Annotated in this window: 53 protein-coding genes and 1 pseudogene (2 of these 54 cut by a window edge); 30 read left to right on the forward strand and 24 right to left on the reverse strand. The window is 68.7% G+C overall.

Going from position 1 to position 55,216, the window contains the following annotated elements:
* From ahcY to ACLJRM_RS20615, 4 genes are all read right to left on the reverse strand, one after another.
* Positions 1-733: the 5' end (the start) of an adenosylhomocysteinase gene (ahcY, locus tag ACLJRM_RS20600; protein ID WP_410663988.1), read on the reverse strand. It extends 743 nt beyond the left edge of the window; 733 of the gene's 1,476 nt are visible here — the first part of the coding sequence; its start codon is at positions 731-733; its stop codon lies off the left edge, out of view.
* A 252-nt stretch (positions 734-985) separates the two neighbouring features.
* Positions 986-2,038 carry a DNA polymerase IV gene (locus tag ACLJRM_RS20605; protein WP_410663989.1) on the reverse strand — a complete coding sequence of 351 codons (1,053 nt, stop codon included), beginning with the start codon at positions 2,036-2,038 and terminating at the stop codon, positions 986-988.
* Positions 2,039-2,047: 9 nt separating this feature from the next.
* Positions 2,048-2,473 carry a YciI family protein gene (locus ACLJRM_RS20610; RefSeq protein ID WP_410600877.1) on the reverse strand — a complete coding sequence of 142 codons (426 nt, stop codon included), beginning with the start codon at positions 2,471-2,473 and terminating at the stop codon, positions 2,048-2,050.
* Between the two features lie 60 nt (positions 2,474-2,533).
* Positions 2,534-2,800, reverse strand: coding sequence for a DUF3040 domain-containing protein (locus tag ACLJRM_RS20615; protein ID WP_410663990.1), 267 nt, complete (start codon positions 2,798-2,800; stop codon positions 2,534-2,536).
* A 258-nt stretch (positions 2,801-3,058) separates the two neighbouring features.
* Here ACLJRM_RS20615 and ACLJRM_RS20620 point away from each other — a divergent pair, with 258 nt between their 5' ends.
* Entirely contained in the window at positions 3,059-4,120 is a 1,062-nt protein-coding gene (locus tag ACLJRM_RS20620; protein WP_410663991.1) for a cobalamin-independent methionine synthase II family protein, read from the forward strand.
* 23 nt (positions 4,121-4,143) lie between these two features.
* Here ACLJRM_RS20620 and ACLJRM_RS20625 read toward each other — a convergent pair whose 3' ends face one another.
* Together ACLJRM_RS20625 and ACLJRM_RS20630 are read right to left on the reverse strand one after the other, a co-directional pair.
* Complete coding sequence (locus ACLJRM_RS20625) at positions 4,144-4,770, reverse strand: LysE family translocator (protein ID WP_410663992.1); 627 nt, start codon at positions 4,768-4,770, stop codon at positions 4,144-4,146.
* On the reverse strand, positions 4,767-5,333 hold the full coding sequence (locus tag ACLJRM_RS20630) for a GNAT family N-acetyltransferase (protein WP_410663993.1): 567 nt from the start codon (positions 5,331-5,333) through the stop codon (positions 4,767-4,769). The genes ACLJRM_RS20625 and ACLJRM_RS20630 overlap by 4 nt, the downstream gene beginning before the upstream one ends.
* Before the next feature lie 51 nt (positions 5,334-5,384).
* On the opposite strand from ACLJRM_RS20630, the gene ACLJRM_RS20635 reads away from it, so the two are divergent.
* Positions 5,385-6,182, forward strand: a complete 798-nt coding sequence (locus tag ACLJRM_RS20635; RefSeq protein ID WP_410663994.1) for an alpha/beta fold hydrolase — start codon at positions 5,385-5,387, stop codon at positions 6,180-6,182.
* 58 nt (positions 6,183-6,240) lie between these two features.
* On the opposite strand, the gene ACLJRM_RS20640 is transcribed toward ACLJRM_RS20635, so the two are convergent.
* Positions 6,241-7,056 (reverse strand): MerR family transcriptional regulator, encoded by an 816-nt coding sequence (locus ACLJRM_RS20640; RefSeq protein ID WP_410663995.1) that lies wholly within the window; start codon positions 7,054-7,056, stop codon positions 6,241-6,243.
* Between the two features lie 45 nt (positions 7,057-7,101).
* Positions 7,102-7,515 (reverse strand): annotated as a pseudogene (locus ACLJRM_RS20645) (epoxide hydrolase); the annotation flags it as partial.
* 115 nt (positions 7,516-7,630) lie between these two features.
* Between ACLJRM_RS20645 and ACLJRM_RS20650 the strand changes: the two are divergent.
* The 4 genes from ACLJRM_RS20650 (at position 7,631) to gcl (ending at position 12,269) form a co-directional block, all read left to right on the forward strand.
* Positions 7,631-8,275, forward strand: coding sequence for a GNAT family N-acetyltransferase (locus tag ACLJRM_RS20650; protein ID WP_410663996.1), 645 nt, complete (start codon positions 7,631-7,633; stop codon positions 8,273-8,275).
* Positions 8,276-8,859: 584 nt separating this feature from the next.
* Entirely contained in the window at positions 8,860-9,687 is an 828-nt protein-coding gene (locus tag ACLJRM_RS20655) for a hydroxypyruvate isomerase family protein (protein ID WP_410663997.1), read from the forward strand.
* The gene (locus ACLJRM_RS20660; RefSeq protein ID WP_410600886.1) at positions 9,684-10,571 is read left to right on the forward strand and encodes a 2-hydroxy-3-oxopropionate reductase; all 888 of its coding nucleotides are present in this window, start codon (positions 9,684-9,686) and stop codon (positions 10,569-10,571) included. Before ACLJRM_RS20655 ends, ACLJRM_RS20660 begins: the two co-directional genes overlap by 4 nt.
* 3 nt (positions 10,572-10,574) lie before the next feature.
* A complete protein-coding gene (gene gcl / locus ACLJRM_RS20665; protein ID WP_410663998.1) occupies positions 10,575-12,269 on the forward strand; it encodes a glyoxylate carboligase in 1,695 nt (564 codons plus the stop codon).
* Between the two features lie 49 nt (positions 12,270-12,318).
* Here the strand turns inward: gcl and ACLJRM_RS20670 are convergent, their stop codons facing one another.
* Both ACLJRM_RS20670 and ACLJRM_RS20675 read right to left on the reverse strand, forming a co-directional pair.
* Positions 12,319-12,747 (reverse strand): pyridoxamine 5'-phosphate oxidase, encoded by a 429-nt coding sequence (locus ACLJRM_RS20670; protein ID WP_101607401.1) that lies wholly within the window; start codon positions 12,745-12,747, stop codon positions 12,319-12,321.
* Between the two features lie 127 nt (positions 12,748-12,874).
* Positions 12,875-14,065 carry a lytic transglycosylase domain-containing protein gene (locus ACLJRM_RS20675; RefSeq protein ID WP_410663999.1) on the reverse strand — a complete coding sequence of 397 codons (1,191 nt, stop codon included), beginning with the start codon at positions 14,063-14,065 and terminating at the stop codon, positions 12,875-12,877.
* 251 nt (positions 14,066-14,316) lie between these two features.
* Here ACLJRM_RS20675 and ACLJRM_RS20680 point away from each other — a divergent pair, with 251 nt between their 5' ends.
* The 3 genes from ACLJRM_RS20680 (at position 14,317) to ACLJRM_RS20690 (ending at position 18,645) form a co-directional block, all read left to right on the forward strand.
* Positions 14,317-14,880 (forward strand): ArsR/SmtB family transcription factor, encoded by a 564-nt coding sequence (locus tag ACLJRM_RS20680; protein ID WP_101607403.1) that lies wholly within the window; start codon positions 14,317-14,319, stop codon positions 14,878-14,880.
* Between the two features lie 112 nt (positions 14,881-14,992).
* On the forward strand, positions 14,993-17,314 hold the full coding sequence (locus tag ACLJRM_RS20685; protein ID WP_410664000.1) for a penicillin acylase family protein: 2,322 nt from the start codon (positions 14,993-14,995) through the stop codon (positions 17,312-17,314).
* Positions 17,311-18,645, forward strand: coding sequence for an alpha/beta hydrolase family protein (locus ACLJRM_RS20690; RefSeq protein ID WP_410664001.1), 1,335 nt, complete (start codon positions 17,311-17,313; stop codon positions 18,643-18,645). Before ACLJRM_RS20685 ends, ACLJRM_RS20690 begins: the two co-directional genes overlap by 4 nt.
* A gap of 108 nt (positions 18,646-18,753) precedes the next feature.
* Here ACLJRM_RS20690 and ACLJRM_RS20695 read toward each other — a convergent pair whose 3' ends face one another.
* Entirely contained in the window at positions 18,754-19,554 is an 801-nt protein-coding gene (locus ACLJRM_RS20695) for a carbon-nitrogen hydrolase family protein (protein ID WP_410664002.1), read from the reverse strand.
* A gap of 103 nt (positions 19,555-19,657) precedes the next feature.
* Here ACLJRM_RS20695 and ACLJRM_RS20700 point away from each other — a divergent pair, with 103 nt between their 5' ends.
* Positions 19,658-20,317, forward strand: a complete 660-nt coding sequence (locus tag ACLJRM_RS20700) for a GntR family transcriptional regulator (RefSeq protein WP_410664003.1) — start codon at positions 19,658-19,660, stop codon at positions 20,315-20,317.
* Here the strand turns inward: ACLJRM_RS20700 and ACLJRM_RS20705 are convergent.
* On the reverse strand, positions 20,305-21,465 hold the full coding sequence (locus tag ACLJRM_RS20705) for an agmatine/peptidylarginine deiminase (RefSeq protein WP_410664004.1): 1,161 nt from the start codon (positions 21,463-21,465) through the stop codon (positions 20,305-20,307). The genes ACLJRM_RS20700 and ACLJRM_RS20705 overlap by 13 nt on opposite strands.
* An 86-nt stretch (positions 21,466-21,551) precedes the next feature.
* Here ACLJRM_RS20705 and ACLJRM_RS20710 point away from each other — a divergent pair, with 86 nt between their 5' ends.
* Positions 21,552-22,118, forward strand: a complete 567-nt coding sequence (locus tag ACLJRM_RS20710) for a TetR/AcrR family transcriptional regulator (protein ID WP_410664005.1) — start codon at positions 21,552-21,554, stop codon at positions 22,116-22,118.
* Positions 22,119-22,436 (forward strand): sporulation protein, encoded by a 318-nt coding sequence (locus tag ACLJRM_RS20715; protein ID WP_101607409.1) that lies wholly within the window; start codon positions 22,119-22,121, stop codon positions 22,434-22,436.
* A gap of 3 nt (positions 22,437-22,439) precedes the next feature.
* Here ACLJRM_RS20715 and ACLJRM_RS20720 read toward each other — a convergent pair whose 3' ends face one another.
* Positions 22,440-23,102, reverse strand: a complete 663-nt coding sequence (locus ACLJRM_RS20720) for a TetR/AcrR family transcriptional regulator (protein WP_101607410.1) — start codon at positions 23,100-23,102, stop codon at positions 22,440-22,442.
* Positions 23,103-23,138: 36 nt separating this feature from the next.
* On the opposite strand from ACLJRM_RS20720, the gene ligD reads away from it, so the two are divergent.
* The gene (gene ligD, locus ACLJRM_RS20725; RefSeq protein WP_410664006.1) at positions 23,139-24,080 is read left to right on the forward strand and encodes a non-homologous end-joining DNA ligase; all 942 of its coding nucleotides are present in this window, start codon (positions 23,139-23,141) and stop codon (positions 24,078-24,080) included.
* A gap of 90 nt (positions 24,081-24,170) precedes the next feature.
* On the opposite strand, the gene ACLJRM_RS20730 is transcribed toward ligD, so the two are convergent.
* A complete protein-coding gene (locus ACLJRM_RS20730; RefSeq protein ID WP_410664007.1) occupies positions 24,171-26,555 on the reverse strand; it encodes an ATP-binding cassette domain-containing protein in 2,385 nt (794 codons plus the stop codon).
* A 151-nt stretch (positions 26,556-26,706) separates the two neighbouring features.
* Entirely contained in the window at positions 26,707-27,210 is a 504-nt protein-coding gene (locus ACLJRM_RS20735; RefSeq protein ID WP_101607413.1) for an Lrp/AsnC family transcriptional regulator, read from the reverse strand.
* Positions 27,211-27,303: 93 nt separating this feature from the next.
* Here ACLJRM_RS20735 and ACLJRM_RS20740 point away from each other — a divergent pair, with 93 nt between their 5' ends.
* The 7 genes from ACLJRM_RS20740 to pspAB all read left to right on the forward strand — a co-directional run bounded on the left by ACLJRM_RS20740 (position 27,304) and on the right by pspAB (position 32,772).
* Positions 27,304-28,488: an MFS transporter gene (locus tag ACLJRM_RS20740; RefSeq protein ID WP_410664008.1), complete on the forward strand. Its 1,185-nt coding sequence runs from the start codon at positions 27,304-27,306 to the stop codon at positions 28,486-28,488.
* Between the two features lie 138 nt (positions 28,489-28,626).
* Positions 28,627-28,815 (forward strand): hypothetical protein, encoded by a 189-nt coding sequence (locus ACLJRM_RS20745; protein ID WP_101607415.1) that lies wholly within the window; start codon positions 28,627-28,629, stop codon positions 28,813-28,815.
* 45 nt (positions 28,816-28,860) lie between these two features.
* On the forward strand, positions 28,861-30,003 hold the full coding sequence (locus ACLJRM_RS20750; RefSeq protein WP_410664009.1) for a type III PLP-dependent enzyme: 1,143 nt from the start codon (positions 28,861-28,863) through the stop codon (positions 30,001-30,003).
* Positions 29,993-30,364 (forward strand): adenosylmethionine decarboxylase, encoded by a 372-nt coding sequence (gene speD / locus ACLJRM_RS20755; RefSeq protein WP_101607417.1) that lies wholly within the window; start codon positions 29,993-29,995, stop codon positions 30,362-30,364. Before ACLJRM_RS20750 ends, speD begins: the two co-directional genes overlap by 11 nt.
* Positions 30,364-31,224 (forward strand): spermidine synthase, encoded by an 861-nt coding sequence (locus ACLJRM_RS20760; RefSeq protein ID WP_101607418.1) that lies wholly within the window; start codon positions 30,364-30,366, stop codon positions 31,222-31,224. Before speD ends, ACLJRM_RS20760 begins: the two co-directional genes overlap by 1 nt.
* Before the next feature lie 234 nt (positions 31,225-31,458).
* The gene (locus ACLJRM_RS20765) at positions 31,459-32,064 is read left to right on the forward strand and encodes a GAF and ANTAR domain-containing protein (protein ID WP_410664010.1); all 606 of its coding nucleotides are present in this window, start codon (positions 31,459-31,461) and stop codon (positions 32,062-32,064) included.
* 150 nt (positions 32,065-32,214) lie between these two features.
* Positions 32,215-32,772 (forward strand): PspA-associated protein PspAB, encoded by a 558-nt coding sequence (pspAB, locus tag ACLJRM_RS20770; protein ID WP_101607419.1) that lies wholly within the window; start codon positions 32,215-32,217, stop codon positions 32,770-32,772.
* An 18-nt stretch (positions 32,773-32,790) separates the two neighbouring features.
* Here pspAB and ACLJRM_RS20775 read toward each other — a convergent pair whose 3' ends face one another.
* Positions 32,791-33,066, reverse strand: coding sequence for a hypothetical protein (locus ACLJRM_RS20775; protein ID WP_410664011.1), 276 nt, complete (start codon positions 33,064-33,066; stop codon positions 32,791-32,793).
* A 189-nt stretch (positions 33,067-33,255) separates the two neighbouring features.
* Between ACLJRM_RS20775 and ACLJRM_RS20780 the strand changes: the two genes are divergently transcribed.
* The 4 genes from ACLJRM_RS20780 (at position 33,256) to ACLJRM_RS20795 (ending at position 40,614) form a co-directional block, all read left to right on the forward strand.
* Positions 33,256-34,182 carry a universal stress protein gene (locus ACLJRM_RS20780; protein ID WP_410664012.1) on the forward strand — a complete coding sequence of 309 codons (927 nt, stop codon included), beginning with the start codon at positions 33,256-33,258 and terminating at the stop codon, positions 34,180-34,182.
* A gap of 81 nt (positions 34,183-34,263) precedes the next feature.
* Complete coding sequence (locus ACLJRM_RS20785) at positions 34,264-34,944, forward strand: response regulator (RefSeq protein WP_101607421.1); 681 nt, start codon at positions 34,264-34,266, stop codon at positions 34,942-34,944.
* Between the two features lie 32 nt (positions 34,945-34,976).
* Positions 34,977-36,056 (forward strand): PAS domain-containing sensor histidine kinase, encoded by a 1,080-nt coding sequence (locus tag ACLJRM_RS20790; protein ID WP_233224154.1) that lies wholly within the window; start codon positions 34,977-34,979, stop codon positions 36,054-36,056.
* Between the two features lie 46 nt (positions 36,057-36,102).
* Positions 36,103-40,614, forward strand: coding sequence for a HAMP domain-containing protein (locus ACLJRM_RS20795; protein ID WP_101607423.1), 4,512 nt, complete (start codon positions 36,103-36,105; stop codon positions 40,612-40,614).
* 8 nt (positions 40,615-40,622) lie between these two features.
* Here the strand turns inward: ACLJRM_RS20795 and ACLJRM_RS20800 are convergent, their stop codons facing one another.
* Positions 40,623-41,027: a response regulator transcription factor gene (locus tag ACLJRM_RS20800; protein ID WP_233224155.1), complete on the reverse strand. Its 405-nt coding sequence runs from the start codon at positions 41,025-41,027 to the stop codon at positions 40,623-40,625.
* Positions 41,028-41,098: 71 nt separating this feature from the next.
* The gene (locus tag ACLJRM_RS20805; RefSeq protein ID WP_101607424.1) at positions 41,099-41,404 is read right to left on the reverse strand and encodes an ANTAR domain-containing protein; all 306 of its coding nucleotides are present in this window, start codon (positions 41,402-41,404) and stop codon (positions 41,099-41,101) included.
* Positions 41,405-41,593: 189 nt separating this feature from the next.
* On the opposite strand from ACLJRM_RS20805, the gene ACLJRM_RS20810 reads away from it, so the two are divergent.
* A complete protein-coding gene (locus tag ACLJRM_RS20810) occupies positions 41,594-42,226 on the forward strand; it encodes a response regulator (RefSeq protein WP_168214306.1) in 633 nt (210 codons plus the stop codon).
* Positions 42,227-42,238: 12 nt separating this feature from the next.
* Here ACLJRM_RS20810 and ACLJRM_RS20815 read toward each other — a convergent pair whose 3' ends face one another.
* Positions 42,239-43,216 carry an Acg family FMN-binding oxidoreductase gene (locus tag ACLJRM_RS20815; RefSeq protein WP_410664013.1) on the reverse strand — a complete coding sequence of 326 codons (978 nt, stop codon included), beginning with the start codon at positions 43,214-43,216 and terminating at the stop codon, positions 42,239-42,241.
* A gap of 131 nt (positions 43,217-43,347) precedes the next feature.
* Here ACLJRM_RS20815 and ACLJRM_RS20820 point away from each other — a divergent pair, with 131 nt between their 5' ends.
* Positions 43,348-45,090 carry a GAF domain-containing sensor histidine kinase gene (locus tag ACLJRM_RS20820; protein WP_410664014.1) on the forward strand — a complete coding sequence of 581 codons (1,743 nt, stop codon included), beginning with the start codon at positions 43,348-43,350 and terminating at the stop codon, positions 45,088-45,090.
* Positions 45,091-45,096: 6 nt separating this feature from the next.
* Here the strand turns inward: ACLJRM_RS20820 and ACLJRM_RS20825 are convergent, their stop codons facing one another.
* The gene (locus tag ACLJRM_RS20825) at positions 45,097-45,414 is read right to left on the reverse strand and encodes a dsRBD fold-containing protein (protein ID WP_101607428.1); all 318 of its coding nucleotides are present in this window, start codon (positions 45,412-45,414) and stop codon (positions 45,097-45,099) included.
* Positions 45,415-45,569: 155 nt separating this feature from the next.
* Here ACLJRM_RS20825 and ACLJRM_RS20830 point away from each other — a divergent pair, with 155 nt between their 5' ends.
* Positions 45,570-46,526: an Acg family FMN-binding oxidoreductase gene (locus tag ACLJRM_RS20830; protein ID WP_101607429.1), complete on the forward strand. Its 957-nt coding sequence runs from the start codon at positions 45,570-45,572 to the stop codon at positions 46,524-46,526.
* Between the two features lie 77 nt (positions 46,527-46,603).
* A complete protein-coding gene (locus tag ACLJRM_RS20835; RefSeq protein ID WP_410664015.1) occupies positions 46,604-47,563 on the forward strand; it encodes a DUF6528 family protein in 960 nt (319 codons plus the stop codon).
* A gap of 170 nt (positions 47,564-47,733) precedes the next feature.
* Here the strand turns inward: ACLJRM_RS20835 and ACLJRM_RS20840 are convergent, their stop codons facing one another.
* Positions 47,734-48,723: an alpha/beta fold hydrolase gene (locus ACLJRM_RS20840; protein ID WP_410664016.1), complete on the reverse strand. Its 990-nt coding sequence runs from the start codon at positions 48,721-48,723 to the stop codon at positions 47,734-47,736.
* A 78-nt stretch (positions 48,724-48,801) separates the two neighbouring features.
* Positions 48,802-49,779: a GlxA family transcriptional regulator gene (locus ACLJRM_RS20845; protein ID WP_101607432.1), complete on the reverse strand. Its 978-nt coding sequence runs from the start codon at positions 49,777-49,779 to the stop codon at positions 48,802-48,804.
* 91 nt (positions 49,780-49,870) lie between these two features.
* Here ACLJRM_RS20845 and ACLJRM_RS20850 point away from each other — a divergent pair, with 91 nt between their 5' ends.
* Positions 49,871-50,488 carry a hypothetical protein gene (locus ACLJRM_RS20850; RefSeq protein WP_410664017.1) on the forward strand — a complete coding sequence of 206 codons (618 nt, stop codon included), beginning with the start codon at positions 49,871-49,873 and terminating at the stop codon, positions 50,486-50,488.
* Between the two features lie 279 nt (positions 50,489-50,767).
* Here ACLJRM_RS20850 and ACLJRM_RS20855 read toward each other — a convergent pair whose 3' ends face one another.
* On the reverse strand, positions 50,768-52,837 hold the full coding sequence (locus tag ACLJRM_RS20855; protein ID WP_101607434.1) for an AMP-binding protein: 2,070 nt from the start codon (positions 52,835-52,837) through the stop codon (positions 50,768-50,770).
* A 254-nt stretch (positions 52,838-53,091) separates the two neighbouring features.
* On the opposite strand from ACLJRM_RS20855, the gene ACLJRM_RS20860 reads away from it, so the two are divergent.
* On the forward strand, positions 53,092-53,832 hold the full coding sequence (locus ACLJRM_RS20860) for a flavin reductase family protein (RefSeq protein WP_410664018.1): 741 nt from the start codon (positions 53,092-53,094) through the stop codon (positions 53,830-53,832).
* On the opposite strand, the gene ACLJRM_RS20865 is transcribed toward ACLJRM_RS20860, so the two are convergent.
* Positions 53,781-55,216 carry the 3' portion of a P-loop NTPase fold protein gene (locus ACLJRM_RS20865; protein WP_410664019.1) on the reverse strand. 1,096 nt of this gene lie beyond the right edge of the window, so 1,436 of the gene's 2,532 nt are visible here — the last part of the coding sequence; its start codon lies beyond the right edge, outside the window — the gene reads right to left on this strand; it ends in the stop codon at positions 53,781-53,783. The two genes, ACLJRM_RS20860 and ACLJRM_RS20865, sit on opposite strands and share 52 nt — an antisense overlap.

Below are 55,216 nucleotides of genomic sequence, written 5' to 3' on the forward strand. Positions count from 1 at the left end.
TGTTGTCGAATTTCGACTTCGTCACCGAGTCGTTGACGTTCATCGCCGGGAACAGCAGCTCGCCGTCCTTGGCGAGCTTGTAGAGCCGCTTGACGCCGTTGGTGGTCTCCTCGGTGACGCCGCGGACCTCATTGGCGATGCGGGTGAACCGGCCCGCGTCGCGCGCGATGCTTTCGGTCAGCGTGCGCAGGACGAGGGTGTACTCCTCGGGGTCTTCCTCGGTCGCCTGCGGGACGGCGCCGGCGGCCTCGAACTCGACACCCTTGTGGATCAGCAGGGTCGCGTCGCCGCCGTCGTCGAGGATCATGTTCGGGAGACGGCCGTCGCCGAAGTCGAAGAGCTGGTCGGTGCACCACCAGTACTCGGCCAGGGTCTCGCCCTTCCACGCGAACACCGCGGAGCCCGAAGGCGCGTCGACGGTTCCGTTCGGGCCGACGACGACGGCCGCGGCGGCCTCGTCCTGCGTGGAGAAGATGTTGCAGGACACCCAGCGCACTTCGGCGCCCAGTGCGACGAGCGTCTCGATCAGCACGGCGGTCTGAACGGTCATGTGCAGCGAGCCCGCGACCCGCGCGCCCTTGAGGGGCTGCGAGTCGGCGTATTCACGGCGCAGCGCCATCAAGCCGGGCATCTCGACCTCGGCGAGGCGCAGCTGCTTGCGGCCGGCCTCGGCGAGGGAGAGGTCGGCGACGGCGAATTCGATCCCGTTGACCTTGGACAGGGTGGGGCTCACTGGTTCTCCATTCATCAGGAAGGCAAGGTGAAGCGGTTCTTCTCGCCGGTGGCGGGAAGAACGGGGTCAATGCGGGGGTCGTTCAGCGCACGGCCTCGACGACGACGGCCGGAAAAGGGTTTCGACGCAAGAAAGGCACCTCCGCAGTGGGAGGCGCCCTTACGTCTGTCGCAGCGGGCCGAGCGTGGCGGAAGAATTCCGTCGCAGCGCCTCTCGGCCCGAAACCAGAATGGCAAAGCGCCGCGAGCGCTGTCAAGGCGACGCGGATCGCGCCACCGTCGAGGGGAATTCGGCCCGGACGCCCAGCAGACGGACCGGTCTGCCGAGGTCGAACAGGTCGAGCACGGCCAGCGCCGCCTTCTCGATCTCGGCGGGGTCCGCGGTCGGGGCGGGCAGGGTCACGCTGTGGGTGTGGGTCAGGAACGGCGCGAACCGGACCTTGACCGCGATCCGCGCGGCGGGCCTGCCTTCCTCGGCGACGTCCTGGGAAACGCGTTTCGCCAGCGCGACGACCTCGGCGGCCATGGCCCCGGGATCGGTCAGGTTCTGCTGGAACGTCGTCTCGCGGCTGCGGGATCGCGCCACGTAGGGCGTCGCGGTGACCTCGGCGTCGCCGATTCCCCCGGCGAGGATCCGGTACCACGGGCCGAGTTTCGGGCCGAACCGCGCGGCGAGCCCGGCCGGGTCGGCGCCCGCCAGTTCCAGCACGGTGTGATAGCCGGCCTCGGCGAGCTTCTTCGTGGTCTTGGCGCCGATGCCCCACAGCGCGTCCGTCGGCTTCTCGGCCATGACGTCCCACCAGTTCTCCTGGACGAGCCGGAAGATCCCGGCCGGTTTGGCGAATCCGGTGGCGAGTTTGGCGCGCAGCTTGTTGTCCCCGATGCCGACCGAGCACGACAGCCCGGTCTCCTCGGTCACCACTCGCCGGATGTCGGCGGCGAGCGTTTCGGGGTCGTCGGTGGCGACGCCGAGGAACGCCTCGTCCCAGCCGAGTACCTCGACGACCACCGGGAGTTCCCGCAGCGTCGCCATCACCCGATCGGAGACTTCCTGGTACGCGGGCGCGTCCGTGGCCAGGAAGACCGCGTCGGGGCAGCGTTTCGCGGCCGTCCGCAACGGCATCCCGGACTGGACGCCGAATTCCCGCGCTTCGTACGACGCCGTCGCCACCACGGCCCGTTCGGCCGGATCGCCCGTGCCGCCGACGACCACGGGTTTGCCGCGCAGTTCAGGCCGCCGGGCGACCTCGACCGCCGCGATGAACTGGTCGAGGTCGACGTGGAGTACCCACTCCCGGACGGCCATGAGGCGACTCTAAGCCCGTTCGGCGATCTCGTCGCGCATCCGCTGCTCGTTCTCCTGCAGTTCCGGCGTGAAGTTCTCGCCGAAGTCCTCGGCTTCGAGGATCTTGCGGACCTCGAGGATGGTGTCGCCGTGCGGGGGAGTGGGACAGCGCTTCGCCCACTCGATCGCTTCAGCGCGCGACGGGACGTCGAGGATCCAGAAACCGCCGACGAGTTCCTTGGCTTCGGTGAACGGGCCGTCGGTGACCGTGGATCCGGCGGCGTTGACCGTGACCCTCGCGCCCTTCGAACTCTCCTGCAGCCCCTCGCCGCCCACCAGCACCCCGGCGTCGAGCATGTCCTGGTTGAACTTCGCCATGGCGGTCAAGGCCTCCATCGGCGGCATCTTCCCGGCTTCGGAATCCTCGTCCGCCTTGATGATGATCATGAACCGCATGGTCTTCCTCCCAGTGAACCGGACGTATCGCCCGGACTCTACCGGCGTGCGGGAAGAAGATCAGCCGCGCCCGAACCGGGACAGGTGCACGATCACCGCCGTGGTCACGGTGATCATCCCGAGCAGCAGCACGGCCGGGCTGTTCACCACCATGCCCAGCAACATCAACAGGCCCGCGGTGATGTCGAGACCCAGGAGGACCGTCAGCCGGAGCAGGGGCGGTCGTGCCGGCCTGCCGGAGCGGAGCCGGGCGGCCAGCGCCGGCTCGGTCAGCTCGAACCAGCGCTCGATCTTCTCCAGCTCTTGCCGATCGTGATGGCTCAGCATCTCGGTTCTCCTTCGGCGCGCCCCGGCCGGTCGACTACCACGGAATACCCAGGACCGGGACCGGATAAGCATCGAATTTCACCGACTTTTGTATAACGACCTATACGTGTCGGCGAACGGAACATCCTTTGTAGACCGAATGGTTGCGCCATTCGTGGTCACCGCACGCGGAAAGATCGTCAAGGAGAGGAGAGATCGGTAGTTTCTGCGATTGCGGCCAAGGCGACCGTGGCCGCTTCACCTGGGAGGACGCGAGCAATGACCATACCCACCGAACCGATCGGCAGCATTCCCCGTCCGGGCTATCTCGTCGAAGCGCTCGGCGAGCACGCGGCCGGGCGGCTCGACGCCGACGGTCTCGGCGAGTTGCAGGAAAAAGCCCTCGTGGACACCATCAAGCGGCTGGAGGAGACGGGCTCGCCGGTCATCACCGACGGCGAACAGGGCAAGCCGAGCTTCGCCACGTATCCTTTGGCAGGCCTCACTTCGCTGGCGCCGGACGGGGTCGTCATCCCCTTCGCGGACGGGCACACCCGGCAGCTCCCGAGGCTCACCGCCGGACCGTTCCGCTATCAGACCTATGCCGACTCCTATCTGCGCGAGGCCAAGAAACACGCCACCAAACCGGTGAAGCAGGCGGTGATCGCCGCTTCGGCGATAGGGCTCGTCTATCCCGGTGAGGAATTGGCGGGATATGCGAAAGAACAGTTCATCGCCGACTTGGTGAACGAAGCGGAAGCCGATATCCGCCGCAGCCTCGATGCGGGTGCGGACAGCGTTCAGATCGACTTCACCGAGGGCAGGCTGTCGCTGAAGCTCGACCCTTCCGGCGGGCTGCTGAAGTCCTTCGTGGATCTGAACAACGCCGTGCTGGAACGATTCTCCGACGAGGAGCGGAAGAAGATCGGCGTGCACACCTGCCCCGGTGGCGACCAGGACTCGGTGCACAGCCTCGACGTCGACTACGCCGGGTTGCTGCCGACGTTGTTCCAGTTGAAGGTGGGCAACGTCTACGTGCAGCTGGCCAGTGAGGCGGATCCGGAGCGGGCGCTGCAGGTCATCGCCGCCCACGCACAGCCGGACCAGCGGATCTTCGTCGGCGTGACCGACCCGATCGACCCGCGCGTCGAAACCGCAGAGGAGATCCGGGACCGCGTGCTTCAGGCGGCGCGGTTCATCTCGCCGGACCGGCTGGGCACCTGTGACGACTGCGGGTTCTCGCCGTTCGCCGACGACACCTCGACGTCGCGGGAGACCGCGTTCGCCAAGATCGCCGCCCGCGTCGAAGGCACCCGCCTCGCCGCCGAATCCCTGCTCTGACGTGGCGTGATGGGCACCTTCGCTCAGCTCTGGACGGCGACCCGGATGCCGAGCCCGACGAGCAAGGTGCCCATCACCGCGTCCATCCCGCGCCGCACCCGGCCGGAGGCGAAGAACTTCCGCAGGGAACCGACCAGCGTCGCCAGGACGAAGGTCCACACGACGGCGACCGTGGTGGCCAGCGCCGCCAGTTGCAGGGTCTCCGCGGTCGTGGCCGAATGCGGGAGGAACTGGGGCAGCAGCGCGAGGAAGAAGACCGCGACCTTCGGGTTGAGCAGGTTGGTGAGCAGTCCGTGCCGGAACGCCTCCTTGGGCGCGACCACGGGTGCCACCTTGTCCTTGAGCTCGCCGTAGTCGCCGCGGCGCACCGCCAGCCACGCCTTGACGCCGAGGAAGATCAGGTACGCGGCGCCGATCAGTTTCACCACGGTGAAGGCGATCGCCGACGCGGTGAGGATCGCCGCGACGCCGAGGGCGATCGCGACCACCCAGACGAAGACGCCGAGCGCGATGCCGAGTCCGGCGGCGATCCCGGCCTTGCGCCCGCCGAGGATCGCGCTCCGGGTCACCACCAGGAAATCCGGGCCCGGTGCCATCGCGCCGAGCAGGCAGACCAAGACGAACGAGAGTGCGGTGGCCCCGGAGATCATCCTGCGATGCTATCCGGCTGGTCGATGTCCCTGGCCATGACGGCGCCAGGGACGTCGACGCCGTCGGGCGTCGTCACCGTCACCCGTTCGACTTCCTCGAAGCCGAACGACAGATACAGCGGGACGCCGGGCATGGTCGCGGTCAGCGTCAGCGACGTGAATCCTTCGGCTTTCGCCGCGAGGCGGCACGACTCGAGGATCGCGCGTCCGAGCCCGCGCCGGGTCCAATCGCCGCGGACGAACATCGCGCGCACCCGCGCGGGCTCGGTGGCCGGGTCGAGCGGGCGTTCGTCGTCCGACGCGTCACCGGAGCCGGCGTGCATCTTGTTGCGCCTGCTCCAGCCCCCGCAGGCGACGATCTCGCCGTCCGCCTCGTGCACGAAGTAGGTGCCGTCCTCGATCAACCGCAGGTCGAGGTGCGCGATGTGCACCGCCGCGCTCGCGGTCTGCCGCTCGTCGTAGAACCGGGGGAACAACTCCAGCACCGAGGCCCGCATCAGCGCCGCGATGGCGGGCGCGTCCGCGAGCGTGGCCTTCCGCTGCGGTGGCGTGTTCGTCGTCATGTCGCGGAAGATAGCCAACGACGGCGATCACGCCTACCGGATAATCGCGTGGTGATCACCGACGACGGCCGTGAACTGTGGACCTCGGCGACCGGCCGGGGCGAACCGATCCTGTGCTGCCACGGCGGCCCGGGCCTGTGGGACATGTTCGGCACGCTCGATCCCGGCCCGCGGTTCCGGCTGATCCGGTGGGACCAGCGCGGCGCCGGGCGCTCCGACCCCAGTGGCCCGTACACCCTCGACCGGATGGTGGCCGACGTCGACGCCGTCCGCGAGTGGCACGGGCTCGACCGGGTCGCGGTGCTCGGGCATTCGTGGGGCGCGCATCTCGGCCTGCTCTACGCCCTCGCACGTCCGGAGCGGGTGAGCGCGCTCGTCTACGTGTCGGGCGTCGGACTCGGCCACGACTGGCACGCCGAGTTCAAGCGGAACTTCGAGCGCGCGCTGGGGGAGAGGCACGCCCGGTGGGCCGGGCTTCGCGCGGCGGGCCACGATCTAGGCCGCGAACTCGCGGTGCTGCAGTGGACGGCCGACTTCGTGGCGGACGGCGAGCGGCACGCCGAGGCGATGGCGACACCCTGGTTCCCGGTCAACTACGAGGCGAACGCCGCGTTGAGCGAGGAGATGCGGACGGTGCCGGAGGAGTCACTGATCTCGGCTTGCCGGTCTCTGCGGGTGCCGACGCTGATCATCGACGGGACGGCGGACACCCGGCCCCGATGGGCCGTCGACTCGCTGGAGCACGCTCTGCCTTCGGTGACCCGGGTGCGGTTGCCGGGTGTCGGCCACGTGCCGTGGCTGGAAGCGCCCGAGGAGTTCCGCGCCGCCTTGACCGACTTCCTGGGCTAGCCGCTCGTGAGTGTAAAGACGGTTCTAACCGTCTTTACCACTCACGAGCCGGATGCGGTCAGGCCGTGACGATCGGCTGCTGCAGTTCGGTGACCCACTTGTCCCCGTCGGCCGGGCACTCGAGGTAGTACTCCCGGGCCGGGCCGCTCGCGCGGTACCCGTGCGCGTCGACCCACTTCGCCAGCGCCTGGTAGCTGGAGAGCACGGTCTCCATCGAGCCCCGGTGCAGGATCGTCGCGGCGGACGGCACTTCGGCGAGGCTCACCGTCGAAAACCCTTCGGTGCCGTCGGTTTCGGCCGAGATCGGGACGGCGGCGTGGATCAGGACGCGTTCGCCGTCGGCGTCGTCCTCGTAGTAGGCGATGAGCGGTCCCGACGGCGTGATCGGGCCGAGCGCCCCGAAGAGGTCCTTGTACAGCCCCTGCACGACCGGCCCGATCTCTTCGTTCACGTAACCGCTCGCCGTTCCGGTCAGCTCGGCGACACGGACCGCGGGCAGGCTTTTGACTACGACGTCTTCGGAAGGCATGGTTCCCTCGCTTTCGATCGAACGGAGTCTCGCTTCGACGGCCTTGAGCCGCGCCTCGTCGGCGGCGATGGCCGCCTCGAGTTCGGCCCGTCGCAGCCGCAGCATCCCGCGCAGCTCGTCCGCGCCGATCTCGGCGTCGAGGATCTCCTGCACCTGCGTGAGGGTGAAGCCGAGATCCTTGAGCGCGATCACCCGGTTGAGTCGGGCCAGCTGGTCGCCGGAATAGGACCGGTAACCGCTGAACGGGTCGACATGGGCGGGCCGCAGCAGTCCGATGGCGTCGTAGTGACGCAGCATCCGGACCGACACCCGGCCGTGTTTGGCGAAATCTCCGATACTGAACATGGCGGCTCCCAGCGGACAGCCTGACACGGTGTCACAGTCAAGCGGTCACCGCACGAGACGGAAGAACGACCGCCCCTCCTCGGTGAAGACGCCCGGCTGCTCGAAGGCCGCGAAGTGGCCGCCTCGCTCCAGTTCGTTCCAGTACCGGATGTCGGTGAACCGGCGCTCGGCCCAGCGGCGGAACGGGCGCGGGGTCTCGCGCGGGAAGATCGAACAGCCGGTGGGCACGGCGATCGTGTCCACAGTGGAATCGGAGAACCAGCTCGACACCTCGGCGAAGCTTTCCCAGTACAGCCGTGCGGACGAGGCGCCGGTGCCGGTCAGCCAGTAGAGCGTGATGTCGTCGAGCATCGCGTCCCGGCTCAGGGCGTTCTCCGGATGGCCGTCGCAATCCGTCCACGCCTGGAACTTCTCGGCGATCCACGCGCACAGCGCCACCGGCGAGTCGGCCAACGGGTGCGGACTCCGGGACCTGGGTCCGGAAAGGCGTGGTGTCCATGCGGCCGACGGTAGCGAGGGGGTCCGACGGAAAAGCGCGTGCGCTCGGCCGCCCGGTCCGCTTACCGTCGCGAGAGTGACTCACACGTACCCCCCGCTGAACCTCGAGGTGCGGACGCCGCGGCTGACCTTGGCCGGTGCGACGGACGAGTTGCTGGAGCGGCTGGTCCCGGTCGTCCGCGCCGGCGTCGCCGATGTCGCGCCATGGCCGTTCGACGATCCGATATCGCTGTACGCGGACAGTCCCGACCGTGAATGGCGGTGGCTGCGCGGTATCTGGGCCGGACGTGCGCGGGTCGACCCGAGCTTCTGGCGGCTGTACTTCGTGGTGCTGCAAGACGGCGAACCGATCGGAATGCAGGATCTGATCGGGTCCGACTTCGCCAAATTCGGGACGGTCTCGACCTTCTCGTGGCTGGCGCCAGGACGGCGCGGGCGTGGAATCGGGGCGGAGATGCGAGCGGCAGTCCTGCATCTGGCCTTCGCAGGGTTGGGCGCACAGGAAGCGACGAGCGACGCGTTCACCGACAACAACGCCTCCAACCGGGTTTCCCGCGCGCTGGGCTACGAGCCGAACGGCACGAGCTGGGACACCCGCCGCGGCGAGGTCGCGCAGATCCAGTGCTGGCGGCTGACCCGGGACGTCTGGGAACGAGCCCGGCGCGACGACATCGAACTGGCCGGTGTTCGGGAGTGTCTTCCCGCGCTCGGTCTCGCCTGACCACGCCTGGACTTCCGGGCGACTTGAGCAGTGGCAGCACGTGTGTCCACTGTGGAACTGCGGCTCGGCTGAAACCTGATCGCCAGGTGCGAGGAGGCGGCAGTCCTCGCGTCGTCTGCCCGATTGGCGTAGCGCCAGTCCGCTCGACGGGACGTTGCGAAGGGCGCTTTCGCGACGCTGTCGTCTGGCGGATCCGTGCTGGGTCGAGGGGGTCGTGAGTGGCGATTCGGGTTAAAACCGAGTGTGTTTTGGTTACCTACCGGCTTCTGGCTGCGGTCGTTCACGGGGCCGGGCCGTGAAGGGCCCCTTGCCTACCTTGACCGTAGTGATGGAGGCCTTCACGTACTTCGAGCGACCAGGGCGCCGGTTCCGTGTGGGTCGGGGTGGTCGTGAGTGGCGATTCGGGTTCTAACCCGAATCGCCACTCACGACCAACCGGACCGACCTCTCACCGCCGCCCCTCGACGCTCGCGCCCCGCCCACCCTCCTCTGCCGGTATACCGCCCGTTGACCGATGGCAGGTCAGCGGGCTATTCTCGATATGCGAAAGAAAGTTTCCGCAGAGCGAAATTGCTGAGGTTTCGATGGTTGATCTTGCCGGTTCGCGTCATGCCTTGCCCTATGTGCTGAACCTGTCGCTGGTCTTCACCGAGTTGCCGCTGCTCGACCGTGCGGAGGCGGCGCGGGCGGCGGGCTTCACCGCTGTCGAGTACTGGTGGCCGTTCGAGACGCCGGTGCCGGACGCCGCCGAGGCCGATGCGTTCGTGGCGTCGGTCGAGCGGGCCGGTGTCGCGGTGACCGGGCTGAACTTCTTCCCCGGCGACATGGCGGGCGGTGATCGCGGTCTGGTCACCTGGCCCGGGCGCGAGGACGAGTTCGCCGCCGGTATCGCCTCCGCGATCGAGCTCGGCGAGCGGCTCGGCTGCCGCCGGTTCAACGCGCTCTACGGCAACCGGATCGACGGCGCGGACCCGGCGGAGCAGGACAAGCTGGGGTTGTCGAATCTGGCGCTCGCGTCGGACGCGGCCGCGCGGATCGACGCGGAGATCGTCCTGGAACCGTTGTCGGGGGCGGAGAAGTATCCGCTCAAGACCGCGGACGACGTGCTCAAGGTGCTCGACGAACTCGGGCGGGACAACGTGAAGCTGCTGGCTGACCTGTACCACCTGGCGGTCAACGGTGACGACCTCGACACGGTCACGACCGTCCACACCGGACGGATCGGCCATGTGCAGATCGCCGATGCCCCAGGGCGCCACCAGCCGGGGACCGGAACGCTGGACATCGAGGGATACCTGGAAAAGCTGCAGACGGCGGGCTACCGCGGGCAGGTCGGCGTGGAGTACAAACCCGACGGGCCGAGCGCGGAGTCGCTGTCGTGGCTGCCTTTCGAACGAAGGGGACTGGCATGACCAAGCTGGGATTCATCGGCCTGGGGATCATGGGCGGGCCGATGGCGGGACATCTCGTCGCCGCGGGCCACGAGGTGAGCGGCTTCGACACGAACGCGGACGCGCTCGCGAGGCTGGAAGCCGCGGGCGGCCGGGCGGCGAACGGGGTCACGGACGCCGTCGCGGGCGCGGAGGTCGTGATCACCATGCTGCCCAACCATCCGCAGGTCGAGGCCGTCGTCCTGGCGGCGGGCGGGGTGCTGGAATCGGCGAAACCGGGGACCCTGCTGATCGACATGAGCACGATCCGGCCGGAGACCTCCATCGAGGTGGCCGAGCGGGCCGCCGAACGGGAGATCCGCGTGCTGGACGCGCCTGTTTCGGGTGGTCAGGCCGGCGCCGAGCAGGCCTCACTGTCCATTATGGCCGGTGGTGACGACGCCGATTTCGCGGCCGCGCTCCCGATCCTGGAGGCCGTCGGCAAGACGATCGTCCACGTGGGGCCGCACGGTGCGGGCCAGGTCGTCAAGGCCGCGAACCAGCTGGTGGTCGGCGGGACCTACGGACTGATCGCCGAGGCGATCGTGCTGCTCGAAGCGTCCGGCGTGGACGCCGGTGTCGGGCTGGACGTCCTCGCGGGCGGCCTGGCGGGCAGCCGGATCCTCGAACTCAAGCGGAAGTCCATGGTGGCGCGCGAATTCGCGCCGGGTTTCCGGATCGACCTGCACCACAAGGACATGGGCATCGCGCTCGCCGCCGCCAGGCAGGCCGACGTCGCGCTGCCGATCACCGGGCTGGTCGCCCAGCTCGTCGCCGCCGGACGGGCGATGGGACACGGCTCGCTCGATCACTCCGCCCTGCTGAAGGTCGTCGAAGCGCTGTCCGGCGCGGAAAGCAAGGAGTGAGGAATGCCCAGAATCCCCGCCATGCAGGCCGTCGTCGACGTCCTGCTCAGTGAAGGCGTCGACACCGCTTTCGGCTGTCCCGGTGCCGCGATCCTCCCGCTGTACCACGCGATGCAGGGCAGCGGCATCGAGCACTTGATCGTGCGCCACGAAGAAGGCGCGACCCATATGGCCGACGGGTGGGCCAGGACCACCGGCAACGTCGGCGTCGCGATCGGCACCTCCGGGCCCGCCGGGACGAACATGATCACCGGGCTCTACACCGCGCAGGCCGATTCGATCCCGATCATCTGCATCACCGGGCAGGCCGACTCGCGGAAGCTGCACACCGAGGCGTTCCAGGCCGTCGACATCGTCGAGATCGCCAAGCCGGTGACGAAATGGGCGGTGCAGGTCAAGGAAGCCGCGCAACTGCCCTGGGTGTTCCGGGAAGCGTTCCGGATCGCGCGGTCCGGCCGCGCGGGCCCGGTGCTCATCGACCTGCCGATCGACGTCCAGCGGCAGGAGATCGAGTGGGACTCCAGCATCGACTCGCCGCTGCCGGTCATCGTCGCGACGCCGTCGCCCGCCCGGGTCGAGCGTGCGCTCGACCTGCTGCTGGCCGCCGAACGGCCGCTGATCCTCGCGGGCGGCGGCGTGGTGCTCGGCGGCGCGAGCGACCGGCTGCGGACCGCGGCCGAACTGCTCGGCGTCCCGGTCGGCGTCACGCTGATGGGCAAGGGGACCTTCCCCGAGGATCACGAACTGTTCGCCGGCATGGCCGGGATCCAGACGTCGCAGCGGTGGGCGAACGCGGCCTTCCTCGAAGCGGATCTGGTGCTGGCGCTCGGCGCGCGGTTCGGCGACCGGCACACCGGTGACCTCGACGTCTACCGCGGCAGCCGGAAGTTCATCCACGTCGACATCGAGCCGACGCAGCTGGGCAAGGTGTTCGGGCCCGACCTCGGGATCGTGTCGGACACGGGCGCCTTCCTGGACGCGCTGATCGAGGCGGCGTCGAAGCGTTCTCCGGCACGGGATCGCGCCTGGCCGCGGCGGATCGGTGAGCTGAAGGAGAGCCTGCCCCGGCGGGAGGACTTCGAGGACACGCCGATCAAGGCGCCGCGGGTGTTCAAGGAGATCAACGAGTTCTACGGCGAGGACGCGTACTTCGTCACCGCGATCGGGCTCTACCAGATCTGGTCCGGGCAGTTCCAGCGCGCGCACAAGCCGCGCCACTACCAGGTGTGCGGCCAGGCGGGCCCGCTCGGCTGGGAGATCCCGGCCGCGATCGGCGTCAAGAAGGCGAAGCCGGAGGCCGAAGTCGTCGGTGTCGTCGGGGACTACTCGTTCCAGTTCCTGGTGGAGGAGCTGGCGGTGGCCGCGCAGTACGACGTCGGATTCGTGCTGATCATGCTCAACAACGAGTACCTGGGGCTCATCCGGCAGGCCGAGACCGGCTACGAGATGAACTTCGAGGTCGACATCCACTACGACAAGAACGGCACGGACAACGTGAAGGTCATGGAGGCCTACGGCTGCGCCGGGACCCGCGTGACCGAGCCGGGCGAGATCCGGGCGTCGCTGGAATGGGCGCGCAAGGAGGCCGAGCGGACGTCGCGGCCGGTGCTGGTGGAGATCATGATCGAACGCGAAGGGAACGCCGCGATGGGCAAGGCGCTCGACAGCGTCGTCGAGTTCGAGCCCATCGCGGGCTGATGAAGGGTCCCGGTCGTCTCCCCAGTGGCGGCCGGGACCCCTTCAGGCGTCAGGCCTTGGACTGGTCGTTGCTCAGCCACTTCTCCGGACGGACCCGCACCAGCACGGAGTTGTCGCTGAGCGAGCCGTCGACGTACGCCGTTCCCTCGGCCTCCGGCAGGTAGCGGTGCGCGATCTTCAACGCCTGCTCGCGGGTCGGCGGCACGTCGTTGGCGATGACCGGACCCTCGGCCGTGACGTACTTGTAGGGGAAGGTCTCGGTCTGCGCGACCAGGCTGAGCCTGCCCGCTTTCTTGATCGCCTTGTCCTTGACCGAACCGCCGTCCATCCAGATCAGGAGCTCGCCGCCGGGCTCGTAGTCGTACCAGACCGGTACGGCCAGCGGGGCCCGTCCTTCCCGCTCGACGGCCAAGACCCCGATGTGAACCTCGCTCAGGAAGGTTTCCCGTTCTTCGGCGGTCATGACGAAAGACGACATCCGTGTCTCGCTTCTCTCGGTTGATGAGCTACGAGAAGCGGTAACGCGGGGCGGCTTCAGGACATTCCGGACGTTCCAACCTCGTGAGTGGTACGCGGTTCTAACCGTCCGTACCACTCACGAGTCGTTACGGGGTCGGGGAGGCGGAGCTGGTCGGCGTCGCCTCACCGGTGTTCCCGGCCGGGGTCGAGGACGGCGGCGGGGTCGTCGTGGTGCTGGACGGCGGCGTCGAGGACGGAGGCGTGCTCGAAGGCGGTGTCGACGAGGGCGGTGTCGACGAAGGCGGCGTGCTTGTCGGCTTCGTCGGCGAAGAGCTGCTCGGCGGCGGTGTGCTGCTGCTCGGCGGGAACGACGAGCCGGGCAGCGGGTTCGGCGGCGGCGTGGTCGTGCCGGGCGGGGGAGTGCCGGGCAGGGTGGGCACCGGGACCTGGCCGCCGGGCGTGCCCGCGGCGACGTCCGAGGAGTCCGGGGCGCCGACGGGGACCTGGCTGTCGGGGAACGTCGCGACGCCGCCGCGGTAGGAGACTGCCCACCGGATCACGGTGTCCACATAGGACAGCGAGTGGTTGTAGCGGTACACGGCCACGCGCTGGGTCTGCTCCGACGTCAGGTCGACACCACCCGAGCAGAGGTAGCGGCCCGAGCCGAGCGTCGCGTCGTAGATGTTGTTCGGGTTCGACTCGCCGTCGCCGTTGCCGTCGGAGGCGTAGCCCTTCCAGGTGGAGGGGATGAACTGCGTCGGGCCGACGGCGCGGTCCCAGACCGTGTCGCCGTCGAATTTGCCGCCGTCGGTGTCCGGGATGGCCGCGAACGGGCCGGCGCCGTTGAGTTGCGGGCCGAGGATCGGTTCGAGGGTGTTGCCCTTGGCGTCGACGTAGCCGCCGCGCGCATGGTTGGACTCGATCCGGCCGATACTCGCGATCAGCGCCCAGTCGATGTGACAGCCGGGCAGTTCCTTCGCGAGGATGTCGGCCGCGTTCTTGTAGGCCTTCATCATGCTCGCCGGGATACCGAGCGCGCCCGACGGCGCGAACGAGCCGCCGACGTTGCCGGTGCCGCCGGGGACGATCAGCGGATCGGGATTGGGGGGCTCGGGGAGGCTTCCGTCGACGGCGATCTCCGGGACCGTGCCCACCGGCGGCTGCCAGGCCGCGGCCTGGTTCTGCGGCGCGGCCGGCTTCGGTGCGGCGATCGGCGTGTCGGGACCCGCCGACGCGGTGACCGCGGGCAGGACGGCGAGCGCGCCACCGGCGAGCGCGAAGGCCGTCCGGTGCCGGGCGGACAGCCTGTCCGTCTGTCGAGGGCGGTGCTTCGGCATGTTTTCTCCCGCTAGGTCGACTCCGGGCAAAACTATCCGATACAACCGAATTTCGGGGAGGACGCAACGAAAAACCTGTGAACCTGCCGGGTTTTCGTCCGCCCGGCACAAGACCTTCGTAGTGAAGTTGTCAATTTCACGCTGAGTTCACCGAAACGTCAGCAGAATCCTCGGGCACTTCGAGAACGTGGTCTGAACCGCGTGCAAAGAAGTCTTTGCACAATCTCCTTTGCACGCGGTACCTTGGTGCCATGACCGGTCCGCCGCCGCCCGAAGAGATCACCGACGCCGCCGTGCTGAAGGCGGTGATGCACCCGTTGCGCAGGCGGATCATGGAGGCGCTGGGCCGTGGGCCCGCGACGGCGACGAAGCTGGCCAAGGAACTGGGGGAGAGTTCGGGCGCGACCAGCTATCACCTGCGAGAACTGGCGAAGTACGACTTCATCGACGAGGCGCCGGAGCTCGCGCACGGCAAGGAACGCTGGTGGCGCGCCCGGCAGCGCGACATCCGCTGGCCCCGGCACAGCGAGCAGAGCGAAGAGATGCGCGCGGTGTTCGACGAGGCGCAGCGTGCCGCGTTCACCGAGGACCTCGAGCAGATGGCGCGGTTCATCGAACGCCGCGGTGAACTGGGCGAATGGGGTGACGCGCTGGTCTTCTCCCGGGGCGCGGTCCACGTGAACATCGAGGAGCTGAAGCAGTTCTGGGAGGAGTACCTGGACTTGTTGCGCCGCTACTGGCGGCCGGAACCCGGCCCGGACGCGCGAAAGGTGTACGTGCGCTGGACGGCGTTCCCGGATCCGGACGAAGAGTAAGGAGGGGGAGCTGAAACACCGGTGGGAGAGCGGCCACTCGACCACCGGTATCGCGTCACCACGCCGGACGGCGTGTCTTCACGAACGACTCCACACACAAAGGGGGAGCAGCATGCTGCTCTGGAAACGGATCGCGGCCGCAGGCGCCGCGATGAGCCTGCTCGCGGCGGGGACCGCGACGGCCGCGCAACCGCCGGACGGGGTATCCCGGGCGGACGCCACCATCCGCTACACCGAATACGGCATCCCGCACATCGTCGCGAACGACTACGTGAACCTGGGCTTCGGGCAGGGGTACGCCGCCGCCAAGGACAACATCTGCGCGATCGCGGACGTCGCGGTCACGACGCGGGCCGAGCGATCCCGCTGGCTGGGCCCGGACGCGCCGCCGACGAGCGGGGTGAGCCAGGCGAGCACGAACCTCGCCAGTGATCTGTATTTCCAAGGTCTCAACGAAAGCGGCGCCGTCGAGCGGTTGCTGGGCGAGCCCGCGCCGCGCGGGCCGTACCGCGAGGTCCGCGAACTGATCCGCGGTTACGTCGAGGGCGTCAACAAGTACCTGCGCACCGGGGAGATCACCGACCCGGCGTGCCGGGGCGCCGGCTGGCTGAAGCCGATCACCGAACTCGACGTCCACCGGCACAGCCACGCGATCGGGATGATCTTCGGGCAGGGCGGGGTCGCGGATTCGATCACCGCGTCGCTGCCGGGAGCCCCGCCCGCGGGCACGGGTCGTGAGCGGATGACCGGGGAGACCGGGATCGGCAGCAACGCCATCGCGATCGGTTCGGCCGCTTCGGCGAACGGACGAGGTGTCTCGCTGGCCAACCCGCATCTGCCGTGGCAGGCGAGCGGGACCAGGCTGTGGCAGTCGCAGTTGAGCCTGCCGGGCAAGCTCAACGTCAGCGGCGCCGGTATCCCCGGTATCCCGCTGATGTGGCTGGGGCACAACGAAACCGCGGCCTGGAGTGGCACGGCCACCGACACGACCCGCACGTACACGCTGTTCGAGCTGAAGCTCGTGCCCGGCTCGCCGACGACGTACCTGGTCGACGGGAAGCCCGAGCGGATGCGGCGCAACGACGTGAGTGTCCTGTCGCGCAAGGCGGACGGCACCCTGGAGCGCGTCGTGCGTCCACAGTGGACGACCAGATACGGTCCGGTGACCACCCGGCTCGGGCAACGAGAACTGCCGTGGACGGCATCGAGCGCCTTCGCGATCGCGGACGCCAACGCCGGGAACCTCGGGATGACGAACTCCATGTTCGAGATCGCCCGAGGCCGGACGGCGGGGGAGATGATCGACTCGGTCCGCAGGACGCAAGGGCTGCCTTGGATGAACATCCTCGCCACCGACGATCGCGGCCGCGTCGAATACAGCCAGATCCACGGCGTTCCGCATGTCACCGACGAGAAGGCGGCGCGCTGCAACACTCCGCTGGGCAAGGAACTCTTCGACGCCGACGGGATCGCGGTACTCGACGGCTCCAGGACGGCCTGCGCTTGGGGTCGCGACCGTGACGCGCTGCGGCCCGGAGTCTTCGGTCCGTCCAGTCTTCCGGGCCTGAGCAGGGACGACTACCTGGCGAACTCGAACGACAGCTACTGGCTGTTCAACCCGGCCGCGCCCAGGACCGGCTTCCCCCGGATCGTGGGCCCGGTCCGCACCGAGCAGAACCTGCGGACCCGGGGCGGCTTCGTCGAGATCGCCGATCAGCTGAAGAAGAGCGGCTTCACCGGGCAGGCCATGCGGGACCTGATGTTCTCGCATCGCGACCACGCGGCCGAACTCGTGCGGGCCGACGTCGTCACGATGTGCGCCGCGATGCCGGGAATGGACGCCGCGTGCGCCGCGCTGGCGGGCTGGGACGGGCGTTCCGACGCCGGGAGCCGGGGCGCGCTGCTGTTCGACCGCTTCTGGTCCCGAGCGGACCGGATGGGGCCCGCCGTCTGGAAGGTGCCGTTCGACGTCAAGGATCCCGTCCACACCCCGAACACTCTCGACACCGGGAACGCGGCGATCCGCAAGGCGCTCACCGACGCCGTCGCCGAGCTGACGGCGGCGAAGATCCCGCTCGACGCGCCCTACGGTGACCATCACCATGTCGAGCGCGACGGCAAGAAGATCCCGCTCGGCGGCGGGGCGGCCGGGCGCGGGGTCTACAACTCTTTGGGCGGGCCCTGGGATCCGGCTCGCGGCTACACCGAGATCGTGCACGGCGGGACGTATCTGCACGTCGTGGCGTTCACCGGGACCGGCTGCCCGGACACGACGACGTTGCTGACCTATTCGCAGTCCGCGAACCCGGAATCCGCGCACCACAGCGACCAGACGGAGCTGTACGCGCGCAAGCACTGGGTCACCGAACGGTACTGCGAGAAGGACATCCTCGCGTCGCCGTCGCTCGAGGTGGTCCGGGTGAGCAGGCGATGATCGCCGCGCTGCTCGCGGCCGTCATGGCGGTGTCGTCGCCCGCACCCGTCGCCGCTCCGGCCGGCGACGTCTCGTTCACCAGCCACGGCGTGACCTTGCGCGGAACGGTGGTCGCGCCGGAAGGGGACGGCCCGGCGCCGGGCATCGTCATGGTGCACGGCTCGGGCGAACACGACCGGGACGACTACCGCGCCGAGGCCGAAGCCTTCGCCAAGGCGGGGATCGCGACGCTGATCTACGACAAGCGGACCGAAGGCTATTCCCTGTTCGAGCGGGACTACTCGGTACTGGCCGACGACGCGCTGGCCGCGGTCCAGGCGCTGCGCTCGCGCCCTGGCGTGGATCCGGCCCGCGTCGGGGTCTGGGGCTTGAGCGAAGGAGGCTGGGTCGCGCCGTTGGCGGCGTCGAAGTCGAAGGACGTCGCTTTCGCGATCACCGTCGGCGCCAACGGGGTCTCGCCCGACCGTCAGCAGTCCTGGGCCCTCGAGACCTACCTGCGGCACGGCGGGGTCGAGGGCTCGATGGTGGACATGGTGGCGTCGACGAACATGCGCACCCTCGCGGGCGCCGGCGTGTTCCCCGAGGCCGGGTACGACCCGGTGCCGGTGCTGGAGAAGGTGCGGCAGCCTGTTCTCGGGTTGTGGGGTGAGCTGGACCGGCTCACCCCGCCCGGCGAGGCCGTCCGGATCTTCCGGGAAACACTGGAACGGGCCGGGAACCGGCAGTACACGCTGAAGGTGTTTCCCCAGGCCCAGCACGGGCTCCGGCGGACCACCGACGGCTTCGACAAGCTCGACGGTTTCGCTCCCGGCTACCTCGATCTCGTCGGGACGTGGGTGAACGGACTCGACGACGGGCCCGTCCGGCCGTCCTCGGATCCGCCGCCCGGGCAGGCGAGTCAGAGCGTCGCCCTGGCACCACTCTCGTGGTACGAGGCGCCGTGGCTGCAGATCGCCGTCTGGGCGTTGGCATTGCTGGCGTTCGCCGCCTACCCGGTGACGGCGTTGTTCCGGCGCCGCAAGGAAGTGCCGCTCGCGCGGCCCGCGCGCTGGCTGGCGTCGACCGGTCTGCTCGCCACGGCGGGATTCCTCGGCTACTACATCGTCCTGACGACGGGTGCGGCGATGGCACCGGGTCCAGTCCTTTTCGGACGGACGCTGCCGTGGCTCGCGCTGCAACTGCTCGCGGTGGGCGTCGTCACCGCCGGCGTGGTGACGGCGGTTTCGTGGTGGCGGCGGAAGGACCGCGGGGGAGTCCGCGTCGGGCTGCTGCTGGCGGGAGCCGCCCTGTTCGTGCCGTGGGCCGTCCATTGGGGACTGCTGGTGCCGTGACGGAAGAGCCTGGGTGCCGGGCGGCCACCCGGCACCCAGGCGAACGGAAGCCGCGTCACCACGCCCGAGGGCGTGTCTTCACGAACGGACCTCCGGGTCAGAAGATACTCAGGACTTCGGGGTGACGGCGAATCGGCGCAGGTGCAGGGCCGGGTTCTTGGCGCGCACCTCGGAGATCCGCTCGGCGGAGACCTCGCCGGTCGCGGTTCCCGTCCGCTCGCCGAGCGAGGCGACGACGACGCCCATCGGATCGACGATCATGCTGTGCCCCGATCCGGTCGGTGCCGCCTGCCCCGCCGCGACGACGTAGATCGTGTTCTCGATCGCCCGCGCCCGGACCAGCGTGGTCCAGTGGTCCTCCTTGAGAGGGCCGGGCATCCACTCGGCGGGCAGCAGGACCGCGTCCGCGCCCGCGTCGACCAGACGGCGGGTGACTTCCGGGAATCGCAGGTCGTAGCAGGTCTGGAGACCGAAGACGATCCCGTCGACCTCGAACGTCTCCGGCGCTTCGATATCGCCGGGCCGGACCAGTTCCGATTCGCGGAAACCGAAGGCGTCGTAGAGGTGCAGCTTGCGGTAGAGCGCGGCGATCACCCCGTCGGGACCGGCCGCGACCAGTGTGTTCGAGATCCGCTCGCCGCCGGGGAGCGCTTCGTTGACGCCCGCGACGACGGTGATCTGCCGGTCCTTCGCGAGACCACGCAGTTCGGTGACGAACGGACCGTCGAGTTCTTCGGCCGAGGTCACGAATTCCCGGCTCATCGTCGGTACGGTGAACAGCGAGTACTCGGGCAGCACGACCACCCGCGCACCGCGGTCGGCCGCTTCGCCGACGAGGGAGGCGACGCGGGCGAGGTTGGCTTCCTTGTCGTTGCCGGGCGCGAACTGCGCCACCGCGACGTGCACCATGGGACCCCTTCCGATAGGTGGAAGTCTTGTATACATGATGGATACTTGGCTGGTCCAGGTGTAGGCTCAGTCGCGGAAAGTAACGGCATAGAGGGGGAACGAGATGACTGTGACCGCCGAAGGAGGCGGCCCGGCGCGCGAGCGGGTCTACACGTGGCTGCGCGACGGAATCATCTCGGGCGAGCTCGAAGGCGGCCGCTTTCTCGACGAAATGTGGGTTTCCGGCGTCGTCGGCGTGTCCAGGACGCCGGTTCGCGAAGCGTTCCACCGCCTGGCCGCCGAAAGGTTCATCAGCCTCTTGCCGCGCAAGGGCGCCCAGGTGCGCACGGTCACTTCCCGGGAACTGGAAGAGGTCTACCAGAGCAGGCGGCTGATCGAAGGTCACGCCATCGCGACGCTCTGCGCGAACCGGGCCGGTGCTCCCGCCGAACTGCCGGAACTCATCGAAGGGATGGTGCGCTCGGGTGCCGAACGCGACTGGTTCGCCGTTTCGGGATTCGACCGCCGGTTCCATCGCGCCATCGTGAACGCCGCGGGCAACACCGTCCTGACCGAGTTGTACGACACGCTCCGTTCACGCCAGCAACGGGTCACCGTCCGTGCGCTGGAGGCCCGCCCGGAACGGCTGACGGTGATCAACTCCGAACACCGGGAACTGGTCGCCGCTCTGAACGACCATGACGTGAAAGAGGCGTCACGGTTGCTGGAGCAGCATTTGCGCCCGGTGTCCGAAGTGATGTCGGTGCTGCCTCAGGAAGGCTGACCCGGCTGGTCGTGCGTCGAGCAGTGGATCCCGCCGCCGCCCGAGGCGATGGTCGAGATCTTCACCGGCACGATCTCGCGGCCGGGGAACTGCTCGCGCAGGATCTCCTGTGCACGCTCGTCCGCCGCGGCGTCGCCGAACTTCGGCACGAAGACGGACTTGTTCGCGATGTAGAAGTTGGCGTACGAGATCACGCTGTCCTCGCCGTAGCCTTCGACCTTGTCCGGATCCGGCTGGACGAGGTCGATCACCCTGAAGGGTTTGCCGTCGGCGTCGGTGGCGCCCGCCAGCACCGACCTCGCCTGGTCGGCTGCTCGGGACCACGAGTCCGGCGGGGTGCCGGGCGCGGCTTTGTCGAGCAGTACGACACCGGGCGCGGTGAACCGGGCCAGGCAGTCGACGTGGGCGTCGGTGATGTCCTCGCCGCGGACGCCCGCGAACCAGATGACCTTCCGGACGCCGAGCACCTTCTTCAGCTCGTCTTCGATCTCCTGGCGGCTCTTGCCCTTGTTGCGGTTGTCGTTGACCAGTGAGCTTTCGGTGACCATCAGCGTCCCGGCGCCGTCGGTCTCGAACGAACCGCCTTCCGCGGTGATCCAGGTTTCGGTGCGGGCCAGTCCGTACTTGCCCAGCACCGACCGCGCGACGGCGTTGTCCTTGTCGTGCGGCTTCTGCTTGTCGCCCCAGCCGTTGAAGTTGAAGTCGACGCCCGCGACCTTGCCCGCCTCTTCCACGAACACGGGGACGGTGTCGCGCGCCCACAGGTCGTCGACCGGGATCGGGACGACCTCGACCGTGTCGCCGCACGCCTGCTGGGCGGCGTCCGCGTGCTCGGGCCGGGCGAGGAGCACCACCGGTTCGTAGCCGGCGATCGCCTTGGCCAGGCCGGCGATCTCCTCGCGGACCGCGGGCAGGTCTTCCGCCCAAATGGACTTCGACGCGGGCCAGGACATGAAGGTGCGCGCGTGGCTTTCCCATTCGGCACTCAGTTTGCGGGCGGCCGCGGCGGCGGGCTCCGGAGACCCGGTCGTCGGAGCGGGCGCGGGCGCCGAGGGGCTCGACGAGCACGCCGAGCTCCCGACCGAGACGGCGCCGATCGCTGTCAGGGCACGCAGGACCGTGCGGCGGGGCAGGGACGAATCGAACACTGTGCACTCCTTGGCTGAACCGGTGACGACACGATAGCATCCTGACTGAAAATTCAGTCAGGACGAAACCGCTAGGGTGAACCCCCGTGTTCGAACGTCAGCAGAAGATCTTGGAAGCGGCCGTGCGGGTGATCGCGCGCAGCGGTGTGCGGGGTCTGCGGGTCGAGAAGATCGCGGCCGAGGCCGGGATCTCGACGTCGTTGATCTACTACCACTTCACCAATCGTGCGGGGCTGCTCCGGAAGACCCTGGAGTTCGTCAGCGACCGCGCCGCGGGGTACACGGAGGAGGCCGCGGCCGGGGCCGCCGATTCCCGTACCGAGCTGGAACTCATGCTGTTCGGGGAACTCCAGGACACGCAGGCGGTGCGGGAGAACAGCACCGCCTGGGGCGAACTACGCGCCAGCGCGGTCTTCACCCCCGAGCTGCGCGAACCGCTGGCGGAGTCGACCCGGGTCTGGGTGGCCGAGGTCGCCGAGGTGATCCGGCGTGTCCACGACGCCGGGGCCGAGGCCGAGAACGCCGCCGAACGGCTCACCAGCCTGGTCGAAGGACTCAGCGAGCGGTGGCTTTCTGGTTCGATGGACCTGGACAGGGCGCGGGAGCTCCTGCGTGGCGCGATCTCACTGGAACTGGACAGGGTGGGGGCCTGAATGGGACTCGAGAAGGTCGTCGGCACCATGCGTGACAACCTCACCGTCCGGCGTGTCTACGGCGAGCCGGTCGAGAAGGACGGCGTCGTGGTGATCCCGGCGGCGAGCATCATCGGAGGCGGAGGCGGCGGGCACGGCACCGAACAGGGCAAAGAGGGCGAGGGCGGCGGTTTCATGCTGGCCGCGCGCCCTGTCGGCGCGTACGTGCTCAAGGGCGGCGACGTCCGCTGGGTGCCCGCGGTGGACCTGACCTTCCTCGGCACGGTCTTCGCCGTCATGGTCGCGACGATCCACAAGGCCAGGCGGCGGAAGGGCTGACGCTCAAGCCCCGGCGGTGATGCCGGTGAGGATGAGGTCGATCCCGGTGAGGAACTGCTCGCGGTCGTCGTGCTCGCGCACCTGATCGGCGATGGACTTCATGAACGGGAACCGGTCGGAATCGAGGTTCTCCCACGCGCTCGCCGCGGCGTGGAGGAATTCGGCCCGGTCCACTTCCACCAGGACGCGGGCGTTCGCGGCGTTCTGCCCGGCGGCGCCGAAGATGTAGTGCATCAGCGCCGAGGTCGCCGTGAACCAGGTGGCTTCGGGTACGCCCAAAGCGCTGACCCGTTGTCCGAGGGTTTCGAAGATTCGCGGCGTCACCGACCCCCAAGGGCTGCGGGAAAACTGGACGGCGAGCTGCGGGGAAAGCCACGGGTGCCGGACGATCGCGTCGAACAGGCCGAGCGCGATGGCGCGGATCTCGTCCTGGGGCGAGCCCGCGGGCTCCGTGGCCAGCGCACCCGCGATGACCGACGTGGTGGCGGCGTTGAGCAGCTCGCCCTTGTTCGGCACATGCCAGTAGATCGCCCCGGCGCCGGTGGAGAGGCGCTCGGTCAGCGTCTTGAAGGTCAGCCCGCTTTCGCCGTCCGCGTCGAGCAGCGCGATGGCCGCCTCGACGATGCGTTCGCGGGACAGTGCCTCCGCGCGGGTCCGTTGCGCCATGCCGCCATCCTGGCAGGTTCGGGTTAGTTTGCCTGCATGGCGAAAAGCTCGGCGGTGGAGATCGAGGTCGGCGACCGGACCGTGCGCGTCTCGAACCCGGATCGCGTCTACTTCCCGGCGCGGGGTGAGACCAAGCTGGACCTCGTCCAGTACTACCTCGCGGTCGGCGACGGGATCGTGCGGGCACTGCGGGAGCGGCCGTGCATGCTGCACCGGTTCCCGTCCGGCGTCTCGGGGGAGAAGGTCCACCAGAAGCGCGTTCCGAACGGTGCCCCGGACTGGCTGCAGACCGTCCGCGTCGACTTCCCCTCCGGCAGGCACGCCCACGAACTGTGCGTCACGCATCCCGCCGACGTGATCTGGGCAGTGCAGATGTCGACCGTCGAGTTCCACCCCTGGAACTCCCGCCGCGCCGACACCGAACGCCCCGACGAGTGGCGGATCGATCTCGACCCGATGCCCGACTGCCCGTTCTCCACCGTGCGAAAGGTCGCCCACACCGTCCACGAGATCCTGGACGAACTCGGCATCGTCGGCTGGCCGAAGACGTCCGGCGGCGCCGGCCTGCACGTCTACGTCCGGATCGAACCCCACTGGGGCTTCCAGGAGGTCCGCCGGGCGGCGCTCGCCTTCGCGCGCGAGGTCGAGCGCCGGATGCCCGACGAGGTCACCACCACCTGGTGGCGCAAGGACCGCGATCCCGCGAAGCTGTTCGTCGACTACAACCAGAACGCCCGGGATCACACGATCGCGAGTGCCTACTCGGTCCGCGGCGTGCCCGAAGCCGTCGTTTCGACGCCGATCACCTGGGACGAGATCGACGACGTCGAGCCGCGGGAGTGCACCATCGCCACCGTGCCCGCGCGCTTCGCCGAACTCGGCGACCTGCACGCGGGCATCGACGACACGGCGTACTCCCTGGACACCCTGCTCGAGTGGGCCGACGGCCACGCCTCCCCGCCCCTCCCACCCGCGTGACATGAAAGGCCCGTTACTTGCAAAATTTGCAAGTAACGGGCCTTTCATGTCACGCGCTATGCCACTAAACGCGGGGGAGGAGGGCGTCGGTCACTTGCCGATGTAGGCCTTCAAATGTTCCCCGGTGAGCGTCGAAGCGGCCGCGACGAGGTCCGACGGCGTGCCCTCGAAGACGATCTTGCCGCCGTCGTGGCCGGCGCCGGGGCCGAGGTCGATGATCCAGTCGGCGTGCGCCATGACCGCCTGGTGGTGCTCGATCACGATCACGGACTTGCCCGCGTCGACGAGCCGGTCCAGCAGGCCGAGCAGGTTCTCGACGTCGGCCAGGTGCAGACCGGTGGTGGGCTCGTCGAGGACGTAGACGCCGCCCTTGTCGCCCATGTGCGTCGCGAGCTTCAGCCGCTGCCGTTCACCGCCGGAGAGCGTGGTGAGCGGCTGGCCGAGGCTGAGGTAGCCGAGCCCGACGTCCTTGAGCCTGCCGAGGATGGCGTGCGCGGCCGGGATGCGCCCCTCGCCCTCGCCGAAGAACTTCTCGGCTTCGGACACCGGCATCGCGAGCGCCTCGCTGATGTTCTTGCCGCCGAAGGTGTACTCCAGCACCGAGGCCTGGAAGCGCCTGCCCTCGCACTCCTCACAGGTGGTCGCGGTCCCCGCCATCATGCCGAGGTCGGTGTAGATGACACCCGCGCCGTTGCAGTTCGGGCAGGCGCCCTCGGAGTTGGCGCTGAACAGCGCGGGCTTCACGCCGTTGGCCTTGGCGAAGGCCTTGCGGATCGGTTCGAGCAGGCCGGTGTAGGTGGCCGGGTTGCTCCGCCGCGAACCGCGGATGGGGGTCTGGTCGACCGAAACCACGCCCTCGGCGGCGGGGATCGAGCCGTGGATCAGGGAACTCTTGCCGGAGCCCGCGACACCGGTGACGACGCAGAGGACGCCGAGCGGGACGTCGACGTTCACCTTCCGGAGGTTGTGGCGGTCCGCGCCGCGGATCTCCAGTTTGCCGGTGGGCTTGCGGACGCCGTCCTTGAGCGAAGCCCGGTCGTCGAGGTGCCTGCCGGTGCTGGTGTCGCTGGCGCGCAAGCCTTCGACGGTGCCCTCGAAGCAGATCGTCCCGCCCGCCGTGCCCGCGCCGGGGCCCAGGTCGACGACGTGGTCGGCGATGGCGATGGTCTCCGGCTTGTGCTCGACGACCAGCACCGTGTTGCCCTTGTCGCGCAGCTGCTGCAGCAGGTTGTTCATCCGCTGGATGTCGTGCGGGTGCAGGCCGATGGTGGGCTCGTCGAAGACGTAGGTGACGTCGGTGAGCGAGGAGCCGAGGTGCCGGATCATCTTCGTGCGCTGTGCCTCACCGCCCGAAAGCGTGCCGGACGGCCGGTCGAGGGACAGGTAGCCGAGGCCGATGTCCACGAAGGAGTCGAGCGTGTGCTGCAGCTTCTCCAGCAGCGGCGCCACCGACGGCTCCTTGAGCCCGCGGACCCAGTCGGCGAGGTCGCTGATCTGCATCGCGCACGCGTCGGCGATGTTGATCCGCTTGATCTTCGAAGACCGCGCGAGCTCGCTGAGCCGGGTGCCGTCGCATTCGGGGCAGACGGTGAAGGTGACCGCCCGGTCCACGAAGGTGCGGATGTGCGGCTGCATCGCTTCCCGGTCCTTGGACAGGAACGACTTCTGGATGGTGGGGATCAGCCCCGAGTAGGTCAGGTTGATGCCCTCGATCTTGAGCTTGACCGGCTCCTTGTAGAGCAGGTCGTCCAGCTGCCTCTTGGTGTACTTCTTGATCGGCTTGTCGGGGTCGAAGAAACCGCAGCCGCGGAGGATGCGGCCGTACCAGCCGTCCATGGAGAAACCGGGGATCGTCAGCGCGTTCTCGTTGAGGGATTTGGTGTCGTCGTACAGCGCGGTGAGGTCGATGTCGTTGACCTTGCCCCGGCCTTCGCAGCGCGCGCACATCCCGCCGGTGATGCTGAATTCGCGGCGTTCCTTCGTGGTCCGCCCGCCCTTCTCGACGGTGACGGCGCCCGCGCCGGAGATCGAGGCGACGTTGAAGGAGAAGGCCTGCGGCGAGCCGATGTGCGGCTTCCCGATCCGGCTGAAGAGGATGCGCAGCATCGCGCTGGCGTCGGTGGCGGTGCCGACCGTCGAGCGCGGGTCGGAACCCATCCGCTGCTGGTCGACGATGATCGCGGTGGTGAGGCCGTCGAGCACGTCGACGTCCGGCCTGGCCAGCGTCGGCATGAAGCCCTGCACGAAGGTGCTGTAGGTCTCGTTGATCATCCGCTGCGACTCGGCCGCGATCGTGTCGAAGACCAGGGAGCTCTTACCCGAGCCGGAGACACCGGTGAACACCGTCAGGCGCCGTTTCGGCAGCTCGACCGCGACGTCCTTGAGGTTGTTCTCGCGGGCGCCCAGCACGCGGATGAGGTCGTGGCTGTCGGCGGGGTGCTCCTCGGGCGGCTGCGGCCTGGTGGTCTTGCTCATCGTGTCTCCATCCTCATGTGGGCCGCGTGTACGGTCCGTCAGCCTCACCGGGCTCGATCTAACCAGTTTCGAGCCGTTCGTCCTCTTCGAACGCTCGGTGATCACGCTAGGTGAGTACGCAGGCGCTCGCTTCTCGATTCCTGACCGGTGGTCAGACGCTCCAGCCCTCGCTCCTGGTCGCCTTGAGAAAGTCCTCGACCGGCGGACCGACCGGCCTGCCCTCGTACTGCGTCGACAACACCACCGACGATCTGATCTCGCCGTGTTTGCCCAGCCGCTCGAAGAGGCCTTCGAGATGTTCGAGCGATACCGCCCGCACCTTCAGCATGGTGCAGCGGTCACCGCTGAGCCGGTGCAGTTCGACCACCTCGGGGTAGTCCTCAGACTTGCTGGTGCGCAGCAGGCAACTGCCGAGCGAGCAGCGCATCTCGACGAAGGCCTGCAGGTCGTACCCGGCGCGCCGCGCGTCGACCTGGGCGCGGTACCCGGTGATGACGCCGGCCTCCTCCAGCCGCCGGACCCGTTCGGCGACCGCGGGCGCGGAGAGGTTGACGCGGCGGCCCAGTTCCTTGAACGAGAGCCGCCCGTCGCTCTGGAGCGTTTCGATGAGCCGCCAGTCGAGGTCGTCCAGCGCCCTTTCCGATCGTAAGGTCATCGCGCCCGGATTCCTTTCATGATGTGCCTCGCACCCCCGCGAAGCCTTCGTCAGCCTATTCGCCGGGGCCTCCGGAATCCCTAGATTTGAATCATGAAACCGATGATCGCGCTCTTCGTGGGCATCGCCTGTCTCAGTACCGCGGTCGTCGGCCTGTCGACCACGGCGGCGTTGATCGTGGTGGAACACGCCGGCGCCGCGTGGAGCGGGCTGCCGAACGCCGTGCTGGTACTCGGTTCCGCGGCGGGTTCGCTGTCGTCGGGAGCGCTGGCCGCCCGCTACGGCAGGCGGTTCGTCCTGGTGCTGATGTACGGCGCCGCCGTGGCGGGCGCGCTGATCTCGTTCGCGGGGGTGCTCGGCGGGTCCGTGCTCGCGCTGGTGGCGGGGATGCCCTTGATCGGCTTCGGCAACAGCGGTGCGCAGTTCTCGCGGTACACGGCCGCCGACCTGTCTCCCGAGCACCGCAAGGGTTTCGCACTGTCCACAATGGTCTGGGCGGGGACCGTCGGCGCGGTCGCCGGGCCCGCGCTGATCGCGCCGGCCGCGGCGCGGGCGGAGGCCGCCGAACTGCCCGCCCTGTCCGGTCCGATCGTGGCGGGTGCGGTTGTCGTGGCCATCGCGGTGGCCGCCGTGGCCACCCTGCCGCGCGGTCTCGCCGCCCCGGTGGAGGGAGTGCCGAGGCGGGAACGGATGTCCGTGCGGAACCCGGTGATCCTCGGGCCGCTCGTGGCGATGGTCGGTGCCCAGGTGGCCATGGTGGCGGTGATGACGATGACCCCGGTCCAGTTGCACCAGCACGGCCAGGGACTCGACGTCGTCGGGTGGGTGCTGAGCGCGCATCTGATCGGGATGTTCGCGCTGGCGCCGCTGTCCGGCTGGATCACCGATCGCTGGGGTGGCCGCGCGGCCATCTTCGGCGGGATCGGCACGCTCGCCGTCGCGGCGGTCACCGCGATCGGCGCCCCCGATTCGCATCACGTGGGAATCCCGGTCGCGATGTTCCTGCTGGGCTACGGCTGGAACCTGGTGTTCGTCGGGGGGAGCGGCATGCTCAGCCGTGACCTCCCGCCCGCTCAGCGGGCGAGGGCGCAGGGCACGGTCGACGCCTTCGTCTGGGGGACCTCCGCGGTGGCGAGCCTTCTCGCCGGGCAGCTGTTCGGCCTGGGTGGGTACGTTCTGGTCGCCGTCGTGGGCGGCCTGTGCGCCCTCGTCCCGCTCGCGGTGCTCGGCCGCCGGGCCGCCGTTCCGGAGCCCGTTGAAAAAGTCGCGCGTCGTTGATCTGCGAAACCCGGGCCTTGCCGTCATACTGCTTCACTCCGACACGAACGAACCCGTGATGACACAGATCACGTCGGTGACCGATTCGGAGGGTCCTAGGGTGAAAGCAGACAAGGTGCGGGAGATCGGGGGTGCACGATGAGCGAGTTCGCGGTGAATCTGCGGGACCGGGTACGGCAGGCCAGGGAGGACGTCCGGATCGCCAGGCGGGACTCGGACGAGGACCGTGCCTCGGCCGTCGGCGCCGATCTGGCCAACCTGGAGCGCCTGGCCGCCGAACACGGGGTGGAACTGCCTTCGCAGGCCACGGACGACGCCCGGGCGTGACCCCGGGTTCCGCCCCGGTGATCGGCCTTTGACACCCTGGGGCGTGTGACCGAAAGCCTGAACCGCATCCGCGCCTTCCTGGCGGATCGTGAACCGCCGACACCGTGCCTGGTCGTGGACACCGACCTGGTCGCGGAGCGTGCGGCCGCGATCTCCGGAGCGTTCCCGGACGCGCTGATCCGGTACGCGGTCAAGGCCAATCCCGCTCCCGAAGTGCTCGACGCGGTGCTGTCGGCGGGGGCGGGGTTCGACGTGGCGGGGACGGCGGAAATCGGGCTGTGCCTGTCCCGTGGCGCGCGAGCGGCGGAACTGGCCTACGGCAACACGATCAAGAAACCGGCGGACATCGCGTTCGCGTATGCGCGCGGAGTCCGTGAGTTCACCACGGATTCCGCCGGTGATCTGGAGAACCTGGCCGAGCACGCGCCCGGTTCGCTGGTCTCGGTCCGGCTGCTGACCGGCGGGCCGGACTCGGTCACGCCGTTCGGGCACAAGTTCGGCTGTGAGCCCGCGGTGGCCGCCACGCTGCTCCGCCGGGTGGTGGAAGCGGGCCTGCGGCCGGGAATCGCGTTCCACGTCGGCTCGCAGCAACCGGATCCGGCCGCGTGGGAGATCGGGATCGCGACAGCGGCCAAGGTCGCCGCCGACGCCGGTGTCGGCCTGGAGCGGCTCAACATCGGCGGCGGGTTCGCCACCGAGCACCGGGAACCCGTACCGTCCCTGCCCGACTACGCGGCGGTGATCCACGCCGCCCTCCGGGAAAACCTGCCCGGCCCGGAACTGATGCTCGAGCCCGGCCGTGTGATCGTCGCCGACGCGGGGCTCATCAGGACCGAAGTGGTCCTGGTGACCACGCGCGCCGCCGCCGACGAACGCCGCTGGGTCTACCTCGACGTCGGCAGGTACAACGGAATGGCGGAGTGCGAGAACGAAGCCGTCGCGTATCGGCTGGAGGCCGTCGGCGTTAAGGGTCCGGAAGGGCCGGTGGTCCTCGCCGGGCCGACCTGCGATGGTGACGACGTGCTTTACCAGCGGACGCCGTGCGCGCTGCCGAAGTCGTTGAAGGCGGGCGACCGGCTGGACATCCCGGGCACCGGGGCCTACACCGCCAGCTATTCGTCCGTCGCCTTCAACGGAATCGAGCCGTTGCGCACCTATTGTGTGGGGAGGTTCGCCGATGCCGGCTGAAGAACCACTCGTCGGCCGGTTCGCCGGCCGCCATGTCCTCGCGGAGTTCGAGGGGATCGAGCCGTCGCTGCTCGACGACGCCGAGCTCCTGAAGAAGACCCTCGCCGACGCGGTCACCGAGGCGGGGGCGACGGTCTGCGAGGTCGTGTCGCATGCCTTCGCCCCGCAAGGGGTCACCGTGCTCGCGCTGCTGGCCGAGTCGCACGCGTCCGTGCACACCTATCCGGAGATCGGTTCGGTGTTCGTGGACGTGTTCACCTGCGGGGACCGGGCGGATCCGGAGCGGGCCGTGGCACTGCTGGCGAAGATGCTGGGCGCCGGTACCGTCCGGATGTCCACTGTGGAACGAGGAGAAGGCTGATGGCGCAACGAGTGATCGTCGAGCCGATGGGCGCGGGGCTCACCCGGAACTGGGACGTCGAAGAGGTCCTGTTCGAGGGCCGCACCGCGTTCCAGAACGTCCTCATCGGACGGACCGCGCAGGGGATCTCCCTGTTCTGCGACGACGAACGGCAGAGCACCGAGCTGAGCCAGCTCGTGTACCACGAAGCGCTGATGATCCCGTCGTTGCTGCTCGCGGATCGCGTCGAGCGGGTGCTGATCATCGGTTCCAGCGAAGGAGTCGCCTCCCAGCTCGCGGTCGCCGCGGGGGCCGGGGTGGTCGACCACGTCGACATCGACGCCGAAGCGGTCCGGGTCTGCGCCGAGCACCTTCCCTACGGCTACACGCTCGAGGAGCTGGCCCGTGCCGAACGCGGGGAAGGGAAGATCCGCGTTCATTACCGTGACGGCTGGGAGTTCCTCGCCGAAGCGCGGGAACGCGGGGACACCTACGACGTGGTCGTGATCGACCTGCCGGACGAGAACGACGATCCGGCGGCGCAGCACAACCGCTTGTACGGCACCGATTTCCTGAACCGGTGTGCGGCCTTGCTCACCGAGGGCGGTGTGGTCGGCTGCCAAGGGGGCTGTCCGACGCTGTGGCGCAACCAGACGCTGATCACGTCGTGGCGCCGGTTCACCGAGTCGTTCGGGACCGTTCTCTACTACGGTTCGGACGAGCACGAGTGGGCGTTTTTGAGCGGCAGGGCCGACGTCCTCGGCGATCCCGGCGCTTTCGTCGCGGAGAAGATCGGCAAGGCGGGAATCGGAGAGTCCACTATGGACGAAGGAGCACTGCGGGCGAACACCGTCCCGCCGTTTTCCTTGCGGCGGCACTGAGAACCGCCACGATTGTTATCTCGTCGAGATCATCCGGTCGCCTCGCCCCGTGACGACCTCGTGCAGGATCCTCCATCTGGTCGTTGCCGGGTGCCGTGGTGCGGGGCCAGAATCGCTACAGTGAATATCTGGCGCGAGGGCATCGTCGCAGGGGTGGACAGGGAGTCCGCGGTCTGCGCGGCATTCGCGAGCCTGACGGCGAGTGTGGCGGAAGATCTCGGACCGGATCGGGTCGTGGACACGTTGTCCAGCGAATGTGTGCGGCTGCTGCCGATCGATTCGATGGAAGTCTTCCTGCCGGGGCTGAAACTGGCGCGATATCCCGCAGTGGTGGAGGAAGGCCCCGCGCTCGAGTCGTTCGAAACCGGCAGCGACGTCGCCGTGAAGGATTTGTCCGCCGAGATTTCGCGCTGGCCCACCTATGTCGCGAGGATGGTGGGATTGGGTTATGCCGCGGTTTCCGCTCTTCCGATGCGCATGATGGAGGAAACCGTCGGTGCGGTCACCCTCCTGAGTGCCGAAACCGAGGTCTTGAGCGCGGAAGACCGCCGGCTGGGGCAGGCGCTGGCCGATGTCGCGACCCTGTGCCTTCGCCAGCAACGGGAAGTGAGTCACTATCGGACGCTTTCCGGGCAGTTGCAGAGGGCGCTCGACAGCCGGGTCATCATCGAGCAGGCGAAAGGTGTGCTCGCCGAGCGTGCCGGGATCAGTGTCAGCACGGCGTTTCAGCGGTTGCGTTCCTTCGCCCGCAGCTCGAACCGGAAGCTGTCGGAGGTCGCGCACGGGGTCGTGAAGGGCACGGTGGACAGCGAAAAACTCCTTCGGCCGCGAAACCGGTGACGACCGCCGAAAAAATCGGGCGGCAGGTGCCGGTAGGGCCGTTGGTCACCTGAACAGGGGACTTGTCCTGGTGAACGCGCGACCGTGCGGCCCTAGGGCGCGAGAACGCGATCGGAAAGGCTTCACGCAGATGAGAGGATGCGTGAAGTCATGGCACTACTGGGAAGCCTTCTGGGGAGGAGCCGCTCGGTACGGCCGAGCCTGCTTCCGTTGCTGGACTTGAGGTCGGCGGCCTTGACGCTGCGGACCGGTTACGGGCTCGCGCCGACGGGATCGGGGACGGTCTGCTTCGTCGCCGGCGAGCGTCCGGGCGACGGCACGGAGGCGGAGATCATCGCCGGTCTCGCCGGTGACTCCGTCCGCCGCAACGTGGTCACCCACGACGCGCACGGGCGGACGATCGTGCGCTGCTGGCGGGACAACGGCGATCTCGGCTGGCTCCTCGACGACCTCGTAGACGTCAACGACAGGCTCGCACAGGCCGGTTTCGTGTCCTGGCTGCTGCACACGACGGTCGATTTCGCCGAGCTGCGGGACATGCGTCATCCGAGGCTGACGATGGTCTACCGCCGGGAGCGTGGCGCCTTCTACCCCTACGTGCCCCGTGGGACCCGCGGCCGTGACCGGGCGACGGAACTGAGGATCCGCTCGTCGCTGACCCGGATCGTGCCGATGGAGGCCGACATCGGCCGATGGCACCCGGTCTGACGGGCGCCCGCCCGGGTCTCAGCCGGTTGCGCCGCTGAGCCAGCCGCGCAACCGCTGGACACGCCGGTCCCGCGGGCTCCAGCTTGGGAAGTGGTACCGGCGCCGCGGCCGCGTGGCCGGAGCGGCGTCGTCGAGCTGCCGGAAGGCGGTCAGGACGTCGTCGAGCAGGGGAGCCCGCTTCTCGGGTTTCGCCGCGAGCCGCGGCAGCCTCTCGAGTTCGGCGGAGACCAGTGCCCGGAGGGCACCGGCGTGCGTGCCGGGACGGTGTCGGGTTTCGCAGATCCTCGTTGTCACGTCCCGGTCACCCTTCCCCTGCGCCGATCCGGCGGTTCGTCACCTTCGACGATGCGGCATCGCGGGCCGCTCCGGTCACCGCCGAAGGTAGTGGCATCGAGGGCACAAAGACCCCACTAAGTCGCCGATCGGGTACGGCGTGTCACGGGTTGGCGTCGAAAGGCCGGACTCGCCGGAGACGGTGGGACAATGTCCGGCGGTTCCCGTCTTCCCCTCTGGGAAAAGGACTTCATGCCCTGTGCCGGCGTCACGCCGGAGGGCAGGCTGTCGGCGGACGTCCGCCGGTGCCGGCGGCGAGACGGGAGGCCGGTGATGGCCGGGATCCAGTGGCGCGCCGCCGTGGTCGTCGGCGTGGACTCCTCGCAGTCGTCGCGGGCGGCGGTGCGCTGGGCCGCGGGGGAGGCGGCGAGACGGGACAGCGCGCTGAAGCTCCTCCACATCGACAGCGGTCGCCGGGATCGCGGCGTGGCGGACAACCTCACCGCCGCGAGTGTCGCGAAAGAAGCCGAACCGGCGGTGCCCACCGAACACGAGGTGAAACTCGGCGAGATCACGGGCGAACTGGTCGCGGCGTCGCGGTCGGCGTCGCTGTTGGTGCTGGGAACACACGGTTTCGGCGCGTTGCGCGGGGCGCCGATCGGCGCGGTCGCCGCGGAGGTGGCCGGGCACGCGGGATGCCCGGTGGTCGTTGTCCGCGGGCTGACCGCTCCGCGCCGGGGCGAAGTGGTCGTCGGGGTCGATCCGTCCGGTGACAGCGAACACGCCCTTGCTTTCGCGCTCGACAGCGCTTCGGTGCGGAACACCGACCTGGTCGTCGTCCACGCCTGGCACGATGGCGTTCTCGAGGCGGGCGCAGACCTGGCGAGTGTCGAAGCGGCGGAGGAACGCGCGCTGGAGGACAGGATGGCGGCCTGGCGCGACAAGTACCCCGGCGTCGGCCTCCGGCTCGCGGTCGTCCGTGACCGCAACGTGGCCCGCGCGCTCATCCGGGCCGTTCCGCACGCGGGGCTGATCGTGATCGGATCGTCCGGCGGCGGGCTCGGGAGCACAGCGCAGGCGCTGCTGAGCCGGGCGCGCTGCCCGGTCGCCCTGATCGGCGGACCGGCACGAGGGTGAATGCGGCCGCGAGCAGGATTGACTTCCGTGAATCTGCCGGACAATGGGTCCCGGCGACACCACGATCGACGGAGAAGGTGCATGGTTAACCCGACCTCCCCGCAGCCCATGCCCCCGGCCGCGGCCCCGATCAGGGTGCTGCTCGTCGAGGACCACAAGATGGTGGCCGAAGCACTCGGCGCGGCCTTCGAGGAATTCCCGGAGATTCACCTGGTGGCCTCGGTGGAGTCCCTCGCGCACGGCATGATCGCGGCGGAGGAGCACCTGCCCGACATCGTCCTGCTCGACCGGCGGCTGCCGGACGGCGACGGGATCGAGGCGATCACGAGGTTCCGCGCGATTTCGCCGTTGATCAGGGTGCTCGTGCTGACCGGCGACGCGAACAGCGCCATCGCAGCCAGGATCCTCGAGGTCGGCGGAGCCGGGCTGCTGCTGAAATCGGGTCTCCTCGATGAGCTGGTCACGGCGATCCGCACCGTCGCGGCGGGGGACGTGATCATCGACCCCGAACTGCTCGGCGGTGCCCTGGCCATGCTGGCCGGGAGTTCCGGCAGGCTCGGCCCGGTGCTGACGCTGCGGGAGCGGCAGGTGCTCGGCCTGATCGCCGAAGGGGCGGGAACCGACCGGATCGCCGAAGAGTTGCGGCTCGCGCGCAATACCGTGCGGAATCACGTGCAACGCATCCTGGTGAAGACCGGAACCCATTCGAAACTCGAAGCCGTGGCGCACGCGCGAAAGAATGGCCTCCTCGAACGGCCGTAGCGGCGGGGCGTATCCGAGTGCCAAGCTGCACTATGGCCAAGCTGCCATCGGGACCGGCGCCCGATCATCGCAGTGCTGTGCTCTTCGAGTTGTTCGTGCACAGCGTCGTCGACTACGCCATTTACATGCTGGACGTCGACGGCCGGGTGATCAGCTGGAACCAGGGAGCGGAACGGATCAAGGGGTATTCCGAGGAGGAGATCCTCGGCAGCCACTACTCCGTTTTCTACACCGAGGACGACATCGCCGACGGAAAACCCACCGCGGAGCTGCTGATCGCCGCCGAGGTGGGCAGCCATGAAGACGAGGGCTGGCGTGTTCGCCGCGGTGGTGAACGGTTCTGGGCCAACACCGTGCTGACCGCGTTGAGGGACGGACAGGGCGACCTCGTCGGTTTCGGCAAAGTCACCCGCGACCTCACCGAACGCCTCAAATCACAGGAAGAAAGGACGGGCCGGAGGCAGGCGTTCGCGCATTTGGTACGGGCACAGGAAACCGAACGGCGTCGTATCGCGTGGGATGTTCACGACGATTCCATTCAGTCGATGATCGCGGTGAGCATGCGGCTGCAGATGCTCGCCGCGCAACGGCGGGATTCCGCTTTGATGCAACTCGACGACGCGATTCAAGGGGCGATCCGGCGGCTGCGGATCCTGGTCGCCCAATTGCGGCCGCCCGCGCTGAACGACGAGGACCTGGTCGCCTCCGTCCGCGACTACCTCGACGAGGTCGTCGCCGGCTGGGGGCTGGACTGCACGCTGCGCCACGACTTCACCGGAAAACCGCCGCCCGACCTCGTCGTCACCGTCTTCCGGATTCTTCAGGAGGCGCTGGTGAACGTGCGGAAGCACGCGAACGCCACCACGGTCGTGGTGTCACTGACGGGGAAGGACGGCGGCCTGCTGGCGAAGGTCGCCGACAACGGTGACGGGATGAAGCGGGGCGGCGAGAGTTCTCACGAAGCGATGTCGGGCGAGCACATCGGTATGGCATCGATGCGTGAACGCGCGGAAGCGGCGCAAGGATGGTTCCGGGTTTCCAGCAGGCCGGGTGAAGGTACGTCCGTGGCCTGCTGGATTCCGCTGGCCCTTCCCGGGCCCGTGCGGAGCTGACGGTATCCCCCTGGACCTGGGGAACCCGAAAGAAGGAGGCACCTCCATGCCGGAACCGGGGAACAAGCGAGCGTCGAGAGACGCGGTCCGTGTGGGCGGGGCGCTCAACGACGAAGGCCTGCAACGGTTGCTGGAGGGGTTGAAAGCCGTTCGTGACGGCGATTTCAGTACACGGCTGCCCCAAGAGGACGACGTCCTGATGGACGAAATGGCCGTCGTCTTCAACGGGATGGTCGATCAGCTGGCGTTGTTCACCTCCGAGGTCACCCGGGTCGCCCGCGAGGTGGGGACCGACGGCAAGCTCGGCGGCCAGGCGGCGGTGCCCTCGGTTTCGGGGACCTGGAAGGACCTCACCGATTCGGTGAACGCGATGGCGGGCAATCTCACCGGCCAGGTCCGTGACATCGCCGAGGTCGCGACAGCGGTGGCGAAGGGTGATCTCTCGCAGAAGATCACCGTCGACGTCAAGGGCGAGATGCTGGAGTTGAAGAACACGATCAACACGATGGTGGATCAGCTGTCGTCGTTCGCGGACGAGGTCACGCGGGTGGCGCGTGAGGTCGGCAGCGAGGGACGCCTGGGCGGGCAGGCCGAAGTTCCCGGGGTGGCGGGGACGTGGCGGGATCTGACGACGTCGGTGAACTTCATGGCGGGCAACCTCACCGATCAGGTCCGCTCCATCGCCGAGGTCACCACTGCGGTGGCGAAGGGCGACTTGTCGCAGAAGATCACCGTGGACGCGCGGGGCGAGATCCTGGAGTTGAAGAACACGATCAACACGATGGTGGATCAGCTGTCGTCGTTCGCGGACGAGGTCACGCGGGTGGCGCGCGAGGTCGGCACCGAAGGCGCGCTCGGCGGGCAGGCCCAGGTTCCCGGGGTGGCGGGGACGTGGCGGGATCTGACGACGTCGGTGAACTTCATGGCGGGCAACCTCACCGCGCAGGTGCGGTCGATCGCCCAGGTGGCCACTGCGGTGGCGAAGGGCGACTTGTCGCAGAAGATCACCGTGGACGCGCGGGGCGAGATCCTGGAGTTGAAGAACACGATCAACACGATGGTGGATCAGCTGTCGTCGTTCGCGGACGAGGTCACGCGGGTCGCACGTGAGGTCGGCACCGAAGGGCGGCTGGGTGGTCAGGCGGACGTCAAGGGGGTGTCGGGGACGTGGAAGGGGCTGACCGAGTCGGTGAACGTCATGGCCGACAACCTGACCGATCAGGTCCGCTCGATCGCCGAGGTCACGACCGCGGTCGCGAAGGGTGACCTGTCGCAGAAGATCCGCGTCGACGCGCGCGGCGAGATCCTGGAGCTCAAGGACACGATCAACACGATGGTCGGCCAGCTGTCGTCGTTCGCGGACGAGGTCACGCGGGTGGCGCGCGAGGTGGGTACCGAGGGGCGGCTGGGTGGTCAGGCGGACGTCAAGGGGGTGTCGGGGACGTGGAAGGGGCTGACCGAGTCGGTCAATGTCATGGCCGACAACCTGACCGACCAGGTCCGCTCCATCGCGCAGGTCGCGACCGCGGTCGCCCGAGGGGATCTGTCGCAGAAGATCACCGTCGAGGCCAAGGGGGAGGTCGCGGCGCTCGCGCAGACGATCAACACGATGGTCGACACGCTGTCGGCGTTCGCGGACGAGGTCACCCGGGTCGCGCGCGAGGTGGGCACCGAGGGCATCCTCGGCGGGCAGGCCCGCGTGCCGAACGTCGCCGGCACCTGGAAGGACCTCACCGACAACGTCAACTCGATGGCGAACAACCTCACCGGGCAGGTCCGCAACATCGCCCAGGTGACCACCGCGGTCGCGCAGGGCGACCTGTCCCGCAAGATCGACGTCGACGCGCGGGGCGAGATCCTGGAGCTCAAGACCACCATCAACACGATGGTCGACCAGCTTTCCGCGTTCGCCGCGGAGGTCACCCGCGTGGCACGCGAAGTCGGCAGCGAGGGACGGCTCGGCGGCCAGGCCGAAGTGGAAGGCGTTTCGGGTACCTGGAAACGGCTCACGGAGAACGTCAACGAACTGGCCGGGAACCTGACGCGCCAGGTCCGGGCGATCGCCGAGGTCACCAGCGCGGTGGCCACCGGCGACCTCACCCGGTCGATCTCCGTCGAAGCGCAGGGCGAGGTCGCGGAACTGAAGGACAACATCAACGCGATGGTCCAATCGCTGCGTGAGACGACGCGGGCGAACGAGGAGCAGGACTGGCTCAACACCAATCTGGCGCGGATCTCGGGCCTGATGCAGGGCCACCGTGACCTGCGGGTGGTGGCCACGCTCATCATGAACGAGCTGACCCCGCTGGTCGGCGCGCAGCACGGGACGTTGTTCCTCACCGAGTCCGGCGAGAGCGGCACGCGACTGCGGCTGATCACCAGCTACGGGCACAGCGAGGATCCGGACAGTCCCTCGGGTTTCGCGATGGGGGAGTCGCTGATCGGGCAGGCCGCGCAGACCAAGAAACCGATCGTGGTCGACCGGACACCGCCGGGTTTCGTGAAGATCTCGTCGAGTCTCGGCTCAGCGCCGCCGGTCACCCTGATCGTGCTGCCGATCGTCTTCGAGGACCAGGTGCTCGGCGTCATCGAACTGGCGTCGTTCGGTGAGTTCACCGCCGTCCGCAAGGACTTCCTCGAACAGCTGATGGAGACCATCGGCGTCAACGTCAACACGATCATCGCCAACGCGCGGACCGACTCCCTGCTGGAGGAATCCCAGCGGCTCGCCGAGGAACTGCAGGCACGTTCGGAGGAACTCCAAGCGCAGCAAGCGAAACTCCAGCGATCCAACGCGGAACTGGAGGAGAAGGCCGAACTGCTGGCGCGGCAGAACCGCGACATCGAGGTCAAGAACTTCGAAATCGAGCAGGCGCGCCAGGAGATCGAGGAACGCGCGCAGCAGCTCGCGCTGGCGTCGAAGTACAAGTCCGAGTTCCTGGCCAACATGTCGCACGAACTCCGGACCCCGTTGACCAGCCTGCTGATCCTCGCCGGGGTCCTGTCGCAGAACTCGACCCAGAACCTGACGCCCAAACAGGTCGAGTTCGCGAAGGTGATCCAGTCCGCGGGCACCGACCTGCTGCAGCTGATCAACGACATCCTCGACCTGTCGAAGGTCGAGGCGGGCAAGATGGACATCCATCACGAGCCGTTCCCGCTGCGGCAGCTGCTCGACCACGTCGGCACGACCTTCCGCCCGCTGACCGCGGAGAAGGGGCTCGACTTCCAGGTCACGGTGGAACCCAACGTGCCGGAACTGCTGTTCACCGACGAGCAGCGGCTACGGCAGGTGCTGCGCAACCTGCTGTCGAACGCGGTCAAGTTCACCGAAGACGGCAGCGTCGAGCTGCGGGTCAAACTGGTCGACACCATCGTTTCGCCTTCCGCGGCCGGGCACGAGTCCCTGGTGGCGTTCAGCGTGATCGACACCGGGATCGGGATCGCCGAAGAGAACCTCGATTCGATCTTCGGCGCCTTCCAGCAGGCCGACGGCACCACCAGCCGCAAGTACGGCGGCACCGGGCTCGGCCTGTCGATCAGCCGTGAGGTCGCGTACCTGCTCGGCGGCGAAATCCGGGCGGACAGCGTGCTGGGCACGGGCAGCACGTTCACCCTCTACCTGCCGGTAGCCAGGTTCACCGTGCCCGCGAGCCCCGGTGAGTCCACTGTGGACAACGCTGGGTCGGCGCGGCGGGTCCTGGTCGTGGAGAGTGACCAGAACAGCCTGCTGACCCTGCTCGCCCGCGGGGTCGCGGCCGATGTCGCGGACAACCACGGCTCGGTCCAGGTCCGCGCGGTGGCCAATCCGGCGGAAGCGTTCGAAGAACTGAAACGCGACAACTACCGCTGCGTCGTACTCGACACCAGCATCCCCGGAACGGGCGCGTTGACCTTTCTCAAACGTCTCGCGGACGGACCGCGTCCCGTGGAGGTCCCGGTGCTGGCGCACGCGACCCGCAAGCTCAGCGCCGCGCAGCACCGGTTGCTGCAAGGGCACGCGCGGGTGCATCCCGTCGAACTGCTGCCCTCGCTGGACATGCTGCGGGAACGCATCATGCTGCACATTTCGGCCAGCGAACTCGAGGGCATCCTGCCGCTGATGCAGCAACCCGAGGTGACCCCGTCGGAGACGGCGCAGGTCACCGAAATGCCCGCCGATCCGCCCGCCGGACCGCCTCGGCTGCAAGGGCGCAAGGTCCTCCTCGTCGACGACGACGCCCGCAACGTGTTCGCGATCTCGGGGATGCTCGAACTGCACGGGCTGTCGGTCGTGCACGCGCCCAACGGCCGCAAGGGCATCGAAGAACTGCTGTCCGACGACGGCATCGACCTGATCCTGATGGACGTGATGATGCCGGAGATGGACGGCCACGCGACGACGGCGGCGATCCGCGAGATGCCGAGGTTCGCCGGCCTGCCGATCATCACGGTGACCGCGAAAGCGATGGAAGGGGACCGCGAGAAGAGTCTCGCCGCCGGGGCGAGCGACTACGTCACCAAACCGGTGAACGCGGCGGAGCTGCTGGCCTGCATGGAACGCTGGCTGGCGGACTGACGACCGCGCTACTCCGTGCCGTTGGCGCTGTTCGCGCAGACCCGGCGGATGGCCGCGACGATCTCGGTGTTGGGGCTGCCCTTGACGAGGTACTCGGTGACGCCCGCGGACGCCATCTGGGCGATGGACCGGGTGTCGCTGTGCGCGGAGAACGCCATCAACCGCGTGCGGGGCACCCGTCGCCGCATCTCCTTCGCCATCCACGCGCCGCCCCCGCCGGGGATCCGGACGTCCAGGACGGCGACCTCCGGGACCAGCAGTTCCGCGAGCGCGACCGCCTCGGCCGCGTCCAGCGCGACGGCGACCACCTCGATGTCCGGCTCGGTCTCCAGGAGGGCGCGCAGGGCATCGCCGATGACCGGGTTGTCGTCCGCGACGAGCACCCGAAGTCTGGGGGGCGGCGTTCGGTTCATGACCCAGTCCGTGCCCGCGGTGTCTGCGGAGCCGGTGGTGGTCGCGGGCCCTCCTCCGAGCTTGGCGTGGCTCAGCAAGGTACTCGTCTGTCGCCTTCGCTCGGCTGTTCGACGAGCGTCCTGGCGACGTCGTGGATCTTCATGTTGTTGTTGCGGCAGAACGAGCGCAGCAACTCGAACGCCGCGTCGATGTCGATTTGGTATCGCTCGGCGAGAATTCCCTTCGCCTGTTCGATGGGCAGCCGGTGGTCCAACGCGTACTGGAGCTGTTCGGCGCGGGCCCGGTAGAACCGGACGCTGTCGCGCATGGCCACGAGCTCGTCTGCCGGGTCGGAAGAGCCGGACGGAGGGGCCGGCGAAAGCGTGGTCTCGGACATGGGCTGATCGTCGCAGTGGCCGACTGGTCCGGGAAGAACAGAACGTCCTGACTCGAATGATGCAAATGGACCTGGTCCGGTCGGCGGCAGGCACTCGAACGGGTGCCGAACAAGGCCCTTTGGCCTGTCGCAGTGACCGGTCGTGCGCCGTACGCTCAGAGACCAGGAGGGGAAACCGTGGAGGTCGGAATGCTCCGGGTGTTTCTGGTCGACGACCACGAGGTGGTCCGTCGAGGGGTCGCGGACATGCTCGAGGAGGACACGGGCCTGTGCGTCGTCGGTCAGGCGGCCACCTTTTCCCAAGCGCTGGCGAGGATTCCGGCGCTGCGGCCGGACGTCGCGGTGCTCGACGTGCGGCTGCCGGACGGCAACGGTGTCGAGCTCGCGCGGGAACTGCGGTCCAAGATGCCCGAACTGAAGTGCCTGATGCTCACGTCCTACACCGACGAGCAGGCGATGCTGGACGCGATCATGGCGGGCGCCAGCGGCTACGTCATCAAGGACATCCGGGGAATGGACCTGGTGGCCGCGGTCAAGGAGGTCGGTCTCGGCCGGTCACTGCTGGACGCGCGCGCCGCCGCGACGCTGATGGCGAAGTTCCGCGACGACGCCGCGAAGAAGGGCCCGCTCGCCGGGCTTTCCGAGCAGGAGCGCACGCTGCTGGAATTGATCGGCGAGGGACTGACCAACCGGCAGATCGCCGAACGGATGTTCCTCGCCGAGAAGACCGTCAAGAACTACGTGTCCCGGCTGCTGACGAAACTCGGGATGCAGCGGCGCACCCAGGCGGCCGTGCTGGCCACGGAACTGCGGCGCCCCTGACCGGCCGCGGGCTCAGGCGGAAACCAGCGTTTCGAGCAGGACGTCCTCCAGCGGGCGTCGCGGCGTCCACGGCAGCGGAGATCCGTAGCCGACCCGCAGCAGCACCTGCGGCCACACCCCGCAGCCGAGAAGACGCCGGAGTTCGGCGCGTGCCGCGCGGACCAGGATCGGCGGCGAGATGAACGACGCGTCGACTCCCGCGCCGGTCGCGGTGAGCAGCACCCGTTGCAGTGCCTGCCCCGCCTGCAGCCGGTCGAGTCGTTCGTCGGTCAGCGATCCGATCACCACCACCAGCGGATCCGGCCGCGTGCCGGTGTGCGTGGCGCCGAATTCCTCGAGGAGCCAGCTTTCGTCGGCGGGGGCGCCCTCGGTCGCGTAGGCGGGCACCCCGTCGCGAGTGCTCGCGCCCAGTCCGGTCCAGCGGCCGAGTTCGGCGTGGAAAGCGGGATCGGCGAGCTGATCGCGGTGGGCGCGGGCGGTGAGGTCGAGCAGGACACGGCACTGTTCGGCGTCGAGGCTCGGCATCCACGCGTGTTCGAGTTCGGTGGCGTGGCGGAGCGTGGCGAGCATGGACCGCGGGACGGCACCGGACCGGAACGGCCTCCGGTTGGTCCGGCGGCGGGGGATCGCGTCGGCGAGCCGTGCTGCTTGGGGATCGGGCGTGCGTTCGGCGAGCGGGCGGACGACGGCCAGCAGATCGGGATCGGCGCGGCTCGGCAGGAGGGTCGTCGCCGGATGGAAGCCCAGTGCGTGGATCGCCGTCCGGAGGGTGAACAGCGCGGCACCGCACGAGAGGACGAGTTCACGGCCGTCCGGATCCGTGACCGGGAGGATACGGCGCGGATCGGCGTGGAGTTCGATCCCGGTCCGGGTGCACCGGAAAAGCCATGGCTGTGTGTTGTGCGTCGACGGGGCCAGCATCGCCGACCGGAGCACGGAATTCACCTGATCGGAGTTCAAACGCCCGACCTTGGTGACTTGTAAGGTCATGGTTTCCCCCGCTGTCGCTCCACGGGCAATACGGTTGTCTCGATGAGACGGTCCCCGTCCGCGGTACGGGGCCGAAAGAGGAGAAAGTCACCACGGCCGGGAGTCGTCCCGATCTTCGGAGGCGCAGCAGGATGTCGGCTCATGACCGGCTCGGCGGAAGTGACGACCGGATCTCCGGCGCGCTTTCCCAGCTGCGGGTTCGTGAGGTGCTGCGGGATCTCCAGGACCGCATCGAACAGCTCATCGGCACGCGCGACAAGATGGACGGCCTGCTCGAAGCGGTGCTCGCCGTCGCGTCAGGGCTCGAACTGGACGCGACACTGCGCCGGATCGTCCAGGCGGCGATCGACCTCGGCGAGGCCACTTATGGTGCTCTCGGGGTGATCGCGGACGACGGTTCGCTCGCCGAATTCGTCTATCTCGGTATCGACGGCGAGACGAAACAACAGATCGGGCATCTGCCGAAGGGCCACGGTCTGCTGGGTTTCGTCATCGACGAGGCGAAACCGGTGCGGCTGGCCGACATCTCGCGGCATCCGGCGTCCGTCGGGTTCCCGCCGTGCCATCCGCCGATGCGCTCCTTCCTCGGCGTGCCGATCCGGGTACGCGACGAGGTGTTCGGGAATCTCTATCTCACCGAAAAACGCGGGGAGAGTTTCACCGACGACGACGAAGTGGTCGTCCAAGCGCTCGCCGCCGCGGCCGGGATCGCGATCGAGAACGCCCACCTCTACGAGCAGGCCCGGATCCGGCAGCAGTGGCAGGCCGCCACCAGCGAGGTGACCACGGAACTGCTGGGCGGCACCGATCCCGTCGACGCCCTCAACCTGATCGCGAGCCGGGCACTGGAACTGACCGGCTCCGACCTCACTTTGCTGGCCCTGCCCGGTCCCGGCAGGCTCGACGTCGGCCGGGCAGGGGAGGAAGAGGCCGACCAACTGACCATCGCCGTCTGCTCCGGCGCACGGTCGGCGGAACTGACGGGGACGCGGATCAGCGTCGCGGATTCGTTGCCGGGAGCGGTCTACCGCGATCGGACACCGCGCAGTGTGCCGGAACTGGTGCTGGGCGACGACGGGGAATACCGCCTCGGCCCGACGCTCGTGGTGCCGCTCCGGGCGCGGGAACGCACGTCCGGGGTGCTGATGGCGGTGCGGAATCCGGGTTCGGTCCCGTTCGAGCTCGCCCAGCTGCCGGTGGTGGCCTCGTTCGCCGACCAGGCCGCGCTCGCGCTTCAGCTCGCCGCGCAACAGCGCACGGCCAGGGAGATCGACGTGCTCGCCGACCGGGACCGGATCGCGAGGGATCTGCACGACCACGTGATCCAGCGGCTGTTCGCGGTCGGCCTCGCCATGCAGAGCACGCACCGCCGGGCGCGGTCACCGGAACTGCAGCGGCGGATCGGTGACAGCATCGACCAGATGCACGAGATCGTGCACGAGATCCGCACGGCCATCTTCGATCTCCACGGCGGCGAGGCGGGCCAGCAAGGAGTGCGGCTGCGGCACCGCCTCTACGACTCGATCGCCGAACTCACCGACGACACCGCGATCCATCCGACGGTGAGCCTGTCCGGACCGCTCGACTCGATTCCCTTCCTGTTCGCGGAACACGCCGAGGCGGTGGTGCGGGAGACGGTCGGCAACGTCGTGCGGCACACCCGGGCGAGCGGTGTTTCGGTGAGCGTCGCCGTGAAGGACGACGTCCTGCGGATCGTCGTCACCGACGACGGTGCGGGGATCGGTGACGCGACCGGCGGCTTCGGCGGGCTGCGAAACCTGCGTGACCGCGCGGAAAAAGCGGGCGGGACGTTCCGGGCGGAGACGCGTGAAGAGGGCGGCACCCGGGTCGAGTGGTCCGCCCCCTTGCGATGACCGCGGTCAGTTCGACGACTGCGCGGCGAGGATTCCGTCGACTTCGATCGACCGGGAGACTTCGGCGTCGACGTCGGAGGCGACGGTCTCCAGCAGTTCCGCGGTGAGGTCCGAAAGCGCCCGTGCCACCGCGAGATAGGAACCGACCTGGGAGAGCGAACTCTCTCTCAGCCCGCCGTGCGCGAGTCCGACGCCGACGAACTCGCCACCGTCTTCGAGCCGGAGCAACGCCTCCGCTCGTACCCGGTACGGCCCGTGCTGCAGGGAAACGTCAATGGTCCATTTGCCGCTGTCGTCGGTCATCGTCGGCTCCGTTCCGGTCATCGAGACTCCCATCGCGGCCGCTCGTGGCACAGGGTCCTAAGTCCTCGCTCACCGGGATCGGGGGCGAAAGTCCTCGGAATTCGTGACCGGCGGCCGCTGCGGTCGCCGGATACCCCGGCCGAAGGTGGATCAACCCTCTTCCCCCGGAGCCCACGATGAAGATCCCGTTACCGAACCACGTCGACCAGGCGGTGGCGGCGGCCGTGCGCGCGCCGTCCCCGCTCAACACCCAGCCTTGGCGGTTCGTCGTCGACCGGGACCGGATCGAGGTGTGGCTCGACCGCACCAGGGTGCTCCGGATCGCCGACCCGGCCGCCCGCGAGGCACGGCTTTCGTGCGGCGCCGCGGTGTTCAACCTGATCGTTTCCCTGCGGTCCAACGGGAAGACGCTCTCCCTGCGGGTGCTGCCGAGGCCGGAGGAGCCGGACCTGCTCGCCGGACTCCTGATCGACAGTGACCGGTTTTCCTCGCCGGAGGAGCGAAAACTGGCCGAAGCCGTCTTCCGCCGTCACACGAACCGCCGTCCGTTCCTGGACCGGCCGGTACCCGCGTGGGCGCGGACGACGTTGCGGGCGGCCGCGCTGGTGGAAGGCGGGCTGCTGGAGCTGTTCGGCCGCGGCGACCGGGCGAACGCGGTCGCGCGCGTGCTGCACCGGGCCGAGGCGGCACAGGCGCGCAACGGCGCCTTCCAGGCGGAGATCGCGCTGTGGACGCGGCGGGCGGCGAACGCGCCGGACGGCGTCCCGGCACCGACCCGACCGCCGTCACCGCACGGGATCCCGGCGCAGGAGTCCTTCCTCGCCGCCGAGCCCGAAGGCGGTGAGCCGGTGCTCGGCGCGATCTTGACCGCGGCAGGCGGGCCCGCCGCGGACCTGCGGGCGGGCATGGTGCTGCAGCGGGTGCTGCTGACCGCGACGGCCGCCGGTCTCGCGACGTCGTTCGTCGGCAGGCCGTTCGAAACCCCGGAGACGCGGACCGCGCTGGACCGGATCTTCGCCGACCTCGGCCGCCCGCATGCGGTGCTGCGCCTCGGCTACGGCCGCCCGGCGCCGATGACGGCACGCCGTCAGGTCGACGAGGTGATGCTCCGGCGATCCGGGGCGACGCTCTGACCCGGGGTCATCTCGTCGACACCCACGTTTCCGGTCACCGCCACGCGGCCGTCATCCGGGGCGGATTCAGTCTCCGTATGAAGATCATGCGGAAATCCTTGGTGGCGCTGGCCATCGCGGGCCTTTCGGTGGCGGGGTCCGCGCCGGCGGTGGCGGACGCGGGCGCCCGCGATCGCGGCTCGATCGTCATCACCGAACAGGCGTCCAAGCGGATCCTGGTCCTGCCCGCCGACCGCGCCTCCTGGCAGAACCGGAAGGTGAGCTGGTCGTGGGCGCCGAACGCCGCCAACGGGCTGGCCGATCTGGCGGGATCGTGGAGCAACCCGAGCGACGCGAAGCTCGCCGAACGCGGGGGCGAGAAGTACCTGCTCACGTCGGCGTCCGGCGGTTTCGCGGCCGTCGTGCCGTACCCGGCGGGCGACCGGGCCTACTGGGCCGCGGACGTCGGCGGACCGGCCAATCCTCACAGCATCGAACTCCTGCCGGACGGCAACGTCGCGGTGGCGGCCAGCACCGGCGGCTGGGTGCGGGTCTACACCGCCTCGCAGGGGCAGCGCTCGAAGACGTACGCCGAGTATCCGCTGGTGGGGGCGCACGGCGTGGTGTGGGACGCCGGCCGGAACGTGCTGTGGGCACTGGGCACCGACGCGCTCGTCGCGCTGAGTGTCGGCGGGACCCCCGCCGCGCCGGTGATCACCGGGCAACGGTCCGTTCCGGTCCCGAGCAAGGGCGGTCACGACCTCCAGCCGGTTCCGCACCGGCCGGACCTGCTGTGGGTGACCACGGAAGCCGGGGTGTACCAGTTCTCGAAGACGAGTGGCCGGTTCACCCAGCGGTACGCGGGCGCGAGGGAGATCGACCGGCCGCACGTGAAGAGTGTTTCGACGAATCCCCGGACCGGGCAGGTCCTGACGGCTTCGATCCAGGACGGGCACCTGTGCACCTGGTGCACGGACTCCGTCCGGCTGGCCTTTCCACGCGCCGAGCTGGCGCTGCACGGCGCGTGGATCTACAAGGCCCGCTGGTGGATCGGTTGAGCTGACTACTTCCGTGTCGGTACCGGCCGTTCGGGGGGCTGCCCGGCCGGTACCGACACACCAGAGAAGAGGGAACCCCGTCGCGAGAATGACGCGTGGCTGCGTCTTTCACCTGACCGAGTGAACGGGGCGGTTCGGAGGGCGTCGTTGACCCATTCGGGGTATAAGCCTCACCCGAGGAAGGCCTGCAACTCGTCGATGACCGTCCGAGGCTGCTCTTCGGCGACGAAGTGACCGGAACCGGCGACCTTCCGCACCCGGACGTCCACCGCCTTGGACGGCAGGACCGCCGCGAGGTAGTCGTAGTTGAACTCCGAGCCCAGCCCCAGCATCGGCGCGGCGATCTTCCCGTAGGCCTTCTGGTCCTCGATGTCCTTGCCGAACGCCCGGTACCAGCCGTTCCCGGCGCGGATCGCGTCCGGGCGGTCGTACGCGGCGGCGTAGATCGCGCGGTCCCGGTCGCCGATCGAGGCCGGATCGGCCGCCAGATGGTCGAACATCCAGTCGCCGAGGAAGCGCGCCCGGCCGGCCACCAGCTGCTCGGGCAGGGTGGCGACCTGGTTGAAGGCGAACCACCAGACGTGCACCGGCTGGCCGGGCGGGGCCAGCATCGGGATCTGGTACAGGCTCTCGTCGGGGTGCGAGACGTCCATGAGCGTGACGGTCTTCGTCGCCTCCGGGTGGTTGGCGGCGAAGCTGAACGCGACCATGGCGCCGATGTCGTGCCCGGCGATATGCGCCTGCCGGTAGCCGAGCGAGCGGACGAGCTCGAAGATGTCGCGGGCCATCGTCTTCTTGTCGTACCCGTCCTGTGGCTTGCCGGAGCCGCCCATGCCCCGCAGGTCGACGGCGATCACGCGATACCGCTTCGCCAGCGTGGGCATGATCTTGCGGTACTGCCACCACGTCTCCGGCCAGCCCGGCAGCAGGATCAGCGGTTCGCCCCGGCCACCGGCGACGTAGTGCAGCCGCACGCCGTTGACCTGGGCGTACGCACTGCGGAAACCGCCGGGCAGGGACCGGGCGAGTTCGGCGTCGCCGGGGCTACCGGACTGGCCCGCCTCGGCGATGCCACCCGAGGCCACCAGCGCGGCCGCGGCACCCGCGCCGAGGGTGAGCATGGACCGGCGGTTGAGGAAGGAACGGCTGTCTTCGGTCATGCTCCGATCGTGGCCCGTCGCGGCCCTTCACCGTGAGCGGTGTTTTCGCCAACCGGCGTCAGTTTTGAGACAGCCCGATCAGGACAGCATGGGCTCCAGGACACCGAGCCGGGTCCCGAACGTCTCCCGATAGGACACCGGCGTGACCCCGACCTGCCGCCGGAAATGCGGCCGGAGCGCGGCCGAGGAGGAGAACCCGCAGTACCGGGCGATCTCGTCGACCGGGAGGTCGGTGGATTCGAGCAGCTGCTGGGCGCGGATGACCCGCTGGTGGGTGAGCCACGTGCCGGGCGCGGCGCCGGTGATCTCCCGGAACCGGCGGTCGTAGTTGCGCCTGCTCATGAGCGCCCGCCTGGCGAGTTCGTCGACCGGGAGCGCGGTGTCCAGCCGGGTGAGCGCCCACGCCATCGTCTCCGAGACCGGGTCGCCCTCGTCGAGTTCCGGCATCGGCGATTCGATGTACTGCGCCTGCCCGCCGGGCCGGTGCGGTGGGACGACCATGCCCTTCGCCAGCCGGTTCGCCACCTCCGCGCCACACCACGAGCGGATGAGGTGCAGGCCGAGATCCATCCCCGCGGCTCCGCCGCCCGAGGTCAGGATGTCGCCGTCGTCGATGTAGAGCACCGATTCGTCGAGGCGGACGGCGGGGAAGCGGGCCGCCAGCAGCGGCGCCATCGCCCAGTGCGTCGTCGCGGGACGACCGTCGAGCAGCCCGGCGGACGCCAGCACGAAGGCGCCACTGCACAGTCCGGCCACCCGGGCGCCCCGGTCGTGCGCGGCTCGGAGCGCCTCCAGCGCCGCTTCCGGCGGATCCTCCATCGGCGACCGCCAGTTCGGGACCAGCACCAGGTCCGCCTCCCGGATGGCACCGAGATCCTCGGGGACCGGAACGGTCAGCCCACCACCACGCAGCGCGGTGCCCGGTTCGCCGCCGACGACCCTGATCTCGAGGTCGGGTAGTTCCCCGAACTGCGAGGCCATGTCGAAGACACCGAACGCGAAGGACATCGCCCCGAGTGAAGCCCCGTCGAAGACCACGACCACCAGTCGTTTCATGGGCCGAGTCTAAAGGCTCCGGAGCTGATTTTTGACCGTCCGAAGGGGACGGTAGATTCGCCGGACAGCTCGTTCGGGGGAAGGAACGCCGATGTCGTATCCACAGGGTCCACAGGGTCCGCAGGGGCCTCAAGGACCTCAGTGGGGCCAGCCGCAGCAGGGCTATCCCCAGCAGCAGTACCCGCAGCAAGGATATCCGCCCCCCGGCTACGGCGGTCCACAGTTCCCGGGGCAGCAGCCGCCGCCGAAAAAGGGCAACGGCCTGCTGATCGGGCTCATCGCCGGCGGCGGCGTGTTCGTGGTGGTCGTCTTCGTGATCCTCGCGTTCGTGGCACCCGGTTTCCTGCTGAGCGACAACAAGCCCTCGAGGTCTGCGAGCGCGACGCAGGCCCCGCTCAGCCTCGACTGGGGCCCGGTGCTGGCGGGCAAGTTCATGCTCGCTGTCTTCGGCGACGAGGCCGACAGGGCCGCCGAATCGGCCTGCGCGGATTCCAAGGACGCTGTCCGGACCGCGGCGAAGGCCTTCGGCGACCGGAACGCTTCGCTCACGGCGAAGGACCCGAAGCAGGTGAGCCCGGACCTGATCTCGGTGACGATGAGCGGAACGCTGAACTACGAGACGGACTTCACCGCGACGATGGAGGTCCGGCGGGAAGGCGACGACCGGTACTGCATCGTGTCGGTCTCGCCGTTGCCGCCTCCGGCTTGAGCCTGCGCTGGCTCTCGTGAGTGGTAAAGACGGTTCTAGTGGCGGAAAGGGTAAACGTGGCGTGCTCGTGCCGTCTTTCGTTCGCAGGACGGGTGTCGCGAAAGCCACTTTCGCGACATCAGACGTCCCGAAAGTGGCTTTCGCGACACGACCGCTCAGCATCGGACGCGACGAAGGACGCTTCATCCCGTCACCGGTCTCGCCCCCGGAACACGCCACCTTGACTTACCCCTCAATAACCGTTCCTTGCCACTCACGAGGACCGGTCCACAAAGGACGTTACTGGTCGATCGGCCAGGTCTCGTCCTTCAGCAGCCGCTTGAGCACCTTCCCGGTCGCATTCCTGGGGAGTTCCTCCACGAAGTACACATCCCGCGGCACCGCGAAGCGCGCCAGCCTCCGGTGGATGTACGCGCGGACGTCTTCCGCGCTCATCCTGGCGCCGCGTTTCGGGACGATGTAGGCCGCGAACCGTTGCCCGAACTCGCGATCCGGCACACCGATCACGGCCGCTTCGTGGACGCCGGGCAGCGCGACGATGGCCTCTTCGACCGGGCGAGGGGACACGTTCTCCCCGCCGGACACGATCATCTCGTCCGCCCGGCCGGTGACGAAGAGACGTCCGGAGGCATCCTGGTAGCCGACGTCGCCGGTCGCCATCAGTTCTTCCGCGCGCGGCACGCTGGCCCCGTCGGTGTAGCCCTCGAAAAGCATGTCGTTGCCGACGAAGATCTGCCCCTCCCAGCCCGGCGGGACGCGGTTGTGATCGTCGTCGAGGATGGCGACGCGGGTGCCCGGCGGGCAGCGGCCGGCGGTGGTCGGCGCGGCGCGGAGGTCTTCGGGTGTGGCGATGCTGGCCCAAGAAACCTCGGTGGAGCCGTAAAAGTTGTAGAGCACGTCGCCGAAGGTGTCCATGAACTCGGTGACGATCGTCCCCGGCAGCGCGGATCCGCTGCTCGCGACGATGCGCAGTGACGACAGGTCGTAGCGGGCGCGAACCCGCTCGGGCAGATCGAGGATGCGCTGCAACATGATCGGGACGGCGAACAGCACACCGCAGCGATGTTCGGCGATGGTTCTCAAGATCTCTTCGGCGTCGAACCGGCGGACGAGCGACAACGACGCCCGCACGGCCATCCCGATCTGCATCCCGGCGAGACCCCAGCTGTGGAACAACGGCGCGGCCACCACGAAACGGTCGCCGGAGTGGAGCGGGATGCGGTCCAGCATGGCGGCCGACGTCGCGAGCCCTTTCGGGGTCGGGCGGCGTGCGCTTTTGGGGGTTCCCGACGTGCCCGACGTGAGGACGACGAGCCTGCCGATCCGGTCCACCGGTTTGAGTTTCGTGGCGGGCACCCCCGCGATCAGCTGATCGATCGTCGGGTAACCGTTCTCGGTTTCCGGCCAGGTGGACAGTCGCAGGAAATCGCCGGGGATGTCGGCGATGACCCGCGAGAACTCGTCGTCGGCGAGCACCGCGACCGGTTTGTGCAGGCCGATGACGTCCGCGACCGCGCCGGCGGAAAGCCCGGTGTTGAGCAGGATCGCGTCCACGCCGAGTTTGCTGCACGCGATCAGGGACTCGACCATCGTGGCGTGGTTGCGGCACAACAAGGCGATCCGGTCGCGGGAACGGACTCCGCGCGCCGCCAGCGCGTTCGCGAGCTGGTTGCTGCGATCAGCCGTCTGTTTGAACGTCCGGACATTGCGCTCGTCGTGCAGTGCGACTTCTTCGGGCACACGGGCCGCGTTGGCCGTGTAGCCGCCCGCGACGGTGGCGCCCCACTGCGAAAGCGACGTGAGCTGCTTGGCGATCTTGTCCGGTCGCGCGGCCGCGAGCACCCCGGCCTTGATCAGCGTGCTCGCCGTGTGCAGCGTGGTCGCCTTGGTGTGCGCGGGTTCTTCCTGCGGTGACGCCGCCCGGCCCGAGAGATGCAGATCGATCCGCCGGGCCACCGCGCGGACGGAGCGTTTGAACGACGCGGCGGACACGAGATGCGCGTGCCGGGCCGGAAGCATCAGCTGCGCGACGAGTTCCGTGCCGTTGTCGGGAGCCTGCCTCAGCTCGACCGAGACCCAGTTGCCGTTGTCTTCGACGCCGCACCAGACGACGTGCTCGCCGGGCCGCCAGACCCTGGCTTCGATTTCACCGACGACGAGCTTTCCCGCCCGCGGCTCCAGGCGGATGAGGCACTTCGGACCGCGTCCGCGTTCGGCGGACTGCCGAACCTCGCACCAGCTGATCTCGGCGACGAACCTCGAGTAGGACTCGGGATCGCCGATGACTTCCCAAACCTGGCCGGGAGAATGCCCGAGAATCGAGCTCGCCTGGACCACATCGTCTCGCATGCGATTCGCCTCACCACGCGCGTTCGGGTGTTGACCGGGCAGCTGCCGGCGCCTCCTTCGTCTTCGAGTTCGGCGAACCTACCAGCAATCGGCCGAACGCAATACTCCGAACGACCCCGGGTTCGTGTCCGCCCAAGGGAACCATCACGGACAGGGTAGGCGTTCCGGCGGCGCCAAGCCGTCCGCCGACGGTGTTGATCGCGACGTCCGATTCACGCCAGCCTCAGCCGCGCGAGGCGGAGAAGCTGACGAACGTGACAGTTACGACGTCAGCGGCCGAGACCGCGCACACCCGTATTGAGCCCGGCATCCTCTACTTCGGCACCCCTGTGGTGCTTCTTTCGACCGTCGACCAGGCGGGTTCCCCGAACCTGGCCCCGATGTCGTCGGCGTTCTGGCTCGGATGGCGGGGAATGCTCGGACTGGGCGCGAAATCCAAGACCGCGCAGAATCTCATGCGCAACCGTGAATGTGTTCTGAATCTCCCTTCCGACGATCTGGCGGCCGCGGTCGACAAGCTCGCCCTGACCACCGGGTCGGATCCCGTCCCGGCCCGCAAGTACCAGCGCGGCTACCGGCACGAAGCGGACAAGTTCGGCAGGGCGGGCCTGACCCCGGTCGCCTCGGAGACGGTCCGACCGCCGCGGGTGGCGGAATGCCCGGTGACGATGGAGGCCGTCGTCGAAGCGGTCCACCCGCTCGCCGAGGACGACGCGGCGCAACGCGGCGGTGTCCTCGTGTTCGAGGTCCGTGTGCAGCGCGTCCACGTCCACGACGAGGTGCGGATGCCGGGCACCGACGACAGGATCGACCCCGACCGGTGGCGGCCGCTGATCATGAGCTTCCAGAAGCTCTACGGCCTCGGCCCGCAGGTCCATCCCTCGACGCTGGCGCAGATCCCGGAGCGGCTTTACCGGGGGCCGGACATCGAGCGGTCGCGGGATCAGTCGTCGCGGGCGAACGAGAACCGGTTCACCAACGGCAACCAGCGCTGATAGGACACGGCCAGCTCCGGCCACGAGCCGCCGACGAGGCCGCGTTCGACCTTCGGCCGCAGTTCGTGGTCGTTCAGTGACGACACGATTTCGAGCGCGCTGTCGTCGGGGTCCAGCCCGGCGAGTGCGGCGAAGAACCAGGACGCCACCTCCGGATACCCGACGAGCACGGACAGCAGGACCAGTACCGCGCGAAAGGGTGCCTCGCGGTCGCCGCCGGCGAGGAACTCGGCCAAGTCCTCGCCGGCGAGCCGCGCCCGCAGCAGCCGGTAGAGGTTCAGGAGTCTTTTCGCGGCCCGCGGCGACCGGACGAGCGGGGCGAGCGTCGCCAGGAAGTCCAGCTCCGCCAGTGAGATCACCAGCCGAGGAGGTCGAAGGTCTATTGTGGACTGTTCGGACGACGGTTCCGGTGCTTCCTCGGGAGGAGGAGCCTGCCCGGACACGGCCGGAGAGCGGGATTCGGTGGCCTGATCCGCTTCGGCGGGCCTGGACACCGGCGTGGCGTCCTGACCCTCGGTGGCGGCGAGCCCGCGCACGAGCCCCGCGAACCCTGGATCGTCCATGGGGGACAACGTGAACGGCACCTGGAAGATCTTTTCGAGATAGTTCTCGGCGAAGGTTTCCGGATCGTCGCCGAGCATCTCTTCGTAGTGCTGCTCGACGGCTCTCTTCAGCCACCGGGAGTCGACGCCCACCACGACGACGAACACCGGCAGCGCCAGCAGGAGATGAATGGCTTCGAGGACCTGGACGACGACCTTGGGCGGGCAGCGGTCGAGGTCGTCGATGTAGAGCACGGTCCGTTCGATCTTCCCTGAACCGTGCGGGACTTCGGCGAGCATGGTCGCGAACGTCTCGAGATCCTTGCGCAGCAGCGAGACCACACCCAGATGCTCGACGTAGTCCGAAACCCGGGACTCGGCGAACGACACCAGGTCCAGCCCCGGCGCGAGTTCGGTGACCGCCTTTTCGAGCCTTTCGGATTCCGCGTCCAGCTCTGCCAGGCGCCTCTCGGTCTCTTCGTCCTCTTCGGACGGACCGCCGAGTTTGCCGAGCGCCTCGTGGATCCGGCCCGCGCTGGCGCGCATCCGCAGGACGACGGTCAGCGCGGAACTCGCCAGGGTGAGCCCGCCGAGCACGCCCGAAACCTGCGTCCGGCCGACGAGCAACGTGACGACCAGGACCGTCACCAGCCCGCCGATCAGGATCAGCAGCGGAACCGGATCCTGCCGCAGCCGTCGCCAGAATTCGGCGACGTCCGAACGCAGTCCGCCGGTCTCCTGCGCCAGGCGTTCGAGATCTTCGGCAGTCGGCCGTTCGACGCCGAGGCGGGATGCGATCCAGGCCTTGTCCGCGTCGGTCAGGCTGTCGAAGACCGCGCGGA

Source organism: Amycolatopsis sp. lyj-84, assembly GCF_046549075.1.
In the GTDB taxonomy this organism is placed as follows: domain Bacteria; phylum Actinomycetota; class Actinomycetes; order Mycobacteriales; family Pseudonocardiaceae; genus Amycolatopsis.

What these genes read in the sequence shown, in the direction of transcription:
- ACLJRM_RS20805 (WP_101607424.1), bottom strand. Translation starts at nt 41,404, where the DNA reads ATGTCCGAGACCACGCTTTCGCCGGCCCCTCCGTCCGGCTCTTCCGAC.
- ACLJRM_RS20740 (WP_410664008.1), top strand. Translation starts at nt 27,304, where the DNA reads ATGAAACCGATGATCGCGCTCTTCGTGGGCATCGCCTGTCTCAGTACC.
- ACLJRM_RS20720 (WP_101607410.1), bottom strand. Translation starts at nt 23,102, where the DNA reads ATGGCGCAACGGACCCGCGCGGAGGCACTGTCCCGCGAACGCATCGTC.
- ACLJRM_RS20825 (WP_101607428.1), bottom strand. Translation starts at nt 45,414, where the DNA reads ATGACCGGAACGGAGCCGACGATGACCGACGACAGCGGCAAATGGACC.
- ACLJRM_RS20615 (WP_410663990.1), bottom strand. Translation starts at nt 2,800, where the DNA reads ATGCTGAGCCATCACGATCGGCAAGAGCTGGAGAAGATCGAGCGCTGG.
- ACLJRM_RS20700 (WP_410664003.1), top strand. Translation starts at nt 19,658, where the DNA reads ATGACTGTGACCGCCGAAGGAGGCGGCCCGGCGCGCGAGCGGGTCTAC.
- gcl (WP_410663998.1), top strand. Translation starts at nt 10,575, where the DNA reads ATGCCCAGAATCCCCGCCATGCAGGCCGTCGTCGACGTCCTGCTCAGT.
- ACLJRM_RS20760 (WP_101607418.1), top strand. Translation starts at nt 30,364, where the DNA reads ATGGCGCAACGAGTGATCGTCGAGCCGATGGGCGCGGGGCTCACCCGG.
- ACLJRM_RS20640 (WP_410663995.1), bottom strand. Translation starts at nt 7,056, where the DNA reads ATGTTCAGTATCGGAGATTTCGCCAAACACGGCCGGGTGTCGGTCCGG.
- ACLJRM_RS20815 (WP_410664013.1), bottom strand. Translation starts at nt 43,216, where the DNA reads ATGACCTTACAAGTCACCAAGGTCGGGCGTTTGAACTCCGATCAGGTG.
- ACLJRM_RS20830 (WP_101607429.1), top strand. Translation starts at nt 45,570, where the DNA reads ATGAAGATCCCGTTACCGAACCACGTCGACCAGGCGGTGGCGGCGGCC.
- ACLJRM_RS20840 (WP_410664016.1), bottom strand. Translation starts at nt 48,723, where the DNA reads ATGACCGAAGACAGCCGTTCCTTCCTCAACCGCCGGTCCATGCTCACC.
- ACLJRM_RS20795 (WP_101607423.1), top strand. Translation starts at nt 36,103, where the DNA reads ATGCCGGAACCGGGGAACAAGCGAGCGTCGAGAGACGCGGTCCGTGTG.
- ACLJRM_RS20620 (WP_410663991.1), top strand. Translation starts at nt 3,059, where the DNA reads ATGACCATACCCACCGAACCGATCGGCAGCATTCCCCGTCCGGGCTAT.
- ACLJRM_RS20680 (WP_101607403.1), top strand. Translation starts at nt 14,317, where the DNA reads ATGACCGGTCCGCCGCCGCCCGAAGAGATCACCGACGCCGCCGTGCTG.
- ACLJRM_RS20690 (WP_410664001.1), top strand. Translation starts at nt 17,311, where the DNA reads ATGATCGCCGCGCTGCTCGCGGCCGTCATGGCGGTGTCGTCGCCCGCA.
- ACLJRM_RS20605 (WP_410663989.1), bottom strand. Translation starts at nt 2,038, where the DNA reads ATGGCCGTCCGGGAGTGGGTACTCCACGTCGACCTCGACCAGTTCATC.
- ACLJRM_RS20855 (WP_101607434.1), bottom strand. Translation starts at nt 52,837, where the DNA reads ATGCGAGACGATGTGGTCCAGGCGAGCTCGATTCTCGGGCATTCTCCC.
- ACLJRM_RS20835 (WP_410664015.1), top strand. Translation starts at nt 46,604, where the DNA reads ATGAAGATCATGCGGAAATCCTTGGTGGCGCTGGCCATCGCGGGCCTT.
- ligD (WP_410664006.1), top strand. Translation starts at nt 23,139, where the DNA reads ATGGCGAAAAGCTCGGCGGTGGAGATCGAGGTCGGCGACCGGACCGTG.
- ACLJRM_RS20785 (WP_101607421.1), top strand. Translation starts at nt 34,264, where the DNA reads ATGGTTAACCCGACCTCCCCGCAGCCCATGCCCCCGGCCGCGGCCCCG.
- ACLJRM_RS20685 (WP_410664000.1), top strand. Translation starts at nt 14,993, where the DNA reads ATGCTGCTCTGGAAACGGATCGCGGCCGCAGGCGCCGCGATGAGCCTG.
- ACLJRM_RS20660 (WP_410600886.1), top strand. Translation starts at nt 9,684, where the DNA reads ATGACCAAGCTGGGATTCATCGGCCTGGGGATCATGGGCGGGCCGATG.
- ACLJRM_RS20735 (WP_101607413.1), bottom strand. Translation starts at nt 27,210, where the DNA reads ATGACCTTACGATCGGAAAGGGCGCTGGACGACCTCGACTGGCGGCTC.
- ACLJRM_RS20730 (WP_410664007.1), bottom strand. Translation starts at nt 26,555, where the DNA reads ATGAGCAAGACCACCAGGCCGCAGCCGCCCGAGGAGCACCCCGCCGAC.
- ACLJRM_RS20850 (WP_410664017.1), top strand. Translation starts at nt 49,871, where the DNA reads ATGTCGTATCCACAGGGTCCACAGGGTCCGCAGGGGCCTCAAGGACCT.
- speD (WP_101607417.1), top strand. Translation starts at nt 29,993, where the DNA reads ATGCCGGCTGAAGAACCACTCGTCGGCCGGTTCGCCGGCCGCCATGTC.
- ACLJRM_RS20625 (WP_410663992.1), bottom strand. Translation starts at nt 4,770, where the DNA reads ATGATCTCCGGGGCCACCGCACTCTCGTTCGTCTTGGTCTGCCTGCTC.
- ACLJRM_RS20655 (WP_410663997.1), top strand. Translation starts at nt 8,860, where the DNA reads ATGGTTGATCTTGCCGGTTCGCGTCATGCCTTGCCCTATGTGCTGAAC.
- ACLJRM_RS20820 (WP_410664014.1), top strand. Translation starts at nt 43,348, where the DNA reads ATGTCGGCTCATGACCGGCTCGGCGGAAGTGACGACCGGATCTCCGGC.
- ACLJRM_RS20610 (WP_410600877.1), bottom strand. Translation starts at nt 2,473, where the DNA reads ATGCGGTTCATGATCATCATCAAGGCGGACGAGGATTCCGAAGCCGGG.
- ACLJRM_RS20695 (WP_410664002.1), bottom strand. Translation starts at nt 19,554, where the DNA reads ATGGTGCACGTCGCGGTGGCGCAGTTCGCGCCCGGCAACGACAAGGAA.
- ACLJRM_RS20800 (WP_233224155.1), bottom strand. Translation starts at nt 41,027, where the DNA reads ATGAACCGAACGCCGCCCCCCAGACTTCGGGTGCTCGTCGCGGACGAC.
- ACLJRM_RS20670 (WP_101607401.1), bottom strand. Translation starts at nt 12,747, where the DNA reads ATGTCGTCTTTCGTCATGACCGCCGAAGAACGGGAAACCTTCCTGAGC.
- ACLJRM_RS20845 (WP_101607432.1), bottom strand. Translation starts at nt 49,779, where the DNA reads ATGAAACGACTGGTGGTCGTGGTCTTCGACGGGGCTTCACTCGGGGCG.
- ACLJRM_RS20675 (WP_410663999.1), bottom strand. Translation starts at nt 14,065, where the DNA reads ATGCCGAAGCACCGCCCTCGACAGACGGACAGGCTGTCCGCCCGGCAC.
- ACLJRM_RS20745 (WP_101607415.1), top strand. Translation starts at nt 28,627, where the DNA reads ATGAGCGAGTTCGCGGTGAATCTGCGGGACCGGGTACGGCAGGCCAGG.
- ACLJRM_RS20790 (WP_233224154.1), top strand. Translation starts at nt 34,977, where the DNA reads ATGGCCAAGCTGCCATCGGGACCGGCGCCCGATCATCGCAGTGCTGTG.
- ACLJRM_RS20780 (WP_410664012.1), top strand. Translation starts at nt 33,256, where the DNA reads ATGTCCGGCGGTTCCCGTCTTCCCCTCTGGGAAAAGGACTTCATGCCC.
- ACLJRM_RS20715 (WP_101607409.1), top strand. Translation starts at nt 22,119, where the DNA reads ATGGGACTCGAGAAGGTCGTCGGCACCATGCGTGACAACCTCACCGTC.
- ACLJRM_RS20810 (WP_168214306.1), top strand. Translation starts at nt 41,594, where the DNA reads ATGCTCCGGGTGTTTCTGGTCGACGACCACGAGGTGGTCCGTCGAGGG.
- pspAB (WP_101607419.1), top strand. Translation starts at nt 32,215, where the DNA reads ATGGCACTACTGGGAAGCCTTCTGGGGAGGAGCCGCTCGGTACGGCCG.
- ACLJRM_RS20630 (WP_410663993.1), bottom strand. Translation starts at nt 5,333, where the DNA reads ATGACGACGAACACGCCACCGCAGCGGAAGGCCACGCTCGCGGACGCG.